The following is a 57,671-nucleotide window of genomic DNA, read 5'->3' on the forward strand; positions in this document are numbered from 1 at the left end:
TCCGCGCCGCCATAGCTGGTAGCGCTCAGGTTAACCGTCTTACCGGTACCCGCATGCTTAGTATCAAAGGTACCCGTGCTCGCCACCGTGACAACATCCCCGGCGATCCAGCCTGCGGCACCCGAGACATCAAGCGCCGCGTCGGTGTTTGCATCGTAGATCTTGTTGCTTGCCGTAATACCACTAATGCTAATGGCTTTAGCCGTCACATCCGCCGTGGTATTTGCCTGGTCGGTAATACTGTAGTTACCTTTATCGACACCACTATAAGTAGAGCTCAGTGCCACCGTTTTACCGCTACCAACATGCTTAGTGTCAAATGTACCAGTGGCATTAACCGTGACATCATCCCCGCCAATCAAGCCACCATAGTTTGCAGTGTCAACCGATACCGTTGCATTTGTTGACGCATCATACGTTCGACTCGTTGCTGTAATACCGCTTAGGGTTAATCCTAACTGATCAACACTGTAGTCAGCCGTTGTGCCAGCAAAGCTATAATTGCCTGCATCAGCACCCGCCAGACCAGCCCCAACACTCTGAATACCGGTGTGAGTACCTGCTTTCAGATTGTTACTTGTGCTCAGCAAACCAGAGGTATTGACAGAGACAGCCGCCCCCGCCACTAAATCATCAGCCAATAAATTACTGAAATTAACACTACCCGCAGTAACCGTAGAGCCATAAGTATTGCCTCCACCCGTAATAGATCCGGATAATGCTAATTGATCAACCGTCAACTCATCAACCGAGCTGGCGTTATCGGTAAAACCATAACCTAAGCCGTTGTTGAGACCACTGTTATAGACAACATCATAATTTCCTACTATTCGCTGGCCGCCTGTAGAAGTCGTATCATCTGTTAACGCCGCATTATCCCAAACTGCCGTATTCGTTATGATCCCGGCAGTATCGCCATGGATTAAGCCAGAAAAGCTGCCGGCATAGCTAGTAGGATCATTATTCCCGTAAGTGACGGATTTATTAACGGCCGCCACACTAATGACAGGCTGTTCACGATATACCGCATAGATTCCAGTGGCACCAAGATCAGTCCATCCACCAGTACTGAAATCAGTCGTTTCGTCGGCATTGTAACGAGAATGACCACTGGCAAAAGCGATTAAACCATCACCGGCACTAGCCGAAGACTCTGCCACCCCGGTACTGCCCGCGATGCTACCCGTATACAAAATAGCGTTGCCCGTGCTCGTGGTAAGCGATGGTGAGCCGGTAAGAACAACATTACCTCCAGTTGCCGTTCCTGCAGTAATCGATTGGCCGGCATTAAGCTTAATAGCAGTCGCGGATATATTTTGAGAAACCGTCAAATCACCAGTAATAGTTGAGATGTCCACAGCGTCAATCGCCGTGATTCCGTCAATCGCATTAAAGGTACCAATTGATAGCGCATTTGCATCTACATAAGTAACACTGCCCGAGTTCGCAGAAAGTAGATCTACGTCATTGGAAGCGGCATCAAGAGAATAAGCTCCTGCTGCTCCCTGCAGTGCTAAACTCGCTGCTGTGATGCTACCACTGCCAATATCGGTAACGGCACCTGTACTGTCCAGTATCAAGGTATTGCTACCAGCATTCATAAGACCTGTGAGTTCAATGCCGCCGCTAGCGTTAAGCAATGTAAGATTATCCGCAACCGTCAGAACTCCCGTCGTTATTTTACCGGAGCCATCGTTACGACCCACGAGGATACTGCTGAAGCCATCACTGAGGTTATTCCACTCTGTTGCATCAACAGACAAGCTACCGGCAACACTGTCGCCCAAACCAATAGAGGTATCGCTATTTAACGGCTTAAGCGTTAACGCATAACCTGTTGCACTAATCGCCTGATTAATTGCCAACGCATCACTGGCCAGGGTAATATCACCTCCTGCAGTAATACCATTCACAGCACCGACGGTACCAACGGTTAATGGTTGATTGTTGGCCAGACTGAAGCCTCCACTCAGGTTCGCAGCTACCGTCGTTATGCGATTATTATTGTTGAGGCTGACTGCACCCGCATTTTGCAACAATAAAGTAGTGGCGGTAATAATACCTGATTGCGTTATTGCCTTAGTGCTTTCATCCGCCAGTTCTATCCGAACATTACGACCACTGACAGCACCTAAATCAAGCGCGTTGCTATCACGCAGATGAATATCCATCCCAACAGCGGTGGCAGAAACCGTACCTGCGAAGGCATTCGCCATATTACTCAGGTCTATTTCACCGGCACCTTCTATCTCAGAAGTACTATTTTCTGCACTTTGCAGCGCTTGGAAGCGATTATCTCCTGTAAGGATTAACGCGCTGGTTTGGAGAATACCTGTCGCAACCGAATCCCCTGCATTTGAGTAAACGCCTTGGGTCGTGATTTTGACTGTGCCACCAATGGTATTGCTCGCATTAAGCAAGATGGCATCTCCATCAGCCACCTCAGTAATACTCTGCCCCCCGGCATCACTCGTCACTATGGCACCGTTGGTTAAGTTGGCAGCCAATATAGTGCCAGTACTTGTCTCTCCTACGCCAGTTGTTGTCGCCGAAGCGACCAAATCACCATCGACCATGCTTAACGTGATCACACCAAACAGACGAAGCTCATTAGCCGCTGTAGTGGCAGAACCACCACCGACTAAGTTATCCGTTGAGTTCCCCGCTACAAAAGCCCCGTCGCCGGTCATATTGAATGACCCGCCTACCTGTACCGATGCATCTGCACCCTCGCCGTTGGCATCGACTTCCTGAGTGACGTCACCACGGCTATTGATGCTAAAGTCACCAGCCACCAACGAATTACCGAGTTCAGTCCCGCCTTCCGAAATATTCTTAAGTAATACATCATCTGCGGCAAACGCGGTGCTATCAACTATCAAATTGCCACCAATTGATATCGGCGATAAAGCGGCCTGACTTAACAGTCCGGCCACTGTGATACTAACATTGGACGCTCCGTCAGCCTCACTGATACCTATAATCTCAAGCGCACCGGCATCAATAGTACCAATCTCTACGCCATTAACATCGACGAAGGTAAGGCCTGCGCCACCCGACAGTAATGCTGCCAGGGTGCCTATATCGTTACCGGCATCTGCCAAGGTAGCGCCCGCTGATTTAATCGCTAGGCTGCCAACTTTTATAGACGCAGTTTGGGTGACTTCACCTGTTGATTCAACCCGAAGCAGTGTTAATGGCGTACTACTACCCACTGCATTAAAACTCTGCGCCGCACCTGAAAGCAGCCTTAAGGCATGAGCACCATCAATAGAGCTGTCGAAGTTAATCGCGCCGGTAGTGCCCCCGGTACTGAGCGCAACATTACCCGTCAGGGTGGTTGCTGATGCCAAGGTGATATCATCGCCAGTTGTGGCAATATCGCCCGCTGTAGAAATCCCTTCGGTGGCAGTGATACTCACCGTACCATCGGCATTAATATCACCTGCAGCTGATATGGTCGCTGTACCGGAATGATTTGTTGTTACTGTTCCGCCCAGTGCCCCTGTTGCTGTATCAACAGCAGCGTTCAAAACTAAATTTGTACCCGTTAGTGACATTCCCTCGACAGCCGAGAGTGTTACCACCCCACCAATAGTCGTTGTACCTGTGCCTCCAAGCTGGGTCAGACTAGCCGCAGCAATGCTAGAGCTAGTGGTTACATTGACCGCAGAGTTAACATTGATAGCACCCAGTGTCTGCGTAGTACCCACCGCGCCTTGCAGTGCAATATCGCCTGTGCCCGCCGTCAAATCCAGAGTGTTCGCTTCACTGGTTTCACTATCTAATGTGCCGGTAAAGGTGATTGTGCCAGCTCCAGCTCCCGTGTTTACCACTAGCGCATCGTTCATAATCACATCACCGTTGAAGGTAATGTTACTACCATCACTGGTATAGGTACTATTAGTATTGATGGTACCGTTATAAGTTTGTTCACCCATAGTGGTGACATCATGGAGGGTTAAATTATTACCGGTAAGCGCAATACTACTCAGCGCTCCATTGGTTCCTGCACCCACTACATCCATCAGATGCACATCACCGTTACCGGCATTGACCGTCAGTGATTTCGCTACCGATGTTAATGAGTCGATGGTTGCATCAAAAGTCACCGTCGAGTCAGTCGTCGTCAACGTTGTATCGACGCCAATAGTGACTGCACCCGTATAATTCTGAGTGCCGCTTGAGGTAACCGTACTGGTGTTGATACCCGTAGTACCACTGATGGCTAATGCTGTTAAGCCCGTGACAGTGTCACCGGCGGCATCACCCAATACAGCATCACCGACAATATTGAGGCTGTGTGTCACACCCTCAATGGTGCCATTTGTGGTGATTTTAGTACCCGTTAACCTTGTGTCTGCACCGAGGGTTACATTATCGTTATAGGTTTGAGCTGCTGTTGTATAAACAGCGCCACCATTGAACACAGTACTTCCAGCTGCATCCGTGGTGAGAAAATACAATTCCTGACCAACTACTGAAGTACCGACTAAACCATCAAACGTTGTAATACCACTATCAATTATATCCAGACTTCGATTTATGCCGTCAGAAATAACATTATCAGTAAAGGTAATCCCCACGCCAGTTAGCTCGATAATAACATCACCCAGTGTGACTGCACCCGTGTAATCTTGTGTACTATCACCAGTGATATTACGGGTATTGATTTCGGTTGTGCCACTCACAGACAATGTAGTTAAACCCGTGACCGTATCGATTGATTCGTTACCGAAAATAGCATCGCCTGTTATGGCCAAACTATTACTAGCACCCACTAGGGTGCCATTGGTCGTCACTGTGGTGCCAGACAGCACAGTGCCTGCACCAAGTGTTACATTATCGTTATAGGTTTGCGCTGCGGTTGTATAAATAGCACCACCATTAATGGCGGTAGAGCCACCTGCATCTGTGGTCAAACTGGTCAACTGGTCAGTTGCTGTCGTACTGCCAACAACGCCGCCAAAAGTTGTCGTGCCACTGTCATTAACGATCAACGCACGGTTAGTGCCATCAGAAACGACAGTATTGCTAAAGCTAATACCTAGACCACTAACCGTAATATCATCACCCAAGGTGACTGCACCCGTGTAATCCTGTGTAGACGTACTCGTGATATTACTGCTGTTAATAGCGGTCGTGCCACTGACGGCTAACGTGGATAAACCCGTCACCGTATCGCTTTTTTCATTACCAAACACCGCATCGCCGCTAACATCTAGGCTATGGGCTGCGCCAATCACTTTACCCTTAGTTGTCACCGTCGTTGCGCTTAAAACAGTATTGCTGCCTAGCGTTACATCGCCTGTATAAGCTTGTGTGCTACTACTGGTGATATTACTGGTATTGATCGCAGTGATTCCGCTCACCGTTAGCGTACTTAAGCCCGTAACAGTATCTGCTGCGTCATCACCAAATACTGCATCGCCGGTAACATCTAGGCTATGGGCTTCGCCAATCACTTTACCCTTAGTCGTCACCGTCGTTGCGCTTAAAGCGGTATTGCTGCCAAGTGTTACATCACCTGCATAAGCTTGCGTACCACTGCTGGTGATATTTGTGCTATTGATAGCAGTGCTTCCGCTAACCGCTAAAGTCGTCAATCCAGTTACTGTATCGGTTGTTTCATTACCAAACACCGCATCACCGGTAACATTCAGGCTGTAATTATCAGCACCGGAAACAGTACCATTTGCTGTGATGCTTGTTCCTTGAAGCACGGCATTAGCCCCTAAGGTCAGGCTCTCACCGTAGGTCTGAATCCCTGATGTAGTCACCGAGCCGCCGTTAATTTCTAGCGTACCACCAACATTAGTAGCAACAGAGCCGGCGTTAACCGCCGCTGAAAACTGAGTTAATCCAGTGCTATTAACCGACAAGTCACCCAGTGTGCCATTAGTCACACCACCCACAGCAGCAGTGAAGATCACATCACCGCTACCCGCGTTTACTGTCATCCCAATGGCTTCGTCTGCTATGGAATCTAGCGTACTACTGAAAACAATCGAATTATCCGCGGCGGTGAGGATTGTGCTATTGCCCAGAATAACAGCGCCGCTATAGGTTTGTGCATCAGCACTGGTGATGGTATCTGTATTAATGGTCGTAGCACCACTAACATCTACTGTTGTTAAACCAGTGACAATATCGGTTGTTTCATTACCAAACACCACATCGCCTGTTATTGCCAAACTATTACTACCACCCACTAGGGTGCCATTGGTCGTCACTGTGGTGCCAGACAGCACAGTGCCTGCGCCAAGTATTACATTATCGTTATAGGTTTGAGCTGCGGTTGTATAAACACCACTACCGTTAATGGCGGTAGAGCCACCTGCATCTGTGGTCAAACTGGTCAACTGGTCAGCTACTGTCGTACTGCCAACAACGCCGCCAAAAGTCGTCGTGCCACTGTCATTAACGATCAGCGCACGGTTAGTGCCATCAGAAACGACTGTACTGCTAAAGCTAATACCTTGCCCACTAACCGTAGTGTTATTACCCAAGATGACTGCACCGGTGTAACCCTGTGTAGACGTACTCGTGATATTACTGCTGTTAATAGCGGTCGTTCCACTAACGGCTAACGTGGATAAACCCGTGACCGTATCGATTGATTCGTTACCGAAAATAGCATCGCCTGTTATGGCCAAACTATTACTAGCACCCACTAGGGTGCCATTGGTCGTCACTGTGGTGCCAGACAGCACAGTGCCTGCACCAAGTGTTACATTATCGTTATAGGTTTGCGCTGCGGTTGTATAAATAGCACCACCATTAATGGCGGTAGAGCCACCTGCATCTGTGGTCAAACTGGTCAACTGGTCAGTTGCTGTCGTACTGCCAACAACGCCGCCAAAAGTTGTCGTGCCACTGTCATTAACGATCAACGCACGGTTAGTGCCATCAGAAACGACAGTATTGCTAAAGCTAATACCTAGACCACTAACCGTAATATCATCACCCAAGGTGACTGCACCCGTGTAATCCTGTGTAGACGTACTCGTGATATTACTGCTGTTAATAGCGGTCGTGCCACTGACGGCTAACGTGGATAAACCCGTCACCGTATCGCTTTTTTCATTACCAAACACCGCATCGCCGCTAACATCTAGGCTATGGGCTGCGCCAATCACTTTACCCTTAGTTGTCACCGTCGTTGCGCTTAAAACAGTATTGCTGCCTAGCGTTACATCGCCTGTATAAGCTTGTGTGCTACTACTGGTGATATTACTGGTATTGATCGCAGTGATTCCGCTCACCGTTAGCGTACTTAAGCCCGTAACTGTATCTGCTCCGTCATCACCAAACACTGCATCGCCGGTAACATCTAGGCTATGAGCTTCGCCAATCACTTTACCGTTAGTTGTCACCGTCGTTGCGCTTAAAGCGGTATTGCTGCCAAGTGTTACATCGCCTGCATAAGCTTGCGTACCACTGCTGGTGATATTTGTGCTATTGATAGCAGTACTTCCGCTGACCGCTAAAGTTGTCAATCCAGTTACTGTGTCGGTTGTTTCATTACCAAACACCGCATCACCGGTAACATTCAGGCTGTAATTATCAGCACCGGAAACAGTACCGTTTGCTGTGATGCTTGTTCCTTGAAGTACGGTATTAGCCCCTAAGGTCAGGCTCTCACCGTAGGTCTGAATCCCTGATGTAGTCACCGAGCCGCCGTTGATTTCTAGCGTACCACCGACATTAGTAGCAACAGAGCCGGCGTTAACCGCCGCTGAAAACTGAGTTAATCCAGTGCTATTAACCGACAAGTCACCCAGTGCTCCATTAGTCACACCACCCACAGCAGCAGTGAAGATCACATCACCGCTACCCGCGTTTACTGTCATCCCAATGGCTTCATCTGCTATGGAATCTACCGTACTGCTAAAAACAATCGAATCGTCCGTGGCAGTTAATGTGGTGTTATTACCCAGGATAACAGCGCCGCTATAGGTTTGTGCATCAGCACTGCTGATGGTATTGACATTAATGGTCGTAGCACCACTAACATCTAAGGTCGTCAGGCCGGTGACGGTATCAACTGCGGCATCACCAAAGATGGCATCACCGACAACTTCAAGGCTGTGTGCCTTCCCAGTTAAAGAATCCTTGGTAGTAATGGTACTCCCCGTAAGTATGGTGTTATTACCCAAAGAGAGTGCATCGTTGTAGGTTTGCGTACCGGTTGTGTTGACCGTTTGACCATCCAGTTCAACGCTACCCACTGCATCCGTGGTCACTGAGGTTGCCGTGACGGCATCGCTAAACCTAGTCACACCCGCGCTATTTACATTCAGCACATCAAGCGTATTAGTCCCGCCAACGATACCTGCAAAGGTCACGTTGCCGGTACCAGATGTCAATGTCAGATCACGTGGCGTCGTATCGCTATCTAGGATATCAGCAAAGACGATATTACCTATATCTGTGCTGGTATCCATCGCCACATCACCGGTGACAACTACACCGGTAGCAAAACTGATGTTGGAATTTGTGGTACTGATGTCGCCGGCCAACTCATTGGTTCCTGCACCCATTTGACCAAATATGCCAACTGAGGTGATATCGCCTGCTGCGGCCGTGGAAAACAGACCGGCATTACTGATAGTGGTCGTTCCACCCACATCTGTCGCTGCATTGACAGACAGGTTATTGCCGGTAAAGGTCAAGTTAGCGCTCAAGATAACAGCGCCGTCCAGTGTTAAGGTCCCGGTTCCATTCGATTGCATCAGGCTTGCTGCGGCTAACGTATCGCTAATAGTCACATCGTTAGCTGAGACTATATTCAACGCACCTAATGCAGCCTCCCCCCCCACAGCACCGTTAAATAGTATCTCGCCAATACCCGCAGTGATACTCAGTGCACGCGGCGTACCATCACTATTTAAAGTACTTGAAAAGTCTATGTCACCCGCACCTGAGCCTGTAGCCAGCACGTGATTACCACCCACCAGCACAGCTGGGCCATTAACGTCAATCATGCCACCGGCTGCACCGGTAGAGCTCGTAATGATAGAGCCGGCAATATTCACCGCACTACCAGTCAAACTCACCATACCACCCGTACCTATGCCCTGGCCCTGTGCCTTCGTCGCATGGACAGTCAGAATACCATTAGCATTAAGCGTGATATTGCCAGCCGTTGCAGCTGCAGCGTTCACATCGCCACTGGAATCCAAAGTCCCTGTGTTAACATTACCGTTATTGGCCGTCGTGGCTATATCGATCGTGCCGCCATCCTTATAAACACCATCTGCGTAAGTAACAGCCCCCGCTGTCGAAATAGTCACACCTGTATAGTTGAAGCTACCCACACCAGTAGCAGAGAAATCCCCCCCTTTGGTGCTAATATTTTGAGTGACAGAAATAGCATAATCACTACTGCCAATATCAACAAAACCACCCTGAGTGGTAATCCCTTCAATACCGCTTTCACCACCACCAATAGCAAAATCACTGCCACTTCGATAGATGAAATTTTGACCCTCACCGCCAATCCTCGCGGATATAAGATCAACGCTATTACCAACATCAAGCAAGGCTGAACTGTTGAGCGCATCCAGTAACACTTTACCTGTATCTATTGCATGACTGTCATTGGCTTGTAAAACGGCACCTGTGCTTGCCAGAAGCTTAAGTGTGCCGTCTGCGCCCGCGACACCCGTACCATCAGCAGCGCCGCCCCGAGCGGTAATAGGCCCTTCAATATTAAGCAAGTCTCCCGCCGATGTCAGCGTAATCATACCGGCCGCACCACCACCGTTACCCGACCCAACTACAGCAGCGGTACCGCTAGTAACGATCTCCCCAACTGTCAAATCGCCGAGTGAGCCAAGAGCTGTGCTGCTGAGGAGCACAGAACCACCGGCCGTACTGTTCTTATCACTACTACTAGTGTTAATCGTGACACCCGTACTGGTAATTTTCGGTGCCGTAATTGAAATATCTGCACCTTGGGTGGTAATTCCCTCCGGATTAACGCTGCCAATAACCAAATCCAGATTCGTCGTAAGATTGACCGCACCCGTCGCGTCAGACGCAAAGGTACTAATTTGATTCACCGGAATGCCACTGCCGCCCAAGTTCAGCGTGTAATCACCGACACCTGACAGACCCAGTTTGGCTGAGATGATGGCGCCCGTTTGAGTGACCGCATCGCCTGCCGTCAATACGGTCGTACCACCGGTCTCTATGGCGGTAACAACAAAACCATCACTATCGGTAAATTTAATAGTGCCAGTTGGCGTGGTCGTTTCACCGGCAATCGCTGAGTCATCGGCATTGCGGACATAAAGGCTTAAGCTATCGACATTATTTCCAGCAGCCGTTAAGGTAATATCAGCACCGGCTGCATTGAATGTCTTAGCTGTTAGCGTATTAGCCACCACAGCACCATCACCAAAGGTGACCGCATCTGTCGTAATCGCGCCATTAGCGGTTAATATAGCCTGATCGCTAGTGCTGATTTGACTCACCGCAAAACCATCAACATCATTAAAAGTGATCGCACCAGAGCCGACATCATTATTGCCCACATTACGGCTCAGTAGCTTGACCTTGTTCAGGTCATTATCCACATTGGCTAAAGTAATCACACCATGGTTAGCCGTAGTAACACCTAACTCATCAGCGGACAGAATAGAACCTGCTCCTACCTGTTGAACCAGACCAACAGCATCTACTGACAGCCTGCCACCAGTGGTGATATTTGCCAGATCGGCCGTGCCACCAGAGGTAATAGCAATAGTACCGGCATCCGATAGGTAGCTATAATACTGCCCCATTACGAAACCACCGGTACCATTGGCCGCAACGGTAATGGTACCGGCACTGCCGGTCTCTAGTTTCAAAGGCGTACCGACAGACCCGGTTGAGTGGGTGATTGTGTCACCCTTTACGTTAATGTTGCCACTGGTCGAAACAATCGTTTTGGACAGATTAACTTCATTTTCAGCGTCAATAGTGACATCGCCACTACCGGTTGTCAGGGTGTTATTTACCTGTACATTACCGGTTGTTGTGGTGGTTGCAGCATAGAGCGCCACATTGCCTGTCGTCGTGGTCAAATCACCTGGGGTAGAAAGATTACCGTCCAGTGAACGGAGTTCAATATTGCCACTAGTGGTAGAAATATCTTCAGGAGTCAGTACTAAGCCTGCACCCGCCCACAATTTGATCGAGGTCGTCACGTCAAGATTGTCGGTCAGGGTATTCATGCTTAACTGATTAGCATCCTGTAGGCTCACCTGGGGCCCTGTTGAATGAACCGTCACCTGACCGGTAAAGTCGTTAGTTATGCTAAACAGATCGATATTACCCGTGCCACCATATAAGTCTGCCGTAGTCGACTTGATGCTTGATGCGGCTTGCTGTGATAACGCGTTCCCTTTTAAGGTAATTGCCTGTCCGCTTGCATCCAGTGTATGGGTATCCAGATTCTGAATACCATCGGTCGTTTCTATCCAGGTGGTGCCACCCGTAGTCACACTGCCGGTATATTTAAGGCCGGCAACACCGCTACCACCCCCCTGCTCTTTGAGGGTTAATGCGCCGCTGGTGGTAAATTGGCCAAGATTATCGATATTAGCTTTGTTAATCGTTACCACACCCGCGTCACCCACCAGGGTTTGCGCAGAAATAGTGCTCTCATTCAACTGGCTAACGGTACCAGTCAGTTCCTTGGTATCAACACCCAATGCCAGAGTACCTGCACTGGCATTGACCGTATTCAGGTTCGCATTAGTGGCATTGACCAGTTCAATAGCGGTTGCACTAGTGTTATCGGTTGTCACTATGCCTTCGAGGATAATGTTATTGGCACCCCCGCCGCCATCGATACGGATAGATCCACCGGTGCCGCTAACACCGCTATTGTCGGCATTAATCGTTGAGCCATCGGCCTGGCTCACACTGATACCGCTCAGGTAAATATCACCATTGGCCGAAATCGAGTTAGCCTCGATTGAAAGCACACCCGTGTCGGTGTCGAACGTGCTAATACGTATACCTTCAGCACTGACAACCGCGCCGGTAAGACTAAGGCCAGCGCTAGAGTCGTAAATATCCAGATCGTACTGAAGGTCGGTAGCTGGACCGATAAATTGATGAGCACCCGAATAAAGGCCAGCGAGTTCGCCAATCTTGTTCTCGCTATTGGCCAGCACTACCGAGCCACCCACAGCATTCGTCGCGGTACCCACTTGCAACGCGTTAATATCTAACGCAGTTGAGACAGACTGGGTAATGTTACCGGTAATCAAACCTATGGTGTCGGTATCATCACCCAGCACCAGTGAACCGTTGGAGGCAATAATACTAGGCAAGATCAGATCTGTCGTCCCGCGAATGGTAATAGCAGAGGTTGAATCTGTATCCGTGTGTATCGTTGAGATATCACCGGCAAGCGAAATAGCCCCCGCGGCTGAACCATCATGACCGGTCAGGGTGATAGTACCACCGCCATTGCTGCCGGTGCGTTCGCTACCCGTAGTCCCCCCTGTGGTATTAATTTCACTGCCAGCCCCCTGGCTGATACCTTGCCCGGTTAGCACGACAGCTGCACCACCAGAGGCCATACCACCGGCGTAAACATTATAGCTGGTGAGAGCTAGCTCCCCCCCCGCCGTGGAAATGTTTATTGCTCCATGGGAGTTTTCAATCGTGCCAGCGAGTGTCAAACCGCCACTGACATCATTTAGGGTAAAGCCTACCCCTGCTTCATCGTAGAGGTAGAAAGGGCCTAGGTTAGCGACTTCATTGTTAGCCGTTAATGTGACTGCGCCACGCGCAGAGGGCGCTGAATTATTGGCAGTCCCGCCATTTTGACTAGGTCCAGAAAGCGTACCCAGAGTGGTTAAGACACCCGCAGTTTGATTGATAGTGCCGCTGGAGGTCAGCTGTATACCGTCTGCGCCGGCAGCGATATTACCCGCCAGCGTCATATGACGATCATTTGTACCATTCCAATACGTTTTTAGTGCAATTTTGCCGGTGGCGGTTAATGCACCCGCCGTATTATTGGTAAAGGTACCACGTGAGTTTATCGTTAAATTACCTGTACCACCCACCCCAGCGGAGATGGCGTTTTGAATACTGGTAGAGTAGTTAGTACTGCCGGTATAACTGCCGCCAGAAGAGATGATAACCTCGCCATTAGAGGTGATGGTTTCAGGATTAACAAAGCTACCGCCTGCGTCAATAAAAATCCCCGTCGCTGACTGTACCGCCGCACCAACCGAAACGGAATCCAAATATCCCGAATCAATAAATACTGACCCCGCACTACTGGTTAAGGTACCTGTACCCGTGTTGGCATAGGTGCCGGCGGCGGAGTCATCGCCGTTAATAACAATATTCCCCAATGACTGCACGGCCCCGCCAATAGTAAGGGCATCGGCATCACCCGAATCTATGGTTATGCCCCCTGCATTACTGGTTAAAGTGCCATCAGTACCGCTGGCGAAGGTGCCTTGCGAGTTAATATCAATGCCAGCATCTGCGGTAATCCCCGCCTGAAGATTAACCGTACGATTTATATAGGAATTAACCGTCGCTGTGCCAGTTGTGGTTAAGGTACCCAGCCCACTGGTGTATACATTGCCGTAATCAGAGGAGAGGAGAATACCACCGGTACCCGCAACAATCGCGCCCTGGATATTCGCATTATAACCACTGTTGTGATTATCGGTAGCCGTCAGTGTTACCTGACTATCTGCCGCTTGACCGGTCACACTGCCCGTACTATCCACATAAAGATGATAGTAGTAATTCGAGAGGTCAATATTCCCAGTAGCAGAAACCACATCTCCCGCCACATGCAGTGTATTTGTCCTGCTTCGACTGGAGAGTGAAATATCCCCCCCCACCGTCAAATCATCAATATAGGTAAAGTAATTCTGGATATTCCCCAGCGTTAGATTACCGTCCACGACACCCGAGAGACGTGCCCCTGAATCAACATTAAGAGAAGAGGTCTGAGTAACATTGCTGGTAATATTTTCTAAAGCGGTTCCCACGCTGACGTCGCCCGCGGCTGCGCCGCTGGCAGCAATTTGCGATATGGTAGCAAAATATTTACTTCCGCTAGCTGTATTTGCATCAGCCCCGGTGATCACTTCAGTCTGTGCCCGACCAAACATATCGGTACCGGTTACAGTAAATGTTATTCCTGTGTCAGTTCCGGCACTGGTAATGGCGACCCGTTCAGACACATCAAAGGTGGCTGTTCCCGAACTAATGGCAGTGCCATCTAACGTCAAATCCGTCGCAGCAGTAACCGTTTGGGACCCGGCTAGCGCACTATCAATAGCAGTTGATCCAAGCTCTATTTTGCTATCAGCATTCAGCGTATTACCTAGCTGTACATTACTGGCATTACGAATTATCAAATCATTACCAGCGCCATCGACACGATAAGTGCCCGTTAATGTAACTGCACCGCCATTAGCTTGAAGAATCAAATCACGGTCGGTGCCTGTTCCCTGGTATGCGCGTAATTCTCCATTACTTGTAATTGAAGTACCCGACAGATGAATACCCTGGCCACGCATTGAAGCACTATGAGATAAACTGCCTAACGTTTCTATTTTAATTGAATTGGAAACCGAGCCATCCCAGATGTTACTGGTAATATTCAGACCATTATTTTCGGTATCTTTATCAAAAATTGACAACGCTCCGCTGCGATCAATAGTTCTTGTCGTACCAATTTCGTTATTAGCTTCAGTCAATGTAATTCCGCCAGGGTTGTTAATCCCCTGCTCAATTTGCAATTCATCAATCAGTAACTTAGTACCTGCAGTCTGAGTGATAGCACCATTAATATGACGATAATCATAAACTGAATTGGTTTGCTCAGCCCATATGTTACCCAACCTTAATCCACCTCGAGATCCGAGAGCACCTATAGTTACATTCCCTAAAGTCAAGGCGTTGGCACTATAAACATAAACGGCTTCTGTGGAGGTACTGGCTGCCGTTACGGCACCAGCAAGATCAATATCACCAAGTGAGTTATTATTAGAATAATCAGAACCGTATAAGGTTACTGTAGTAGCCGAATCTATAACTGAGTCACTGGACTGAGTTATTCCAGTTCCTTGAAGATCGACAGCACCAGAAGTTGATGTAATATTTCTATCACCCAGAACCAGAGCCCCATTACCGGTTTTAATGGTTACGCTTGTTGCCGTTACATCACCGGTTAATACCATACCCGTAGTTCGCCCACTAGCTCTAACATCTAAGCTACTACCCACCGAAAAGCCACCTAATTTATCGATGATATTTGCCTGATTATCGATTGAAATTGAACCGGTTGTCGCAGCTGACAGGGTGTTGATATTGATTTTATTATCACCCCAATTGCTATATGTATACTGAGCCAAAGATCCTGCAACGGCATCGTCAGATGCCAAACCAACACTGACATTACCATTGGTATCTGCACCAGTCGCTATACTAGAAATGGTTTTGAATGAACCCAGCGTTGTGACAGCTGCAGCATTACCACCGGCAATAGTTTCTACCAATGAATCACCAGCAACATCCGTACCGGTTACGGTAAAAATAACCGCTGAATCATCACCGGTACTGCTAATCGTTAATTGCTGTTCAGTAATCAGACGCACTTCAGCCGTGGTTAGAGCAAGATCGCCAGAGACCCCAAGATCCTGCCCCGCAGCAATATTATCGGTTCCTGCCACCAGACCTATCTGCAAAGTGCCTGTTTTAGTTTCTAGAGAACGAATACTGACCGCATTACCCGTACTGCTGGCATTAGTAATCAGCACAGAAGGCGTGCCATTCGTATCAGCATCTGTGCTAATCACACCGCCGTGTAATTCAATAGATTGACCGCCACCATCAACACGTATTTTTCCAGTGCCGGCATTGATGATGCTATTGGTCAGCCCCTGATCAACGCCAACACCTGTAAGCGAGATCAGGCCATTAGCACTGCTTAAATCAACATTACTAATTAATGAAAGTTTTCCTGTCTTCGCTTTCAGGAGTATATCGCCACCGGATGTGGTTATATCAACTTCACTATTTACAGTTAAAGCGCCGACACCTGCAGTAATGGTGAAATCACCGCCCGCAGTGGTTTGATCCGCATTGTAGCCTAAAGTGACTAAACCATCAGGTGCAGTCAGCGTTATATCGCCACCGGCAGAATTTAAATCACTATGACTACCTAAGGTTAACGCACCGTTACCCGATGTAAACGTGATATCACCACCGGCAGAATTTAAATCAACAGAATTATCTAAGGTTAACGCGCCGTTACCCGCCGTAAACGTGATAGCACCACCGGCAGTGGTCAGATTAGCGCTGGAATACAATCTAAGGTAACCATTGGGCGCACTCAAACTAATCGGGGCTGATACCTCGGTCAGGGATACGCTTGGGTAAAAGATGATGTTTTCATCACCAGTAGTGTCGGTGCCTGTAGTGGCCAACTGCAGACCGCCAGCACCGTCAAGATAATACGCACCATCATTACCGCCAGAGTTATTAATACTGCCTGTGCCATTCAGAGAGATCAGACTCTCTGCAGAGATCCCCTTCGTTGTAATATCCGTCACGCTGTCAAACAGAATATTGCCAAGTTTGGTGTTCGCTGTAGCTGAGGTACCACCAACAGAGTCACCGAATACTAACGTACCACCGCCGACGCCATTGAAGGTTAAGTCATTGCGTTCATTGGTATTACTGTAAAAATTATCATGAATATTAATCGTTCCCGTGCCGCGGGTAAAGGTGACAGCATCATCAAGGTAGATGCTATAGTTCCCCCCCGAAGTGTCGCCAATCCCAGAATTTAAATCAACACTCCCATTACCGGCTAAGGTGTTGATGGTTATTGTGCCTAAGCCATTGGTTAGATCATCATCACCTAAGCGAATTTCTTGCGTTGCATCAATGTTGAGACCCGCAGCACCATCAGTGGTGACATTTTTTTCTATATTGATATTGACGCCGCTTGCCGTCAAACTGGTCAAGGCATTGGTACCACCCATCACACCATCGAACATCACATCGCTAACACCTGCAACGACACTCAAGCTAGAAGAAGCACCGACATCTGAATCCAGGCTAGAGAGAAGATCGATATTACCGGAAGTAACACCCGAGGAAATCAATCGGTTAGCGGTTAAAATAGCGGGCGTTTCTATCTTAATATAGCCGCCTAACCCCTGGCTTGCCGCCCCCACAAAACCACCACCAATGGCTTTTAAGTCGCCATCAAGATAAATATCAGTACCGGCGGTTGCCGCCAGTAGTATGTTACCCGCGTTACCACCATTACGATTGCTGGTTGCTCCAGCAGTCGCATCGCCACCTGTGGTGGTAATAGCACCGACATGGATGTCGCCGGCTGCAGCCGTTAGGCTGACGGCAGCGGCGTTACTGCCGACACCTATGGTATTATTAGCACCGGTAGTTGTTATATTTTGCAGCGTTATGCCGTTTGCGGCGGTTACATTAACCAAACCGGAGGCGGTGCCCGTATCAACATCGGCAGTCGTCACAATGTCAGCATCTGCTGCCGTCGTTATCGCTCCAGTTTTAGAAATCAGATTAACCGTTCCACCTTTGGTACGGATGGCGTCATTCAGCGTAAGTGACGCGCCAGTGATGGTCACAATACCACTCGCCTGGCCACCCGCCGCATCGTTACCTACAACGACATTGCTGCCATCCACGCTATGGGTAAAGGTCAGCGCTCCACTATCAATATTACCCAAGGTGATGGCACCGCCAGCCTCGAGAAGACTAACCGTCAAATCGCCATTAACATCGGCAATAGAGATGCCTCCGGTATCATGTGCAGCAGCACTCAATGCACCTGCAACAAAAGTACCCGTAGCCGTTATCGAGCCGGCATTGTCTACGGTTGCCAACGCAACCGGACCACTGGCACTGGTATCTCCCAATACCAAAGCACGCGCGTTAGTAATGGATAATGAACCTGCATTAGCCGTTGCAATAACGGTCCCCATTAACTGGTTAGCAATAGAGGTAAGCGTTATATCGGCACCTGAGGTGAGGGTCGTAGTGCCACCAATCACGAGTCTACCGCCAGTCGTGTGAGTTTGAGTAATAGCCCCACCAGCCGTTAACACCAATGAACCATCGAAGGTCTGAATATTAACGGCATCGTTTATGGTAATGGCACCGGCAGCATCCAAGGTCAAGGTATTAGTGCTAAACCAACCTATGCTGCTGGCAAGCGTAATATCACCGGCTTCAGAGTTATCAAAACCACTATTGGTAGTGATCATTACATCCGCAGTGTCTAGTGCTGTCGCTAGAGTAGAAACACTGAGCGTTGAAGCTGCACCTGTAGGCGAATAGGGAGAAGCACCTGACACATTATTATCCGTGTCGGTAATGGTCAAATTAGTAGGATCGAGCAGCAGTGTGCCGGTTTTTCCCTGTTGGGCTGTCAGGTCCACCGTGCCTTTAAAATCTAGCGTCTGTTTGCCTGACACTTCGGCAAAGCCCCCATCACCCCCCTCACTTCCACCTGTGGCAGAAATATGGCCGGCATAGTCGGTGTGCTCGTCGGCCCAGACGATGATTTTACCGCCGTCACCCTGACCGGTGGCATCAGCCAAAATGTGGGCACCTTCGTCTACGTAGGTGCGAATCGCATTGGGTACTTCAGCATTCTTACCCTGATAATCACCACCTACCAGCACCTGACCACCGCCATCGCGACCTGACGCATCCAGCAAAGCACCGTCTTGTAAGGCTACCTGTGCACCCGTGATCTGAATCTGGCCACCCTTACCTTCTACGCCACTAACATCCAGTGTTCCGGCAATGTTCACATCACCATCACCGGCCAGAACAATACGTCCATTTTCACCGGTTTGCAGTGTCTGCGCTTCAGTAATACCTGTATGATTGATGACACTGGAGGTAAGCTCGCCGGCAGCCTTTGCTGTCAACAGCACAAGACCTGAGTCCACACGCACAGCACCGCCTTGTTCTACATAAGCATCAATAGCCCCTTCTTCAACAGCAATTTTAACTGTTCCGCCCATATCCAGAACAATGCGTTTACCGGCAGCCATAGCTACCGTACCGTTGTAGGCATCAATACTACCGGTATTGATCACGCTGGCGGCAATCATGGCAACAAAACCACCTTCTGCGGTGTGTATATTACCTCGGTTGATTACGAGACCGGTATCTGCACCTTCAAAACTGTAATTACCACTAATAAAATCTTCGTTAGAAATATCGAGCGTAGACGAAACCAATGCACCCACATTAACTTCAGAGGTTGCACTAAATAAAATACCATTGGGATTAATCAAGAAAACCTGACCATTAGCTTTGAGAGAACCTCGAATCTCAGATACTTGTGAGCCAGTTACCCGGTTTAACGCGGCAGCTTGAGCTGATGGCTGCGAAAATTCGACTTCATTACCCTGACCGATCGAAAAAGACTGCCAATCAATAACAACTTTTTGAGATGACTGAACGACCTGCAATTTATTACCTGAGACACTTATCTCAGCTGAGCCAGAGTTAACCTGACCGCCTGAAGGTAATGTACCAGCCAAAACTAGTGGGCTAAGGCTAAGCAGCAACAAACTACCTACTATTGCAGGAAATGCTGCTAAAGAAATACTTCCTAGCCCTCGGGATTTAGATTTACGTTTACTTGAACCGATTTCACCAACAGCTTCCCATACACCTTTGGATGCATTCCAAATTACTCTGAAAACTTTATTCATTTATTAATCCTGTACTTAAAAATAAGTGGCTGTTGAAAATGGAACTATCGTAGACGTAAATCATTCGACTTTAAATTTTTGATAATCTTAAAAATTAAAAATGGAATTACTTTAGAATACACTTAATTTACACAAAGTAACAATTTAAATTAATTGTTACTTTACAAATCTAAATTGTTACTAATTTGCAACATAAGTATAGCCAAAGACTTCGTTTTTATTTATGTTATTACTTTATTATTAGTATGTTATGAAAAAAACGACATAAATTCATACATAAAAAATAATAATATTTTGTTACATAACCCGATATAAACTTGATAAAGATGTGGTAAATCACTATGTAAAAGAGGTGTAATGAGCAACTAAATCTGTATTCTGCCCATGAGTAAATAAAAGCCGTCCGAGTGCTAATACGTTCACAACTACCGTAAACCACAAGACAGATCTAAGCTCTTGTTCCTGTGATTTATGCCTAAGCACCTGTTGGGCAATAGCTGCACTAGGCCAACCACCAAGTATTGAAAACAGATGCAATTTACTCGCTTGAATACGCTAAGCACCAAGTTGAACTCTTGATTTATCAATCCAATATGCCAGTTCGTCTCGCGTACTGGGCACTTTTTTATTAAGGTAAAAATAATACTGATTTGCCAACCCAATGGTTTGCTCTGTTTATGCATCAAGTGCCAAAGTTGAGTGCGCGTAAAGCGTTCTTGTTTTTGAGTCCTTATGCTTTGAGCCGCAAACGTCAGCTAGTTCTTCTGTGACCTTATGCTGGTATGTCAGCCCAGTTGTATCTTGAATGGTCAGTGCTAGTGGTCTTTGTGGAATAATCTCTTGGGTATACTTAAAGCCGGTGTTTGCAATTTCATCAGGAGAAATTTTTCATGGCGAATTAAACGATAAGCCCCCTTCTATTTTAGCGGAAGTGCCACATGCTTTTACTATTGAGCTTGAAGTATTCTCGGCCATATCACTCGTCAGCTTAACTAAGCGTTTGGTGTGTCGAGGATCGCCTAAATTCGCTAGAGCAAAAATTAATTGTGCCCATTGTCTTGCTTCGGATTATAGATATTACTTAGAAGGAGATAAAAGCGGTATTAGATCATAACTCTAGCTCGTTGAAAACTTGTGCATAAGAGACAGCTCATTAGCCGCTACACCTAACGCGGTCGTAGCTCACGCTGCACCAACAAAGCTGGCGATTTATAGATAGGTTTATTAAAATTCATTATGTAGACTATTTATTTTAGTTTACTTTTAACACTTACATATCCATATGATCTTATTAATTTTTTTAAAATCTTGCAACAAAAAAGCAGGACTGATTGCTCAGCCCTGCTTTTTATTAACCTCTAACCTTAAGTATTAAAAGTGAATAGTGGTTCCAATAAACACACCATCAAATTCAATATCAGTATACAAGTCATTTAAATCTTCTAATTTTAACTTAACTCCACGGTAACCGGCATTAAGATTTACATCAACTGCTAGGTTATCAATAAGTTCATAACTTACGCCGACTTCATAGTCATAAAGTGTGTGATTGTCGATTGATAAAAAGTTGCCTTGTGCATATAAGTTCAAACCGGTTAATGGTAAGCCAACATTAGTTCTTACATATAACATAGGCACAACATCAGTTACTGCAACACTACTTGATTGTGTAAACGATTCAGTGCCTGAATTGGCTTGTGCTGATACCGTTACGTCACCATCAAAATCACGGGCGGTCAAACCAAAATCAAATGATAATAGATCATTATCAAATAACTCATAATAAAGTGTGTAATCAAGATAACTGACATTAAAATTAGCATTAACATTAGCATCTGTGCTAAAAATTTCACCTTCAAATTCAAAGTCAGTCGTTAAGCTTGTGTTACCTATAGTCTCTAGTGAAGTAGAGGCAATACGTATATTTGGAATTAACGGCAAAGGGTGCTCAAAGGCGATAAAAAAGCTGTTTTGTTTTTCATCCGCTAAGTTAAAATCAATTTGTGAACTGCCATCGCCAAAAGTGCCAGAGGCTTGGTTGTCCCATACTTGACCACCCAAATAAATACCTAAAGCATCCGCTTGAACATTAGTGGATAAAATCGATGCAAGTGCTGCTGCTACTACTATTTTTTTCATATTTTATTACCCTTGACTCAATAAATCGTCTAAATCAATCAGTGCTGCATTTGCACGTGATATATAATTGGCCATCACTAACGAATGATTTGCTAGCACACCAAAACCATCACCATTTAAAATCATGGGACTCCAAATGGCTTCTTGGCTTGCTTCTAGTTCCCGAATAATTTGTTGTACACTCACTTTAGCATTCTTCTGCTCTAGAACATCATTAAAATCTATTTCGATGGCCTTCAAGAAGTGCAACAAGGCCCAACAAGCGCCACGGGCTTCATAAAATTCATTATCTATAACCCACCAACTTGTTTTTAACGCCATGCTTGCTGCGCTTGATGTCGATTGTTTTGCGACTCTATCGCCAGCAAGATCAACGTTAATTTGTTCACGGCCAACACTGGCACTTAAGCGTTGAGAATAACTGCCTAAACGTTTAGTGGCTTCTTGGATCCAAGCGCGTAAATTATCAGAGCGCGCGTAAAACTGAGCTGATTGATTATTTACCTGAGTCAATGCAGTTCTGTAGGCATATAACTCATTAACTGCTTTTTGGTATTCACCTTCAGCGCTAGGAATAGCCCAACTGGTATTATCAATATTGAGCTGTGGTTGAGCCACTTTTAAATTTTTGTTTTCAACTGACTGAGATTGCGAACGACTAAATTCTTGGCGCATTACCAACGACATATCTCTTATCATTTCAAGTGCGCCAAACTCCCATGCGGGGATATTATCTAAAAACACTGACGGTGGCAGCGCATCATTAGATAAATAACCACCTGGCTTATGCAATAAGGTTTCAGTAACACGAATTAATGCCGTTGTGGTGGTATAACCCACAACAGGAGTGACATTTTCTGCTGTTGCTGCTTTTGTCACTTCAGCACGAATATCGAATTGTTCTGGTTCAAAGCTCCAATAAACGCCAAGTAAATACAGCACAAAAAATAGCGCTAAAAATCCTGAAATAACAGTTTTTATTGAGATATTAACTTTCATAACTACTCCTAATGGTGCTCATGCTTTTTCTGTTTAAGACCTTGAACAATATAATTTACATCTATGCTAGATTGATCGTCAAAAGACAGGGTGATTATAATATTTTCTTTCGCCTTTAATGGTTGTTTTAAATCAAAAATCATTAAATGAAAACCAGAGGGCTGAAATACGGTACTATTTTGAGCTGAAATTTCTACATAGTCACGTTGGCGCATACGCATTAAGCCATCAGACATGGTGTGTTGATGAATTTCAATTCGGTCACTTACTGCACTTGCTGCGGCGATAAGTCGAATATTTTTTGCTGATAAATTTTTTATCGTCATATAAGCAGAAGAAATCGACGTACCTGGGATACTCTCCCTTGCATAGCCATTTTCAACTACAAGTTTGTCGTTCTCACTTGCCAAGCTTATATTGGCAAAAACACTACTCACTACTATCACTAGTGAAATTATGGGTGAAAATACATTCCTCATCAGCTGCTATACATCCTTTTTATTCATATTATAATTCGTTATCACCATTGTAACTAAGCTTGGGCAAAATGGATAACTTAATTATTTCAAATAAACCCCAGGGTATTCTACTCATCGGCATTAACCACTTTATAAAAAAATCCATATTGAGCTCTGTGGTTTATTTACACTGACAAATACCCGTGATGATATTTTTTGGATATTGACCCAAGATGAAAAAAAGTGTTTTCGTGTAGGTAGCGACTTCAATGACTTTATTAAGTGTAGCTAATTTAGTTAATAGCAATCAGTAAGCAGTAAGCTTTTTATCGACCTTCTGCTCTTAGCTGTATGGGTCATACGTTCATATAGAAGGCTGAAAGCTAATACTACTAACTACTACTATGAGTGTCAGTATTTTTGTTGTGAAGATAAGTTTAAAAATCAACTAGCTATGTTGAACATTTTATTATTTTTAACTTTTCTGCTGACATTTCATCTCCACTAATATTAATATTCGCAGAAAACAATTAGCATTGAACCGATCTTTTATCTCGTGTGATTAACCAAATAACGCCAGCCACTAAAAATATGGGCCAAAACACACCCACCAATAACATAGCGCCACCACCTAGCAATAGCATAACAATAAAAATCAATGAACCAAATACACTCATCGCTATCGCTAAGGCAACTAACACCAGTAGCACCACCACTAATGCTGAAATACTAATGGCCTTTAAAGGTTCAACCATTTGTTCTCCCATATAAATGTCAACATCAAATAAATCTATAAAGCTGACACCTAAAACATAAGTTAAAAATAGTGTGGCAAAAATGGCTAGAAATAATGATTTAAAAAATGACATGGCTTACTCCCTTTAATATCTTCAAAAATATATTCAAACAAATTTAACGCGTTAAGCTTTAGTCGGCATTAACATGGTAGCGACTAAATAAGCGACACCTGTGGCAACAGGAAACATCAATAAAGCGAGAATAGCGCCTACTCTAACGGCTATTCGAGGCAAATTGTAATACTTAGCAATACCGCCACAAACACCTGATAATTTTTTATGTACTACATCTTTAGTTAAGGTTTTATTAACTGAATACTCGCGATTAAAGCTCATCACTTACTCCTCGTGCCCAAGCTGAGCACTTTTATATATTAAATTGAAAAATATGAATAACACGCCAATAAAGTAACTCACCACAGGCGTTATAAAGATAACACCAAGGATTACCCAAGATCAAAGCGCGGCATTAATAATGACTGCCCATTAACTTTTAGCTACCTTTAGCTATTTTTTGCTTTAATTGCGCTAACGCTTGCTCCATGGTTTCATCATTTTCTAGCGTACGAAACTGGCTATCTAAAGTTTTTGACGATGTCATATCATAGGCTTCAACTGCCGCTTCAACACGGTCAATTTTTTGTTGATAACGCTCAAATTTATTAATCGCTTCGTCGATATTATGAATGACAGCTTTTTCGCGAACTTTTAAACGCACTTCTGCAGATTGTTGACGTATTGCAAAGGCTTCTTGCTTACGCTTTGCCTCAGTCAACTTATCTTGCAAACGCTGGCTATCTTGCTGAACAGCAGTTAAGTACTCATCAATTTGAGTTAACGCTTCATTAAAATCAGCTAACTTTTGTGTACAATTTTGCTTTTCAACCAGTGCAGATTTCGCTAAGTCTTCACGACCCTTTGTTAAAGCAAGTTCAGCTTTGTGCTGCCATTTTGTAACGCGACTTTCCATTTCGCGAATATTGCGTAAAACCGTTTTCTTTTCAGCGATATGTTTGGCCGCCGCTGAACGCACTTCAACCAAGGTTTCTGCCATTTCTTCAATGATCAACTTGATCATTTTTTCTGGTTCCTCTGCTTTATCTAACATGGCGTTAATATTGGCGTTAATAATGTCGGTAAATCTTGAAAACATGCCCATGGTATTTCTCCTATTAATACGCTGAAGTTTGTTGTTTATTTGTCGCTAATTTTTTTTGCTTTGAAACTGCCGCTAACTCTTGAGTTTTTACTGTGCTGTAACGAGTCGAAAAACGCTCTAACTCAGCCTTAATTGAATGTGCGAGTTCTGCAGATAGATCAAGCTGAACTTTTTGTTTTTGTGCCTGCACAGTTAAAGTTAAATTTTGCGCTAAGCCAGTATCTTGTGCATAAGTATTGATCGTAAATAGCAACGTACAAGATAATAAAACGGCGCGTAATGTCTGTTTACTTTGTAATAGTTTCATTATTAATATCCTTATGTGAGTAACATAAAGCGTGAATAATTAACGCTTTATCTTGGTATCTGACATTACTATTACAAGTGCTGTGCCAATTACTTGAAAACACTTAACTTATTGTTATTGTTGTTATTTTAAAGTTACAAAGATAAGTCCTTATCTTAAGACATAATATGTCAAACTATAATTTGGTCAATATACACACTAAAACTAGTGAAATTGACCAATAATTAATTTAAGGTTTTACTTGGCCGCTTGGTAGCTATAGTCAAATTTATAGCTAGGCCATTAGCAGGTAGATTTGTGCCTATGATGACAGCAAAATAAACGCTGGTGTCGTCATAAGTAGGTAGGTAGGTAGGTAGACAGGATAGTACTGATAGCCTTATTTTTACTAAAAATTATTCGTGGTGGTTTCAACGATGGTGTTAGGTAACGAGCCCCATTCGCTCCAAGAGCCATCATATACTCGCACATCTTTATGACCGGTAATATCTGCAGCCAGCGCCAAAATGCAAGCGGTAACACCTGAGCCGCAGCTCATGATCATCGCTTGTTTATTGACGTTAATATGGGCAAAAATTTCGGCTAATTCATCAGGAGATTTAAACAGCCCTTGATTGAACAAATGCTGGTAGGCTAAGTTTTTTGCATTTGGCATATGGCCGCTACGCACACCCGCACGAGGCTCTGCATCTAAGCCCTTAAAGCGACGTTCAGCACGAGCATCGAGAATAAGTTCAGCTTGCGAATGAGTTTGAGTGGCAACTTCACGCCAGTCACAAAAATAGTCCACTTGCTCTTTGGCAACAAAATTGCCAATAATTCGGTGCTGCTTAGCATGGATATCGGTTTGGGAATCCGCGACCGGTTTCTTCAATTTGAGCCAATAAGGTAAACCACCGTCTAATACGGCAATATTGTTATGGCCCATAGCTCTAAACATATACCAAGCCCGCGCGGCAGAAAATAAACCTAAATCATCATAAACCACAATTTGGCTTTGCTGGTTAATGCCTAACGTTTTTGCAGCTTGTTCAAAATGACTAGCTGATGGCATGGTGTGAGGTAAATCACTCGCTAGATCTGAGAAGTGTTGATTTAAGTCGAAACGGCGAGCATTGGGCAAACGATATTCAGGCCAACTATATGCTGGCGCAGCCATGTTACCCACAGGTGGAATACTCGCATCTAACACCACAAGGTCCTTACTACCGAGTATCGCGTGCAAATCGATACAGGAAATTAATTGCTGAAAATACGTCATAATTTAAACTCTTGCTGATAAGCGTAAAGCAAAATTAGCCGAGTTAAACACGAAAGTACAGTATTTAGCGAAAGAGAGCTTTCACAAGCGTAATCAAGGGATCAAATGCAGTTAGATTGATGAGTTATATTACTAAAGCACCATAAAGAATATTAGGTCATTTTTTCGTTAGCTTTACGGTTTACGCTTTAAGGTACAGGTAACAAGGATTAATTACCTTGTTCTAAATGAGCGACAATCAATGAGGTCGCCAGCACACAAACACTAGGCAACATAAATAACGTAAATAATAGCGTGAAACTTTGCATGGTATAATTCCTTTTAAGCTGTTTATAACACTATATTATTAACGTGTTATTAAATACATTATATAAACACTTACAAAGGTTATGCCAAGGTTTGAATTAAAGTTAACACATTGTTTTTAAAGTTAATTTATTTTTACACTAGCATTAACTAGGCTAAGTAGGCGCTAATATCCCCCCGATGTGGTTAAATTTACTAATATATAGTGAGATTTGTGCAAACATCAAACAAACAAAGGACTACTGATAAAATAATGGAGAAGTCCCAAAATCGAGTACTGACTTTCCGGTATTGGGACCTTTAAAGCGCTAAATATTCAGTATCTAAAGTACCTAATTCGATGATAATAAACCGACATTAAGGCTAGATTACCTTTAGATTACCTTTAGATAATTGTTAGCTCAGGGTTAAGTTGTAATACTTTAGCAAAAGCTTGTTGCAGTACTTCACCACCGACATTTTCGCCATTGGCATTTTCACTTAAATAACGACGAAATTGTTTAGCGCCTGCTAAGCCATTACATAAACCTAACATATGTCTTGCCACATGCCAGGCACGACCACCAGTGGCAACGTGACGGTCAATATAGTCAACCATTTCATTGAGCACGGCTTGTCGTGACTTAACCTCTGCGCCAGCTTGCCAAATTTCATTGTCAGCTTCGGTTAGCATATAAGGATTTTGGTAAATTTCGCGGCCAATCATCACACCATCAATATGCTGCATGTGCTCATTCGCTTGTGCAAACGTTGTTATACCGCCATTAATTGAAATATCTAACTGTTGGAAATCTTGTTTAAGTTGATAAACCCGCTGGTAATCAAGTGGTGGAATATCTCGGTTTTGTTTTGGGCTTAAACCACTTAACCAAGCTTTGCGAGCATGAATAATAAAGTGCTGACACCCCGCCGCACTAACTGTTGTTAAAAACTGCTGCAAAAATTCATAACTGTCGAGGTCGTCAATACCAATACGAGATTTCACCGTTGTCGGGATCTTAGTCGCGTTTTGCATACTAGCAACACAATCGGCAACCAACGCTGGCTCAGCCATTAAACAAGCACCAAACTTGCCATTTTGCACACGGTCTGACGGACAACCCACATTGATATTGATTTCATCGTAACCTTGCTGCTCAGCAATTTTTGCACATTCAGTCATCGCCTTTACATCACTACCACCAAGCTGTAACACCAATGGGTGCTCCTGCTCGTTATACGCCAAGTAATTACCTTTTCCGTGTAATATTGCCCCCGTAGTCACCATTTCGGTATACAAGACCGTTTGCTTAGACATTACGCGATAAAAATAACGACAATGGCGATCAGTCCAATCGAGCATAGGGGCAATAGAAAGTTTGTGTGAAATCATAAAGTGGTAAAAAACCTTTAAGTGGAAAGCGAAGGTAGCTGTAGATAACAACCACTGAAATATTGACTAATTATAAAGGCTTTAGTGATACGAAACAAAAGAAATAATATTTAGCCGTTACACTGAAAATGCCAATAGCTTGCAATTTTTTGTTTAAATATAACTAACAAGACAAGCTTAAATAATGCAATTTAGCTAATCATTAACGAGCAACTTATCCCTTAAGCTGCTAAATACTGCTTAAGTTTAGCCCTTAATTCTTCGTTAGACTTACCCAATATAGCGATATCAGCTAACGCTAGTTCTAACTCGGCTTGCACAGCCAAGATGTTACTTATGGTCTTTTTTTTATCTGCCTGTGCTGAAATCTCACGAGCTTTTACTTTAGCCAATTGCGCTTTGGTTTCGGCCAACAGCGCTAATAAGCGAACAACATCTTTATTTTCTTTAACTATTTGGTCACTGCCTACTTTAACTATCATCGGTTCATCTGCATCAATAAACTCATCAGTTTTATTGAGTAAATAAAGCATCGACAAACGCAGGATAAAAAATAACAGCGTAAAAAATAACACCAGCACGTATTGATGAGAATGTTCAACTAATGCAGCATTTAATCGTTCTGTAAAACCACCATGACTAACAAAAAAAGTAATAAAAATTTGATTGTGCCAAGCAAGTGATATTAAAAGATAGATGAGGATAAAATTTGGCGCTTTATTTTCTGAACGATTAAAAATTAGCACTGATTTTAGAAATTTTGAAAACATAAAAATCCTTTTTTATAGATAACAGGGTTTAGTATCGGTGAATATGGCTGAATAAAGCTGAATAACGCACTGGTTCTACATACTTTACGACTACAAAAAAACCATAAAATTTAACCGGCCTATTTTTATTATATATTACAAGATTTTAAGAGGTTTTAAAATAATTCATCTTGTATTCCCGATACCAAATAAACAAATTTATTCTGCTGAAAAAAAACAGCACATTTTAATCGGTCAGTGCAATCGTTTCATCTTCATTAGCATAAGTTAATTATAACTTTCGATGCATTACCTCTTCAACAGCTCGAGGTTAACATAGTTTTAAAACTCAGTAATATCACTAAAATCTAGGTATTTAATGAGGTAAGATTCTATCTATAACTTGGAATCTAATAAAAAATTTCTTGAGAGAAATGCTGTAACTATTGGATATCACGATATAAACAGCTGCCAGAAAGTATTGAGCAAAGTGCTGGTATTAATCCTTAGTGCCTAATCGGTTCCGTCACAATAAACATTCAACAGCAACAACTTAACCTATTTATTGTGCAATTTGTCGCATATTGCACTTAGCTAACCTGACCTATTGGTTAAAAAAATGTTATAACGCATGATTATTAAGAAATTACTCGGTTTACAATTATCAGGGAAATCATGAAATATTCAATTAAATCAGCCTTACTTTGTGTTTGTATTGCTGCTAGTGGCCAAGCCTTAGCAAAAAACAGCATTAGTGACGATAAATTTCGTCAACTGGAAGAGAGCTTACCAACGCCAAATACTTATCGTACGGCGTCTGGCGCACCGGGTCATCAATATTGGCAACAAGATGTTGATTACAAAATTAATATTAGGTTAAATGACGAAAAGCAAACCCTATCAGGTGATGAAGTTATTGATTACACGAATAATTCTCCTGATACGCTACGTTACTTATGGTTGCAATTAGACCAAAATAAGTTAGCCGAAAATTCGGGTGCAAAAACAACACAAACCGCGCCTAAGAAAAAAGTGACTTATAGCAGTTTCCGCAATGCCATTAAAACAGACGAGTTTCAGGGCGGTTATGATATTACTCAGGTTACTGGCGCAAACGGCAAAGCCTTAAGTTATGTCATTAATGGCACTATGATGCGCGTCGATCTGCCAAAAGCACTTAAATCGGGTGATAGTGTCGAGTTAAACATTAATTGGAATTACCAATTACATGAGCAAAAAGTACTAGGTGGCCGCTCAGGTTACGAATACTTTAAAGAAGATGACAATTACCTTTACGAAGTGGCTAGCTGGTTCCCGCGCGCGGCAGCCTATTATGACGTAATGGGTTGGCAAAATAAGCAGTTTATCGGTAGTGGAGAATTTGCCTTAGAGTTTGGTGATTATAACGTCAGCATTACCGTTCCTGCTGATCACGTTGTTGCCGCAACTGGTGTCTTACAAAACCCGAAAGAGGTCTTAACAAAAAATCAGCGTCAGCGTTTAGAAAAAGCAAAGAAAGCTGATAAGCCCGTTTTAGTTATCACTCCTGAAGAAGCATTAGTAAACGAAAAGTCTCGTGCGACTAAGACCAAAACGTGGCAATTTGAAGCGAAAAATGTTCGTGACTTTGCTTTTGCCTCAAGTCGTAAATTTATTTGGGATGCACAAGGCTATCAAGGCGGTAAGACTGACACTATGGCGATGTCTTACTACCCGAATGAAGGTAATCCATTATGGGAAAAGTACTCTACTGAGGCCATTATCCATACGATGGAACAATATAGTAAGTATACCTTTGCTTACCCCTATCCTGTTTCTATCTCGGTAAACGGTCCTGTTGGTGGCATGGAATATCCCATGATCACTTTTAATGGCCCACGCCCGACGTTAGATAAAGAAACCGGTGAAAAAACTTATTCTCGCAAGACTAAATACGGCCTAATTGGCGTTATTATTCATGAAGTGGGTCATAACTATTTCCCCATGATTGTTAACTCTGACGAACGTCAGTGGACCTGGATGGATGAAGGGTTAAACACTTTCCTACAATTTGTCGCTGAGCAAGCATGGGAAGAAGGCTATCCTTCTCGCCGTGGTAATGCCGCTAACATGATCAGTTACATGAAAAGTGATAATCAAGTGCCCATCATGACTAATTCAGAGTCAATTTTGCAATTTGGTAACAACGCTTACGGCAAACCAGCAACCGCATTAAACATTTTACGTGAAACTATTATGGGTCGTGAATTGTTTGATTTTGCTTTTAAAGAATATGCCCAACGTTGGAAGTTTAAACGTCCGACCCCTGCTGATTTTTTCCGTACTATGGAAGATGCCTCAGGTGTTGACTTAGACTGGTTTTGGCGTGGTTGGTTCTACACCACAGATCATGTTGATATTGCTTTAGGTAACATTCACTTGTACCGTCCAAATAGCCAAAATCCAGATACGGAAGAAGCTTGGCAGCGAGCACTATACAACGAAAAACCTGATTTTATTAGTAAAATTCATAACAATGGCCAGTGGCTTCGCACGGATGATAAACCTCAATTGTTAGATTTTTACAACGAACATGACAAGTTTACTGCAACAAACAAAGCACGTAATAAATATAACAAAAGCCATAAAGAATTAGAACAATGGCAAAAAGACCTATTACTTGACGAAAGAAACTTCTACATTGTTGATTTTGAAAATAAAGGTGGCTTAGTTATGCCGATTATTTTAGATCTTACTTATGCTGATAACAGCGTTGAACGGGTGACAATACCCGCTGAAATCTGGCGTCGTGACAGCAAAAAAGTGTCTAAATTATTTATTCGTGACCAAGAAATAACTGGCATTGCGATTGACCCTAACTGGGAGACAGCGGATGTAGATGTTAGTAACAACTACTGGCCTGCACGTCTAATTAAGTCTCGCTTTGATTTATACAAACGTACGAAAAAAGACATGATGCGTGATTACAACGTTGAATTAAAAAGTGCTGATGAAAAAAATGCAGAAGAACAAGCGGAGGTTGAACAGCAATAATGTTGCTCAACCTAGCTAAACGCATTTTTGTTTTGCTATTGTGTGGGTTAGCCGTTAACGCGGTTGCCCACCGTTATTTTTTTAGCATGACGGATTTAACCTTAAATGAGCGTACTCAGTCGATTGAAGTTATTCACCAAATAACCGCTCACGACATTGATAACGCGATTGCAGAAACAAAGCAAATCCACTTTTCAATTGCTCATCCAGATTACGAAAATATTATTCGCCAATATGTTGAAGCGCATTTTCAGCTTTATTATCAAGGCCAGGCAATACCATTGAACTGGATTGGATTTGAAGTCAATAAAGGCAACATTTTTATTTATCAAGAAGCGGCGTTCGATCATTCGTTAATTGAACTAAAAATAATCAACAGCTTGCTAACCAAGCGTTATGCAAAACAGGTCAATACCGTTAATTTTTACAGTAACATGATAAAAGGTAGCCTAACTTTCAACAAATCAGTTACTATGAATCACATTAAAATTAATGATTAATATAGTTAAATTTAGATTCTGCTGATAAATGTGCAAAATCAAGTAACTAAATTAAAGAAATGCCTTTGGAGAAACATTTATGAATGTAGACTTTATTAACCCCTTTCTTTCTTCAATGCTAAACGTTATGTCAACCATGGCGAAAATGGAATTAACGCCTGAAAAACCTCGTTTGAAAACAAATGAGATAGCAAAAGGCGATGTTTCAGGTTTAATTGGTATGGTGGGAAAACAAACTAAAGGTTCTTTATCTATTACCTTTGAAGCCAAGTTAGCACTGGCCACGATGAAAAAAATGGTTGGTGAAGGCCCAGATGTAATCAATGACGAAATTACTGATTTAGTGGGTGAAATTACCAATATGGTTTCTGGTGGCGCAAAACGTATGCTAAGTGAAAAAGGCATTGAGTTTGATATGGCAACCCCTATAGTGGTTTCTGGCATTGATCACACTATTCAGCACAAAGCTGACGGACCCGTTATTATCATGCCACTAACGTCTGAATACGGTACTGCGTATATTGAATTTAGCTTCAATAAATAGTAGATTTGCATAACAATATTTAGCCTCGTTTACTACGGGGCTTTTTTATGTTCAGACAAAACTAAATACCTGAACTATTTACCTGAATTAAGTACCTGAACCAAGTACCTGCATACAAACACGGGTTATTCGTGCTAGTCGCAACCCAAGTAGCAACAGCCATGTCGGCACAGGTTTATGGTTTAATCCAACATTAATCTATATTAAACATAGTGCCTATTACAAACCATATAGTGTTTGGCGATTTTTTATAGGTCGAACTTCAGTTTGTCAACGTGATGGAGTAAATACAAATAACCCAGTTAATTTCATCTGAGACAACCACAATTCACCACCACAAAGCTGCATGTTAAGGCCTGACTCTAACGACCTATATTCATCTCATAACATACACCTCAATGTAAAAAACCTATACACTATAATACGTTAATTAAAATTACCTTTGGAGAAGCCTTATGTGGCAACAAGTAGAGTTAACACTACCCCCTTATCAACGTGGTTTTCACTTAATCACAACTAATATTGAGCAAGCACTCGCTGAACTCTCCCCCGTACGTTTTGGCTTGTTACATCTTTTCATCCAACATTCTTCAGCGTCGTTAACGATTAACGAAAATGCTGACTCGACAGTGCGTGATGATATGGAACGACACTTTAATCACTTCGTCCCAGAAAATGCCTCTTATTATCGTCACACTTATGAAGGCCCCGATGATATGCCGGCCCACATTAAGGCAAGTACGTTAGGCAGTAGTGTCAGTATTCCTTTAAAAAATGGCCAAATGAACTTAGGAATTTGGCAAGGAATTTATCTAGGCGAGCACCGTGTTCATAGCAGTGCAAGAACCCTGATACTGACCGTTAGTGGCGAGTAATGTATCGCCATATTATACCAATCTCACTAATTATCTGATCATTTTTACTGGTTAAAATAACCCACTACTGCGTTATTTATTTAATAATTAGCACAACTAGTTATTAAAATAAATGCCTTATATTTGGCCATTTTTCCTGCGTATAAAGTAGACCACCTAATTAATGAAATTGGTATTACTCAGCTCAACACTAAATTTTTGTTGTTAAAATTTAAAATATGGCAATTTATCTGCTATCAAAGCACAGTTTTATAAGTGCTTCACCATGCCTATTTGATAGATTGAACTTAAAAATACCCTTTGGTACAATATAGATATTCAAACAAAGTGAACGGATATTGTTGTGGTTAGTGGTCGCAAACGCAAATTTAATGAGCAAACTGCATTGCAAGCAGCAATGGAAGTGTTTTGGGCGAAAGGTTTTGTGGGCGCTTCTTTAGCTGATTTAACAAATAGTATGAATATTAACAAACCTAGTATGTATAGCGCGTTTGGCAATAAAGAAAGCTTATTTATTAAAGCGACTCAACACTATATAGAAAATAATATGAAAGCCCACCTTGGCGCATTATACGCAGCAAACATACCATTAAAAACGCGTTTAAAAAACTATATGATGTCAATTGTCGGTATGCAATGCAGCACTGAGCAACCCAAAGGTTGTTATCTGGTACTGTGTCAATCAGAAGTCGCTGGAGGTGATATTCCAGCAGAAGCGGCAAAGTTACTTATTGACATAGAAGCAACGCCCAAAGCTTTATTAGCTGAGTTATTTTCCACTGATGAGGAAGCCATATCGTTAGGCTTAAATGAAAATTCAACCGGTAACGCCTTAAGTTTATACACAGCACTAAAAGGCACCGCGTCGATGGCGCGCTCAAAAGTACCACCAACAGAACTTGAATTTGTTATTGATACTATGTTGACTGGCGTATTTAGTACCGGTAAAAAACCTGCTGCGCCAACCCCAAAATTACCCTAGTACTCTCTACTACCTGCCTCAACTTTACTGCTGATATTCGATGGCCCTATAGCCATTGATATACATTATTGTGAGTTCAGCTTAGCGCTATAACTACCTACGCTTTATTTCCTTGCTCAACTTTAATTACTCTTCATCAACTTCAGTAACTCTTAATCTACTTTAATCACTAATCACTAATCACTAATCACTAAGGTATTATTAAATGTCACAAATATACATAACCCTATGATTATATAACTTAATAATTATTAAATTCAATAAAAACCTAGCAAACTAAATTATTTATATAGCTGGCTGTTGACTTAACCATACCGATCGGTACAATATCGGTCAATTACTTACCGACCGGTATGATAAACGTATTATTAGCTGGTTGGTCAATTTTTTAAGCATTAAATAACAATAATTTTGTTACACAGAAATCTGTTGTTACGAGCTGTTTTTATAAAGGAAATTTGATATGACGACATTAACTATACATACTGTTGAATCAGCACCACAAGAAAGTAAAGCACTATTAGAAAAATCAGTTAGTGCATACGGTATGTTACCTAACTTGCACGGCGTGTTAGCTACATCACCCGGTTTATTAAGCGTATACCAAACATTACATGAGCTTTTTATTAACTCTTCATTTGACGCAGAAGAACTCACCGTAGTTTGGCAAGGCATCAATGTTGAGCACGGCTGTACATACTGTGTACCCGCTCATACCGGCATCGCACACTCAATGAAAGTAGACCCTAATTTAACGCAAGCATTGCGAGATCAACAAGCAATGCCTACGGCTAAACTGCAAGCTTTACTTGATATGACCTTAATTATTGTTCGTAATCGAGGCAATGTTACTCATGAAGAATTAGCGGCATTCTATGCTGCTGGTTACGGTGAGCAACAGTTGTTGGAGATCATTTTAGGTTTATCACAAAAAGTGATCAGCAATTATACCAATCATATTGCCGAAACACCTGTTGATGACGCATTCAAGCCATTCGCTTGGAAAAAAACAGCCAAGTAACGGGCGTTTTTATCTAGCGACTAAACCATCTACATGGCTTTAGTCGCTATTTTCTGTGCTAAGAGCAAAAGGTAAAGTGCACGATTGATAACCGCACCATTATAAATGACAATCTAGAACGGCTCTACTGTCCTAGCCTAGCCACTTTTTATAACTTTTTAAGAGTGAATGTTTATGGTTACTTTGCGAGCTGAATATGCACGCGACGGGTAATATTACACAAAAGTTCGTAAGGGATAGTCGTAGCAAATTCAGCCACTTCTTCAACCGCTAAGCCTTTGCCCCATAACGTGGCAATATCGCCAACGCTATCTTGGCTTTGAGCGCCTAAATCTACCGTGATCATATCCATAGTTACCCGACCAATAAGCGGCACACGTCGACCATTAATTAAAACCGGTGTACCGTTAGGGGCATGGCGAGGATAACCATCACCATAGCCAATAGCAACTACACCTATAATAGTGCTACTTTCACTCACCCAAGCACCACCATAGCCAACCGCAGATCCTGCAGCGATTTCACGTACAGATATCAAACTTGATTGCAAAGTCATAACGGGGGCAATACCGTCTATGTAGCTATCTGCTGCTAGTGGTGAAACACCATAAAGTAATAGGCCAGGTCTAATCCATTGATAATGGCTGTCTGGCCAAAGTAAAACGCCAGCAGAGTTAGCTAGGCTTTTTTCGAGGGGTAAATCAGCGCTAAGTTGATCAAATAAGGCGATTTGTTTCGCTGTAGCTGAGTTTTTTTTATCATCCGCACAACCTAAGTGACTCATCAGCACTATGGGTTGCTGGACATTTTTTGATTGACTTAACGCTTGATAAAAATGTGCTAGTTGCTCGGGATTAATACCCAACCTATGCATGCCAGTATCGATTTTCAGCCAAACTTTTAGCGGAGCAGCCAGCTTAGCATCCAAAATAGCCGCTAGCTGTTGCTCGTTATGCACTATGGTTTGTAAGTTACTCGCCGCCAGTATATCAATATCTTCTTTAGCAAAAAAACCTTCAAGCAATACAATAGGTTTTACAATGCCAGCGGCTCTAAGTGCCAGCGCTTCATCAATACGCGCGACACCAAAAGCATCGGCATTGGGCAGTGCTTTAGCAATCAGCTCTAAACCATGACCATAGCTATTCGCTTTAAGTACCGCTAAAATTTTAGCCTTAGGTGATAATGACTGAATAAGCTGGTAATTATCACTTAGGGCATCTAAATCAATAATCGCCGTGGCTGTGTGCAATGTCATGAGCGCTTAATCTTCGCCTAATACGTGCGGGCCAGCATAATTATCAAAACGGGAAAATTGCCCTTGGAAGGTTAAAGGTACTCTACCAATAGGACCATTACGCTGCTTACCAATAATAATTTCAGCCATACCTTTGTATTCAGAATCATCGTGATAAACCTCATCACGATAAATAAACATGATTAAATCAGCGTCTTGCTCAATTGAACCTGATTCACGTAAATCTGAGTTTATTGGTCGTTTATCAGAACGCTGCTCCAAGCCACGGTTAAGTTGAGATAACGCCACAACGGGCACTTCTAATTCTTTTGCCAAGGCTTTTAATGAACGAGATATTTCAGCAATTTCCAAGGTTCTGTTATCGGAAAATTGTGGCGCACGCATCAATTGCAGGTAATCGATCATGATCATACTAATACCGCCATGATCTCGGGCAATACGTCGTGCTCGCGAACGCACGTCTGTCGGTGTTAGGCCCGCCGCATCATCAATAAACATTTTGCCTTTTTCAATTAACAAGCCCATGGTTGATGATAACCGCGCCCAATCTTCATCTTCTAATTGGCCGGTACGAATTTTAGTTTGGTCAATACGACCAAGCGAAGCTAGCATACGCATCATAAGTTGCTCTGACGGCATCTCTAAGCTGAAGATTAACGCGGGTTTATCTTCAGTCATGGCAGCATGTTCGGCCAAATTCATGGCAAAAGTCGTTTTACCCATAGACGGACGGCCAGCAACAATAATAAGGTCAGATTTTTGAAAACCTGCGGTCATTTTATCTAAATCAGTAAAGCCACTTGAAACACCAGTAACACCATTAGTCGGTGATGCACAAAGTTTCTCAATACGATCAACCGTTTTTTCTAATACTGAATTAATATTTTCTGGGCCTTCCGACTTATTAGCACGTTGCTCGGCAATCGCAAAAACCTTAGTTTCGGCAAAATCGAGTAAATCGGCACTACTTCGCCCTTGTGGATCATAACCCGCTTCTGCAATTTCATTGGCCACACTGATCATTTCACGCGTTACTGCACGTTCACGCACAATAGTCGCATAGGCGGTAATATTGGCAGCACTTGGGGTGTTTTTCATCATTTCAGCGAGATAAACAAAACCACCAACATCATCCAGTTTTTGATCGTTTTCAAGCGCTTCAGATAAGGTGATCAAATCGACCGGCTCACCTAATTCAATTAGCCGACCAATAGTCTCAAAGGTAATACGATGTGATCTACTATAGAAATCTTGTGCAACAACTCGTTCACTTACGCGGTCCCAAGTTTCGTTATCTAACAATAAACCACCTAGCACTGATTGCTCTGCCTCTAAAGAATGCGGCGGAACTTTTAACTCATCAATTTGTTTGTCTCGAGGAAACTGATTGTTTTTACTAAACTTGGTTGGCTTGCGATCGGCCATATCACACCTTAAATGCTTGGCGATAATCTCTGCTTATTGGCGAGCATGTTGGCGCAATAAACTTTATAAAATTATTCGAAAATAAAGAGAGCAAATATAGCAGAAATTCCCCGTAAGCAAAATGATATTAACAAGAAATATTTTACTATTTTAGACACCAAAAAGGATTGAATTTACTTGTTATAACGTCAACAAATAAAGCACGACTAAGCGTATTTAAGGCACTATTTAAAAGCGTCGAGATCAAGGCGTATTTATATTTTCTAGGGTATTTAGCAAGGCTAGTATATGGCCATTGAATGAATCACTTGAATTGACCATGATGAGTCACTTAAAGCGCTCTTGCCAGTTAAGAAAAGTAAAAAGGTTTATGTTAAGCATGGTTAAGAGAAAAAAATGTTAAGTTAACATGGCACGCGAGCTTAAATTTTGACAAAAAAAAAGCACCTAAAGGTGCTTTTTTCTACTGGTCTATTAGCAGAATTACTTCTTGCTAAGAGCACCAAAACGCTTGTTGAATTTATCAACACGACCACCGGTCTCAGCAGATTTTTGCTTGCCAGTATAGAATGGGTGACATTCTGAACACACGTCAAGATGTATGTCTTTACTTACAGTTGAACGAGTTGTAATAATGTTACCACAAGAACAAGTTGCCTTGAACTCTGTATAATTTGGATGGATACCGTCTTTCATGGGAAACCTCTGTTAAGGCCGCATCGCCACTCGGTCAGTCATTATTGCTGCCAAGCACCATACGAGTTTAAAATAATGGAGGCGAATGTTATAGTATCGCTCTTCCTATGGCAATGAAAATTGCTAAAAAATTGAGCAATAAATCGCTTAATTTCATAAAAATCCCCCTAGTCTAATTTTCGAGCTTGGCATTGCGTCATTAAGCAGTAGAATATGCATAACATTTTATTTCTATATGACAGTATTTTTGGCAATAACTTCAACAGATATATACCTGCAAGTTGCAATACCCGTTCCTATGCGCCAGTTGTTTACTTACAAACTACCGGCGGAACTCAACACTAACGCCGTACAGTTAGGTGAACGAGTTATTGTGCCTTTTGGCTCTCGCCAAGTGGTTGGTATTGTTTTGTCGATAGATGAAAGCACTGAATATGCGGCTAAAAAATTAAAGTCAGTGCTCAGTCGAGTTAATGACAACTTCAGTTTTTCACCCAAATTGCTGCATTTTATTCAACGCTGTAGCGATTACTACCATCATCCTATTGGTGATGTGTTCCAGCAAGCATTACCGGTTTTATTGCGACAAATAAAACAACCTGATGTTGAACTACCGCAAGTTTGGTTAACAAAAGCAGACTTAAGCGAAGAGGAACAAACAACTACCGCCAAACGCTCCCCCAAACAGGCTGAGTTACTCACTATGCTCAAGCAGCATCGAGGCATGACGTGGTCAGAGTTATTAACCCTTGGTTTTAATAAAGCGCAGCTTAATGCGCTGGAGAAAAAAGAATTCATTTACAGCAAAACCCGCGCGGTCGCGTTATTTCAATGGCAAGAGCAAGCATTACAGCAAGATAACCGGCTAGCATTATCAGCGGAACAAGCGATAATTGTTGCTACCGTGAAGGAGATGCAAGCGCAGTTTTCTTGTCACTTAATCGATGGTATAACCGGTAGTGGTAAAACCGAGGTTTATTTACAGGCCATGGAGCAAATATTGGCCAACAACAAACAGGTGTTAGTTTTAGTCCCTGAAATTGGCCTAACACCACAAACCTTAAGTCGCTTCGAACAACGCTTTAATGTGCCGATAAGCCTGCATCACTCAGGGTTAAACGACAAAGAACGCTTACAAACTTGGCTAGAAGCACAACGAGGAACCGCGGCGATTGTTATTGGTACCCGCTCGGCTATTTTCACTCCACTTAATGATTTAGGCATGATCATTGTTGATGAAGAACACGATGCTTCATTTAAACAGCAAGACAGCTTTCGCTATCATGCGCGCGATATTGCCATACTCAGAGCTAGGCAACTCAATATTCCCATTATACTCGGCACTGCCACACCCAGTTTTGAATCACTGCAAAATGCCTTGACCGGAAAATATCATTATCATCAATTACGCAAACGTCCCGGTAATGCCTCGACCGCAAAAATCAGCTTAATAGATGTAGCGCAACAGCAAATGGAACATGGGCTTTCCGGTAGCTTAAAACAAGCCATAAAAAATACCTTAGCCCGTGGTGAGCAAGCATTAATTTTTCTTAATCGTCGTGGTTATGCCCCCGCCATTAACTGCCAAGAATGCCATTGGATTGCTGATTGCCAACGTTGTAATAAACCTTATACCTTACATCAGGGCCAAGGGTTGCTGATTTGCCATCACTGTGGCGGTCAAAAACGCGTTCCACCACAATGCCCAAGTTGTGGCAGTGTTCGCATTAAACCCTTAGGACAAGGCACAGAGCAATTAGAAGAAAAAATTGGTGCCTTGTTTTCTGATTACTCTACCGTGCGCATTGACCGAGACAGCACGCGTAAAAAAGGTGCGTTAGCCAAGTTATTGACCGAGGTAAGTAATAAAGAGCATCAACTCTTGATTGGCACACAAATGTTAGCAAAAGGCCATCACTTTCCTGATGTCACCTTAGTTGCTGTGCTTGATGTTGATGGTGCTTTATTTAGCTACGACTTTCGCGCAGCTGAACATATGGCACAACTTTTAGTACAAGTGTCAGGCCGAGCCGGTCGAGCAAGTAAGCCTGGTAAAGTCATGGTACAAAGTAAATTCCCTGATCATCCATTACTGCAAGACTTAGTACAAAATGGTTATCAACACTTTGCTAAACAAGCGCTTATTGAACGCCAACAAGCCTTATTGCCACCCTTTAGCTTTCAGGCATTGTTTAGAGCTGAAGCAAACTACCCTTCTTACCCGGAAAAATTTTTACGCACTATGACCCAAATACCCTTTGAAGGTTGCCAGTTTGCTGGGCCTGTGCCAGCAGCAATGGAAAAAAAGGCGGGTAAATTTAGATTCCACTTAATTTTGCAAGCCAAAACTCGAAAGCAGCTGCATCAAGCCGTATTTAAGCTAATTCACCATAGCGCCACAAATGAATGGCAATCAAAAGTTAGATGGTCAATTGATATCGACCCGGTAGACTTAAGCTGGTAATTGCTGCTGCGCAAAGCAAGGCGAAACCAAGCTCAAAGCTTCTTTAACTTACTGACAGCTGACAGCTAAAAACGTGTCTTTAAACTTCTCTTAATCCCCACTCAGGCTTGTCTCATTGTTATCTCGCTGTAAAAACAAAAACCTATTTAACAGGGAGAAAAGCAGGAGGACTGCAGGAGAAAAAACACAGCAAAAACAAGTTTAAAGCTTGTTTAACTTACTGACAGCTGACAGCTAAAAACTTATCTTTAAACTTCCCTTAATCCCTACTCAGGCTTGTCTCATTGTTCTCTCCCTGTAAAAACAAAAACCTATTTAACAGGGAAAAAAGCAGGAGGACTGCAGGAGAAAAAACACAGCAAAAACAAGTTTAAATCTTGTTTAACTTACTGACAGCTGACAGCTAAAAACTTATCTTTAAACTTCCCTTAATCCCTATTCATGCTCCGACTAGGGTGAGTTTTATGCAATTAATGCACTCAATGGGTGATATTTCTTTAGTAGTTGGTTAGAATTGACGAAATTTTCTAGTATAAAGTTTTTCATGGCACATCAAGATTACGTTTCCCGCTCTCGAGTAAAAAATAAAAAACAAAGCCCATATAAAAAAAATGTTGAACCACCTCAAGGTATCTCATTGAAAGTAAAATTAATTACCGCTTTTTTAGTGATCGCTTTGCCCAGTTTTGGCTACCTGCTGTGGAGCATTAAAGACAAGCAACCTGCAGTCGTTGCTGCCCCTAAAGTCATCAAGGTAAAAAAGACCACAGAAGTCGCTGAATTACCTGAACTACCAAAGGAAAAATGGACCTACGTTGATGACCTAAAAAGTAAAGAAATTGAAGTAGGTCAGTACGAAGTTAAGAACAAAGGCCCCTATAAAATGCAATGTGGCTCATTTAGAACTCGTAAACAAGCAGAGTCATTGAAAGCAAAAATAGCCTTCACCGGCCTAGAAGCACAAGTGGGTAAATCTGTCGGTAGCTCGTCAACCTGGTATAAAGTTTATTTAGGCCCTTACGATAAAAAACGTAACGCAGAAAAAGATAAACATAAATTAAAAAACAACGCTATCCACGCTTGTAAAATTTGGGGTTGGGATTAACTTAACATTGATACTTTAGCAATGTATGTATTTATATATGTATTGCTTCAGGCCTTTTCCAGCAGATTTATTAACATATCTAGATTAGTATTAAACCGTCAGTTTCAAGGCATAGCTTGGCGTGATCAACTAGCCCCTTTTTAAAGCGAAAAATACTAACTGTGTATTGAAAAGACTGGCTCAATGCTTACCTCGTTTATCGGTATTAATACCGATAAACGACAACAGTAAAATACTGAGAGCCGATCATAAAAATAGTTACTGCATCTAATAGCTAAAAGCTAAAATTTAACCTATAGCTAACTTAAATCTGAACGATATTGTTTTGAACAGACAACAGCTAACGTATAGCTTAAAACCCATTAAAGTTGCCTGTTTACTATTATTCATCACCGCTCCCTTGAAAAAGCTTAAGCCACCCCTTATCTAATCTACATTAGACAAGCCGACTATCTCAGTTGGCAAAATGGAAGAGGTTAATTGTGACTACTATTGTTTCTGTCCGACGTAATGGCAAAGTGGCCATTGGTGGTGATGGTCAAGTTTCCCTTGGCAACACTGTAATGAAAGGTAATGCACGCAAAGTGCGCCGTTTATATAATGGCAAAGTACTTGCAGGTTTTGCTGGCGGCACAGCTGATGCATTTACCCTATTTGAACGTTTTGAAAGCAAGCTAGAAATGCATCAAGGTCATTTAACTAAAGCGGCCGTTGAACTAGCAAAAGATTGGCGCAGTGATCGTGCGCTGCGCAAACTAGAAGCTTTATTAGCGGTTGCTGATGAAACAGCCTCACTCATCATTACCGGTAATGGTGATGTTATCCAAGCAGAAAACGATCTCATTGCTATTGGTAGCGGTGGAAATTTTGCCCAATCAGCGGCCACAGCATTACTTGAAAACACCGAGCTTTCTGCCAAAGAAATCGTTGAAAAATCATTAAAAATTGCTGGTGACATTTGTGTATTTACTAATCAACAACATGTGATTGATGAACTATAACCGCCAATTTGTAAGGAATTAATATGTCGAATATGACACCACGTGAGATAGTTCACGAACTTGATAACCACATTGTTGGTCAAAGCGATGCCAAACGAGCGGTTGCAATAGCGCTGAGAAACCGCTGGCGTAGAATGCAACTGAACGAAGAGTTGCGCGATGAAGTTACCCCTAAAAACATTCTGATGATTGGCCCCACAGGTGTCGGTAAAACAGAAATAGCTCGACGCTTAGCAAAACTAGCCAATGCTCCCTTTATTAAAGTGGAAGCAACTAAATTTACCGAAGTCGGTTATGTCGGTAAAGAAGTCGAAACTATTATTCGTGATCTTGCTGATATGGCCATTAAGATGACCAAAGAGCGGGAAATGGCACGTGTAAAACACTTAGCCGAAGAAGCTGCTGAAGAACGTATTTTAGATATATTACTGCCGCCAGCTCGCGACAGTTCAGGCAACGACGAACAATCAGAAAACAGTCCAACTCGTCAAGCCTTTCGTAAAAAATTACGCGAAGGCCAACTCGATGATAAAGAAATTGAACTCGACTTAGCCGCACCGCAAGTTGGCGTTGAAATTATGGCACCTCCTGGCATGGAAGACATGACTTCACAATTACAAAACATGTTCCAAAACATGTCGAGTGATAAAACCAACAAACGTAAACTGAAAATTAAAGATGCTTTCAAAGCCTTGCAAGAAGAAGAAGCGGCGAAAATAGTTAATCAAGACGACATCAAAGAAAAAGCAATATACGCGGTTGAGCAAAACGGTATTGTCTTTATTGATGAAATAGACAAAATTTGCAAGCGCGGTGAAAGCTCAGGCCCTGACGTATCAAGAGAAGGTGTACAACGAGACTTGTTACCATTAATTGAAGGTTCTACCGTTAGCACTAAACACGGCATGGTTAAAACTGACCATATCTTATTTATTGCTTCTGGCGCTTTTCAAATGTCAAAGCCCTCTGATTTAATTCCAGAATTACAAGGTCGACTACCGATCCGTGTTGAGTTAAAACCGCTCACCGCTGAAGACTTTGTGCGCATACTCACTGAGCCTAATGCCTCTTTAACAGAGCAATATATTGCCTTGTTAGCGACTGAAGGCGTGCATATTTCATTTAGTGAAGATGGCATTAAAGCGGTTGCTAATGCCGCGTGGCAAGTTAACGAAAGTACTGAAAATATTGGTGCCCGGCGTTTACATACCATGATGGAACGCTTAATCGAAGAGCTTTCGTTTACCGCCAATGATCGCGCTGGAGAAAGCATTCTAATCGATGCTGAATTTGTTGCTAATATTTTATCTGATCTGATTAAAGATGAAGATCTAAGTCGCTTTATTTTATAATAGATAAAATACGGTTAGGAGTAATACATGAGTATAATTAAGCGCTTTGTGATCAATAATGCTACAGCGAGTTTATCGGTTTCTTTTGGTAGGACTGAACTTGAAGATATTGAACAACAAAACAGCGAAGTGATTGATTTAAAATTCGAATATTTACGTGTGTTTGCTCCAACCACAGACAAAGGTCAGGCTGCAGGTTCAGCGCCAAAGGTTTATCATAAAAAGCAGGTACGTCTGCTAAAAATTGAATCGGTGGGCAAACATGGCTACCGATTAATTTTTGATGATGAACATAGCAGTATTTATAATAGTGATTACTTAAAAACACTCGGCGCGGAATATCAACAGCGTTGGCAAAATTACCTACAAAGTACAGGCTCAACGGTAAATAGCCGAGAAGCATCGATAGAAATTAAAGAAGTTAAGTAATAACTCTTAAGCACTGTAATACCAGCCAGCACAGTAAAGCGTCACTGATTTTAAATTTAAAAATGTTAACTGAAATCTTTTACGCTTTAGATACCGAGTAAACGCCCCTTGCCTTATCACCTTACTAAGGCAATAACCTTACTGATAACCCCCCTTAAGCAACATCATTAGCTATTAACTAAAACCGATTTACTCAGATTTGACAATAATCCACCTATTTTTGGCGCTATGAGAGTTTCTGGAGAAAAATCAAGCACGAGATGCTGCCCCCAAAAAACATAAATATAACGCTTATTAAAAGCTAATAACAATGATTAAGTCATACTTTTTATTTATGCTTTCGCTAGCTTTATTTAGCATCTATAGCGGCTTAGCGGTTGTGCCTGTGTATTCAACCGTTATACTAGTTAATAAGAAACGCGACCTAGGAAAAACTTACTATGGAATACAACACCTCAGAGCTGTGTGATATATACACTGATTTAATCGATGTACTTGAACCCTTATTTAGTAATTATGGTGGCAGAAGTTCTTTTGGCGGTAAAGTTGTTACGGTAAAGTGCTTTGAGAATAATGGCTTAATTGCCGAGCTAGCCGACACTGACGGTACCGGCAAGGTCTTGGTTATTGACGGCGGTGGCTCAACACGTCGCGCACTGATTAATATTAGTATTGCTGAACAAGCAGCAAAAAATAATTGGGAAGGCATTATTTGTTTTGGTAGCGTACGAGACGTTGACGCCTTAGAAGATATTGATATTGGCATACAAGGTTTATTGTCGATCCCCGTTGGTGCCAGCACCAGCAAGATTGGCGAAAGCGACTTGGCAATAAACTTTGCCGGCGTAACCTTTTTACCTGATGATCATATTTATGCCGATAATACCGGTGTTATTTTATCGCCTGACCCCTTAGATATTGACTAGTTAAGCCTATTTAAGCCTGGTTTGATCTAATTTGAATGTGTCAATAATATTGATAATGCGGCTTGCCATACTTAAACCGTATGGCAATATTTGCTATAGCGCTGGCTTTGAGCAAACGCCTTATCTGTCGTCATCAAGGTTTTGTCGATTACGATTATATAATATACCTGTTACATCGACTAAATAAGGCTGAGTAATCACTAGCTGTTATAATTACCCATGCCACTTCAAGTTACATCAGCCTAGACTAAATCACTATTTCCCCGGCCTTCATGAGATGAGTAAGTGGATTCACACCAAACTGATAACATAATTCAGCCGGCTGATTAATATCCCAACAAGCAATATCCGCATCATAACCAACGGCTAACTGCCCTTTACTGCTCGACAAGCCTAGCGCTTTAGCACCGTGACAGGTCACACCCGCAAGAACTTCAACCGGCGTTAACCTAAAAAATGTACAAGCCATATTGAGCATTAGCTGCAGTGAGTTAATCGGCGACGAACCTGGATTGACATCGGTAGCAATAGCCATACTCACACCGTGTTTACGTAATAGCTCAATCGGGGGTAACTGGGTTTCACGTAAGAAGTAAAATGCACCTGGCAATAATACCGCGGTCATATCGGCCATTTTCATGGCTGCAATACCGGCTTCGTCTAAAAATTCAATATGATCAGCCGATAGCGCTTGGTATTTTGCTGCTAACTTAGTGCCACCAAGGTTAGACAACTGTTCGGCATGTACTTTTATCGGTAAATTATGCGCCTTGGCTGCCGCAAACACTTTTTCGGTTTGCGCTAAATTAAAACCAATACCTTCACAAAACACATCAACTGCATCTGCTAGTTTACTTTTTGCCATGTGCGGTATCATCTCTTTACAGACCAAATCAATATACTCATCCGCACGACCTTGATATTCAACAGGTAGCGCATGCGCACCTAAAAATGTTCTTTGTACTGTCACCGGTAATGTTTGCCCTAATTTAGTAGCGACATTGAGCATTTTAATTTCAGTATCCGTGTCTAAACCATAACCCGATTTAATTTCGATGCTAGTAACACCTTCTTGATGTAAAACCGTTAAACGTTTTAATGCACGGTTAAATAACTCATCTTCGCTAGCAGCACGGGTTGCTTTAACTGTTGAAATAATACCACCGCCAGCCTTGGCAATTTCTTCATAACCCTTACCTTCAAGGCGCATTTCAAATTCATTCGCGCGGTTGCCGCCATAAACAATATGGCTATGACAATCGATAAAGCCTGGCGTTAACCAAGCCCCCTTGCCGTCAATTACCTTTACCCTAGCCGTATCAAAGTCAGGCAGTTCAGCGGTTGTGCCCAGCCAAGCAATTTTTCCATTCGCAATCGCTATAGCGCCATTTTCAATCGTGGCGTAAGTTTTTGCTCCATCGGTCATAGTGGCTAAATTGACATGAGTCCAAAGGGTTTGCCAGTGTTGTGTTTTCGTCGACATAAAAATTCCAAATTGCTTATTTACCGCTAACCTTAATGCTACTTTTAGGTTACTTTTCAAAGTGCCATGACTTATGGCATATCAATATGACCCAACAAAACTTAGCGTTTATTTATAATTTCACTTTAACTGATAGCAAATTAACAAGCAAGCTTGTATATACAACTCTTGACCTTGCCGAGAAAAAATGAGATTGTATATACAAGTTAGAGTTTACTCTGCACATTATCCCGTATTAGGTATGACAATGACACAAGTAAAAACCGCAAAGTACCGTGTTATCAAACAGCACATCTGTGAAAAAATAGAATCTGGCCAGTGGCTTGAACACAGTAAAGTCCCATCAGAAAATGAGCTTGCCGAGCAGTTTTCGGTCAGTAGAATGACCGCTCGCCGTGCTTTACAAGAGCTTACTGAGCAAGGTTTATTGGTGCGTTCTCAAGGCTCTGGTACTTTTGTCGCAAACTTTAAGTCACAGTCTTCATTACTAGAAATTCGCAATATAGCCGATGAAATACAAGAGCGTGGTCATCAATATCATGCTCAACAACTTATCTTAAAGGCCGTTAAAGTCAACGAAGAAGTGGCGGTTTTATTAGCCCTTAAAGCCGGTGATATCGCCTATTACTCAAGCGTGCTGCATTTTGAAAATAATGCCCCCATACAATTAGAGCAACGCTTTGTTAATCCAAAATTAGTGGCTAATTATCTTGAACAAGACTTTACGCAAATTACGCCACATGCATATTTATCATCCGAAGCACCATTGACCGAAGCAACACATGAGGTGGAAGCCGTATTAGCCAGTGAAGATATTGGCCGTTTATTAGCAATTAGCCATATTACCCCATGTTTACAGGTTAAACGTCGCACCTGGTCAAGCCAAGGTGTGGTGAGTTTAGCCACTTTAACCTCACCAGGAAATAAATACCGCTTAGGCAGTCATTTAATTTTTTAATTTACGTATCTTTAATTTACGCATATTGAAGCGAGAAAAGTTCTCATTTTAGCCAACAAGTTACATTTGTAGAGGTCCACCATGACAATAAATAATAGAATCGACACTAGCCGTAAAATTCGTGCCGCACGTGGCAGTAAAATAACCGCAAAAAGCTGGTTAACTGAAGCGGCAAAACGCATGCTAATGAATAATTTAGATGAAGAAGTTGCCGAACACCCACAGTCATTAGTGGTTTATGGTGGTATCGGCCGTGCTGCACGTAACTGGGCATGTTACGACAAAATTGTAGAAACATTGGATCGCCTAGAAGATGACGAAACCTTGATGGTGCAATCTGGTAAGCCAGTTGGCGTTTTTAAAACTCACGCCGATGCTCCACGCGTATTAATTGCTAACTCAAACTTAGTGCCGCACTGGGCAAACTGGGAGCATTTTAATGAGTTAGATAAACAAGGTTTAATGATGTACGGCCAAATGACCGCAGGTTCATGGATTTACATTGGCTCGCAAGGCATAGTGCAAGGCACTTATGAGACTTTTGTCGCCATGGCAAAACAGCACTTTGCTGGAAACGCTAAAGGTAAATGGGTACTTACCGGTGGTTTAGGTGGCATGGGTGGCGCTCAACCACTGGCAGCAACTATGGCGGGCTTTTCTGCATTAGTTGTTGAATGTGATGAGTCTCGTATCGATTTTCGCCTAAAGACCCGCTACGTCGATAAAAAAGCCACCTCGTTAGATGAAGCATTAGCGATGATCAATGATGCCACAGCAAAAGGCGAAGCGATCTCTGTCGGCTTATTAGGTAATACCGCTGATATTTTCCCTGAATTAGTACAACGTGGTGTTACCCCCGACATAGTAACGGACCAAACCTCAGCACATGATCCGCTCAACGGGTATTTACCCCAAGGCTGGAGCATGGCGCAAGCGGCAAAAATGCGGCTTGAAGACGAAGCTGGCGTTGTAAAAGCCGCTAAACATTCAATGGCTTTGCAAGTACAAGCCATGCTTGATTTACAAGCGGCTGGCGCTGCTACCACAGATTACGGTAACAACATTCGTCAAATGGCCCTGGAAGAAGGCGTTAAAAATGCCTTTAATTTTCCTGGCTTTGTCCCGGCTTATGTTAGGCCGCTATTTTGTGAAGGCATTGGACCCTTTCGCTGGGTAGCATTATCGGGTGATCCAGAAGATATCTATAAAACTGACGCCAAAGTAAAAGAGCTTATTCCAGACAATCCACACTTACATAACTGGTTAGATATGGCGCGTGAACGTATTGCTTTTCAAGGCTTACCTGCCCGTATTTGTTGGGCCGGTTTAAAAGACCGTGCTCGCTTAGCATTAGCCTTTAACGAAATGGTAAAAACTGGCGAATTATCAGCACCCGTTGTTATTGGCCGCGATCACTTAGACTCTGGCTCAGTTGCTTCACCAAATCGTGAAACTGAAAGCATGCTTGATGGCTCTGACGCCGTATCTGATTGGCCGCTACTTAATGCCTTGTTGTCAACTTCAGGCGGCGCTACTTGGGTTAGCCTACATCACGGTGGTGGCGTAGGCATGGGCTTTAGTCAGCATTCTGGTGTGGTTATTGTCGCTGATGGTACTGATGCCGCGGCAAAACGCATTAGCCGTGTATTATGGAACGACCCTGCTACCGGTGTTATGCGTCATGCCGATGCCGGTTACGACATTGCAATTGATTGTGCAAAAGAACAAGGCCTAGACCTGCCTATGATTGATGGTGCTAACGGCAAGGTTTAGTAACAACCTGTTTAGCTTAACGCATAATTGCACCTTTTTTAACGATGATCTTGGTGCAATTTTCATTGAATTCATAAAAATTTAAAAATAGGACAGATAACATGTCAGTAATGAACACATTAAATATTATTCCAGGCCAGATTACGCTAAAACAATTACGCGCCGTAACCAAGTATGAAGGCATACAATTTAGCTTAGATGAAAGTGCCTTTGAAGCTATTAACAAAAGTGCTGAAGCGGTGCAAAAAGTTATCGCGGAAGATCGCGTGGTTTACGGTATTAATACCGGCTTTGGTTTACTTGCCAGTACCCGTATCCAAAATGACCAATTAGAATTATTACAGCGCTCAATTGTATTGTCTCACTCTGCCGGCTTTGGCGAGTACATGGATGATGCCACTGTTCGTTTAATGATGGTATTGAAAATCAACTCCTTATCACGCGGTTTTTCTGGTATTCGCTTAGAAGTTATTCAAGCATTAATTACCCTATTAAACGCAGAAGTCTATCCATGTGTACCTAAAAAAGGCTCTGTTGGTGCTTCTGGTGATTTAGCGCCACTTTCTCATATGGTATTACCCTTATTGGGTGAAGGCGAAATGTCGCATAACGATGAAGTTATTTCAGCGGTTGAAGGCTTAAAAATAGCCGGTCTTGAGATCATGACCTTAGCAGCAAAAGAAGGTTTAGCACTACTCAATGGCACACAAGCGTCAACGGCATTTTCATTAGAAGGCTTATTTCACGCGGAAGACTTATTTGCTGCTGGTGTTGTTATTGGCTCTATGTCCGTTGAAGCGGCCATGGGTTCTCGCGCCCCTTTTGATGATCGCGTACATCAAGCTCGTGGTCAACGCGGACAAATCGATGCCGCTCGCGCATACCGTCACATCTTAGACCACAACTCAGCTATAGGTTCTTCGCACCTTGATTGTGAAAAAGTGCAAGACCCTTACTCACTGCGTTGTCAGCCACAAGTGATGGGCGCATGTTTAACACAAATTCGCCAAGCGGCTGAAGTACTTCATGTTGAAGCTAACGGTGTGACCGATAACCCGTTAGTTTTCGCCAACGAAGGTGACTTTATCTCTGCGGGTAACTTCCATGCCGAACCTGTTGCTATGGCAGCAGATAACTTAGCCTTAGCGATTGCCGAAATGGGTTCGATATCAGAGCGTAGAATGGCGTTATTAATCGATGCAAACCTCAGTAAATTACCGGCATTTTTAGTCGATAATGGTGGGATAAACTCTGGTTTTATGATTGCACAAGTCACCTCTGCCGCTTTAGCCTCAGAAAATAAATCATTAGCCCATCCAGCCTCTGTTGATAGCTTACCCACTTCAGCAAACCAAGAAGATCACGTCTCTATGGCTTGCTTTGCTGGCCGTCGTCTTGCTGATATGGCTGAAAATACTAACGGTGTGTTAGCTGTTGAATACTTGGCGGCGGCACAAGGTCTAGATTTTAGAGCGCCATTAAAAGGTTCTAAAAATGTTGAATTGGCTAAATCAATTTTACGCCAAGTTGTCAGTTTTTATGATAAAGACAGATACTTTGCGCCAGATATTGCTGACGCATCGTCGATTATTGCTGAAGGTGAGTTCAACAATTTCATGCCTGAAGCCTTATTACCTAGCTTCTAGTTCCAGTTAAATTTAAGTTAACTGAATCAAGCCAAACATCCATGTTTGGCTTTTTTATGTTCAGGATGAAGGGTATGTTGCGATCTTAGTCAATTGATTATGAGAAGAAAAGAACCTAAATATGTCAATATCATTATGTAAATAATATTAGCGCATTAGTGATTTTTTATGTCTTGAAAGTATATCTTCGATAACAGCGTATCCTGTTTCCAAGCGTCCAGCACCTGGACCAATTAAGGTAATATTACCTAGTAATTCTGTTGAATAGGTAATAGCATTTGTTGCGTCTTTAATGGATGCTAATGGATGTTCACTCGATATCATCTCAGGCTTAACTGATGCGTAGCACCCATCGTTATGCTTTTCCACTCTTGCAATGAGTTTCCAATGCTTATTTAAATAAGTGGCGTTAGAAATATCATTATTTGTGCTATGGCTAATACCTACACTATCTATATCATCTAATGTAAGAGATAAGTCCATTAAAAGGTTTCCCAGAATAACTACTTTTGCAGCAGCGTCATAACCGTGGTTATGGACTTATAATAACGAACGACCTAATATGGGAATCGGTGGGTTCACCCCAATTCAGAAATTGAAATTAACACAGAGAAAAAGTTCTACTATTGATCTCCATTAATAATGGGGGGGTACCTACTTATTTATCGTTAACGAGACAGCAGTGTAATTATGAATAAAAAATTACTTTTAAGTTTAACAACTACAGCACTATTATTACTATCAAATATAAGTTTTAGCCAAACTCCCAATAGCACAGTTAATTTAGGAATACTTGAATCTTTTGAAGCTTATACCGCAAGCGGAGGGGTGACAAATTCAGGTGGAACTGTTACCGGTGATGTTGGCACCCATTTAGGAATTATTAGCGGATTTCCTTCGCCACCTTATACCGGTAACACCTACAATGCCGATGCTGTAACTGATCAGGCTCGCTTCGATTTATTGAGGTTGTACATTCATCTTAACGCTCTTTTTACTGATTTTCCCGCTCATGCTCCCGCTTTTGGAAGTGGAGAAACGCTTGTCCCAGGAGTTTATGCCATAGGTGGCGCTGGGTCTGTGGGAGGAGCCCTTACTCTTGATGGCGGAGGAGATCCTAATGCTGTCTTTGTAATAAAAATGAACGGAGCATTCACAGTAGGCGCTGGTGCAACGGTTAGTTTAACTAATGGAACGAAATCTTCTAATGTTTTTTGGCTTATTAGCGGAGCTATTTCTGTTGCGGCTGGTGCTGACGTAAAAGGAACTCTATTTTCAAAGGCCGGTGCTGTTGGACTAGGCGCAGATGTTGCTCTTGAAGGAAGAATGCTTTCCATGGCTGGTGCAATAACTATGGGAATTGGTTCTAGTGCCACTCCTCCTCCTGATCCTAGCACCATTCAAATATTCTGTGAAGCAGACTGTACCCCTGCTCCCGCTGTTGATATTTTAGGCGTTCTTTCAGACTTTACACTTTTTTCTAGTGCCGGCAATGTAGCAAATACCGGTATAACTGGCATTATTGGAAAAATTGGTACCAATGCGGGAGCTGTAACTGGTTACGGAGGAATTATTATCGGAACTGAGGAGATTGCAAATGCTCTAACAGCACAAGCGGCATCAGATTTAGATGACGCTTATAGCGCGCTTATGCTTATGACACCTTCGGTGACGCATGCTGCAGCTTTTAATAACGAAACACTTGCTCCTGGGGTTTACCATATACCAGGAGCTGGGTCCTTGGCCGGCGTTGTTATTCTTGATGCGGCCGGTGATCCCAATGCAGTATTTGTTTTTAGGTTTGCTGGGGCCTTTAATGTAGCGGCAGCATCGAAAGTTATTTTAGTTAATGGAGCAAAGCGATGTAATGTTTTTTGGCTTGGAGGAGCCGGAGTTACCACTGGTGCCGTTAACATAGGTGCTTCTTCTGAAGTACAAGGAACATTTATGTCTCATGGTGGAGCCAGTAACTCAGGAGGTGGTGTATTTATGGCGGGTAGACAACTTTCTACATTCGGAGCAGTTAATACTAATACCGCTGTAATTTATAACAATCCACAATGCGTTACTTCTACGTCTTTAAATACAAATGGCTTGTTTGATCACATACAAATCGAGCATGATGGCCAAGGGTTAACCTGTGCTCCCGAAAGCGTGACAGTCAAGGCTTGCGCTAATACGACGTGTTCTACTTTATACACTGATGCTATTGCCGTGGAGTTATCAATTAATGGCACAGTTGATCAAACGGTAACTGTTGTTGGAGGCACTACTGATGCTAGCTTTTCTTATACCAATACAAGCACGCCGGCAACGTTAAGTTTAGATCAAACCTATGAATGTAAAAATGGTGACTCCACAAGTTGTGATGTGATATTTGCTGATGCAGGCTTCAGATTTTTATATGGCGCTGCTGAAACAACGTCTATCGGCAATCAAATAAGTGGCAATAACTTTGCGGATATCATAAAACTGCAAGCAGTAGAGAATGTGAATGGGGTTTGTACCGGCTTATTCTCGGATAATGTCGATGTAGAGTTGTCGCAACAAAATATTGCACCTAGCGGAACAACGGGATTAAATTTTAAAGTCAATGGCACTTCAGGTACAAGTATTGATAAATATCCCACTTATACTCCAATCATAACACTGAATTTTGGTGATGAGAGCAAAGCAACCATCCCAACGCCAGTTTATTTAGATGCAGGACAAATTCGTTTGTATGCTAAATACACTGGAGTTGATGATAACGTCGGTGTTAACTTAGTTGGCAATAGTAATGCTTTTTGGGTCAGTCCTGAAAAATTAGTCGTTACTGCAACAGCTGGTGGCAGTGGGATCAACGGTAATTCGAATAGCTCAGCTATAAAACATAAAGCGGGACAAGCATTTGATTTTACCGTAACAGCCTATAATGCTCTTGGCACTTCACCGGCCAACATTACGGCTAATTATCTTCCTAATGATATTCAACTGTTATTAACGAGAACAGGTCCAACGACAGATGGCGTTAATGGTACGTTTAACTATGGTAATGGCACAATATCAAGTAACCTTACGCCAAATTATCAAAGCGTTACGTTAAGTGCGTTTGGTTCAGGAGTGTCTTCTACTAACAGTGCCTCTTATGCTGAAGTGGGCTTGTTATCTCTCGACCTTCAAGATCTCGACTATGGCTTTTCAGGCAATACCATTACCTCCAACAGTCTTGATATAGGCCGTTTTACCCCTGATTATTTTGAACAAATGGTGGTAGAACAAGGAGCCCTTGTTGCCGTTTGCAATCAAAATACGACTTTTGCCTATACAGGACAAGTGATGGTGAGTGATGCTGCCAAAGGGGCAATATCTTATCTTGTTAATCCTGTTGTTAAACTAACGGCAAAAAATGTTCAAGATGTCACAGTACAAAATTATACCGAACCGGGTTATAACAAATTTATTGCTGCGGCTAATTTTATTATACGACCTACAACAGACTCTACTATTTTAGGCAAAGACACTAATTTTCTGCCTTTAACCGCCAACCTATTCGCTGGTACCCTTAGCTTTGGTTCACCACTTGAAGCAGGGATATTACATTATGAGCTAGCTGGTAGTGATAACTTTTTTTATCCACGTAATGAAAATTCAGAGGTTATTGCACAAGACAATGATATTAATTTTTTAATTGATCAAGTTAACTTTGTTGATAGTGATGGTATTGGCATTAAGTCCCCAAACAATATTATGAATACGACAGGTATTAACCTGCGTTTTGGCCGTGCGCTCATCGAAAATAGCTTTGGCCCGGAAACCGCCAATTTTCCTCAAAAATTGTCTACGGAGTATTTAAATGCCAGTGGACGTTATGTGATCAATGAACAAGACAGCTGTACACCCTATGATGCGAGCAATATCATACTTAATTCAGGTACATTAGATAAAAATTTAACCAGTGTGAATACCGTCACAGGACAACTTGAGGAAGGTGAAACCCGAGCCATAACTTTAACAGCTCCAGGGGCAGGTAATCAGGGCACAATAAATATTGAGTATGATATTTATTCATGGCTTAAGTATGACTGGAATTGGAATGGCGTTGATACCAAAACATTTAGTGAAAACCCTACTGCTACGGCCGCATTTGGTTTATTCCGTGGTAATGACAGAATTATTTATCAAGGAGAAGTCTTTGATTAGCTCCTAATCGTGTAACACTTAAATAATATGCGCATCCACTTAAGTGCTAAGCTGCTTAGCGCAGCCTGATGTAATTTTGGTTCTGTCGCAAATAGAGGTTTTTTATTGGCTATTGTCCATTGCTTTTAAACGCTTTATTGCTGCTTATTTTTCTTAATTTTGTGATAGCTAAAAAGAACAGAGTTGTGATTAAGGCAATTAAAAAATGTGTTTGAATAGTCCGTAATTCACTATTTTCTTGCCAGAGAAAAACTGGCCCACGGTAATTAACATAAAATAAATTCAACAATGAAACATGCGCCCACAAAATAAAAAATAATAAAGTCATTTTATATTGATAGATTGCTTTTAGCATTTTAGTAATGACATTATTCGCCATAGTTTTTACACCTTAATTTTTTCAAAATCACAGATTAAGCGCTTTCTAAGTCGATGGGAGCAGACTTTTTTAACCAAGATAATAAGTCGTCATGCTTATAGCGGTAAGCCAATTCATCACGCAATGCTGTACCGATAATTTTTTTACTTGGGCTTTGCTCTTGCTCGATGGCAAATTGTGGTATCGGTAAATTTAAGGCTTGCGCGGCTAGCTGATAATAACCCTGGCGATCACTATCGGTATTACTGACCACATTATAAATGCTTTGTGTACTATCAGTACTGATAAGATGAATAAGACTCTCAAGAATATTCACTACATCGGTTTGGTGA

At 42.6% G+C, this 57,671-nt stretch carries 36 protein-coding genes (1 of these 36 running past the window's edge); 16 read left to right on the forward strand and 20 right to left on the reverse strand.

Annotated elements, in window-relative coordinates:
• From H4J59_RS01400 to H4J59_RS01460, 13 genes are all read right to left on the reverse strand, one after another.
• Positions 1-19,760, reverse strand: a 19,760-nt coding sequence (locus H4J59_RS01400) for a filamentous hemagglutinin N-terminal domain-containing protein (RefSeq protein WP_182236175.1), incomplete at its 3' end; no start/stop codon positions are given.
• A 339-nt stretch (positions 19,761-20,099) separates the two neighbouring features.
• Entirely contained in the window at positions 20,100-20,312 is a 213-nt protein-coding gene (locus H4J59_RS19755) for a DUF1294 domain-containing protein (protein ID WP_404851995.1), read from the reverse strand.
• Between the two features lie 336 nt (positions 20,313-20,648).
• Complete coding sequence (locus H4J59_RS19760) at positions 20,649-20,801, reverse strand: transposase DNA-binding-containing protein (RefSeq protein WP_182236251.1); 153 nt, start codon at positions 20,799-20,801, stop codon at positions 20,649-20,651.
• Between the two features lie 330 nt (positions 20,802-21,131).
• On the reverse strand, positions 21,132-21,899 hold the full coding sequence (locus H4J59_RS01415) for a TIGR04219 family outer membrane beta-barrel protein (RefSeq protein ID WP_182236179.1): 768 nt from the start codon (positions 21,897-21,899) through the stop codon (positions 21,132-21,134).
• 6 nt (positions 21,900-21,905) lie between these two features.
• The gene (locus tag H4J59_RS01420) at positions 21,906-22,898 is read right to left on the reverse strand and encodes a DUF2333 family protein (RefSeq protein ID WP_182236180.1); all 993 of its coding nucleotides are present in this window, start codon (positions 22,896-22,898) and stop codon (positions 21,906-21,908) included.
• Positions 22,899-22,906: 8 nt separating this feature from the next.
• Positions 22,907-23,335, reverse strand: coding sequence for a copper chaperone PCu(A)C (locus tag H4J59_RS01425; protein ID WP_182236182.1), 429 nt, complete (start codon positions 23,333-23,335; stop codon positions 22,907-22,909).
• 551 nt (positions 23,336-23,886) lie between these two features.
• Entirely contained in the window at positions 23,887-24,225 is a 339-nt protein-coding gene (locus H4J59_RS01430; RefSeq protein ID WP_182236184.1) for a hypothetical protein, read from the reverse strand.
• 51 nt (positions 24,226-24,276) lie between these two features.
• Positions 24,277-24,489: a PspC domain-containing protein gene (locus H4J59_RS01435; RefSeq protein ID WP_182137444.1), complete on the reverse strand. Its 213-nt coding sequence runs from the start codon at positions 24,487-24,489 to the stop codon at positions 24,277-24,279.
• A gap of 157 nt (positions 24,490-24,646) precedes the next feature.
• Complete coding sequence (gene pspA / locus H4J59_RS01440) at positions 24,647-25,312, reverse strand: phage shock protein PspA (protein WP_182236186.1); 666 nt, start codon at positions 25,310-25,312, stop codon at positions 24,647-24,649.
• Between the two features lie 13 nt (positions 25,313-25,325).
• Complete coding sequence (locus H4J59_RS01445; RefSeq protein WP_182236188.1) at positions 25,326-25,619, reverse strand: hypothetical protein; 294 nt, start codon at positions 25,617-25,619, stop codon at positions 25,326-25,328.
• A gap of 388 nt (positions 25,620-26,007) precedes the next feature.
• On the reverse strand, positions 26,008-26,880 hold the full coding sequence (locus H4J59_RS01450) for a sulfurtransferase (RefSeq protein WP_182236190.1): 873 nt from the start codon (positions 26,878-26,880) through the stop codon (positions 26,008-26,010).
• Positions 26,881-27,571: 691 nt separating this feature from the next.
• Positions 27,572-28,558 carry a tRNA dihydrouridine(20/20a) synthase DusA gene (dusA, locus tag H4J59_RS01455; RefSeq protein WP_182236192.1) on the reverse strand — a complete coding sequence of 329 codons (987 nt, stop codon included), beginning with the start codon at positions 28,556-28,558 and terminating at the stop codon, positions 27,572-27,574.
• Positions 28,559-28,779: 221 nt separating this feature from the next.
• Entirely contained in the window at positions 28,780-29,328 is a 549-nt protein-coding gene (locus tag H4J59_RS01460; protein ID WP_182236194.1) for a hypothetical protein, read from the reverse strand.
• Positions 29,329-29,982: 654 nt separating this feature from the next.
• On the opposite strand from H4J59_RS01460, the gene H4J59_RS01465 reads away from it, so the two are divergent.
• The 6 genes from H4J59_RS01465 to H4J59_RS01490 all read left to right on the forward strand — a co-directional run bounded on the left by H4J59_RS01465 (position 29,983) and on the right by H4J59_RS01490 (position 36,262).
• The gene (locus H4J59_RS01465; RefSeq protein ID WP_182236196.1) at positions 29,983-32,340 is read left to right on the forward strand and encodes a M1 family metallopeptidase; all 2,358 of its coding nucleotides are present in this window, start codon (positions 29,983-29,985) and stop codon (positions 32,338-32,340) included.
• Positions 32,340-32,840, forward strand: a complete 501-nt coding sequence (locus H4J59_RS01470; RefSeq protein WP_182236198.1) for a DUF6702 family protein — start codon at positions 32,340-32,342, stop codon at positions 32,838-32,840. The genes H4J59_RS01465 and H4J59_RS01470 overlap by 1 nt, the downstream gene beginning before the upstream one ends.
• A gap of 79 nt (positions 32,841-32,919) precedes the next feature.
• Positions 32,920-33,384, forward strand: coding sequence for a chemotaxis protein CheX (locus H4J59_RS01475; RefSeq protein ID WP_182236200.1), 465 nt, complete (start codon positions 32,920-32,922; stop codon positions 33,382-33,384).
• Between the two features lie 455 nt (positions 33,385-33,839).
• Positions 33,840-34,259 carry a secondary thiamine-phosphate synthase enzyme YjbQ gene (locus tag H4J59_RS01480; RefSeq protein WP_182236202.1) on the forward strand — a complete coding sequence of 140 codons (420 nt, stop codon included), beginning with the start codon at positions 33,840-33,842 and terminating at the stop codon, positions 34,257-34,259.
• 343 nt (positions 34,260-34,602) lie between these two features.
• Entirely contained in the window at positions 34,603-35,241 is a 639-nt protein-coding gene (locus H4J59_RS01485) for a TetR/AcrR family transcriptional regulator (protein WP_182236204.1), read from the forward strand.
• Positions 35,242-35,704: 463 nt separating this feature from the next.
• Positions 35,705-36,262, forward strand: a complete 558-nt coding sequence (locus tag H4J59_RS01490) for a carboxymuconolactone decarboxylase family protein (RefSeq protein WP_182236205.1) — start codon at positions 35,705-35,707, stop codon at positions 36,260-36,262.
• 178 nt (positions 36,263-36,440) lie between these two features.
• Here the strand turns inward: H4J59_RS01490 and alr are convergent, their stop codons facing one another.
• The 3 genes from alr to rpmE form a co-directional block, all read right to left on the reverse strand.
• Positions 36,441-37,514: an alanine racemase gene (alr, locus tag H4J59_RS01495; RefSeq protein ID WP_182191195.1), complete on the reverse strand. Its 1,074-nt coding sequence runs from the start codon at positions 37,512-37,514 to the stop codon at positions 36,441-36,443.
• A gap of 12 nt (positions 37,515-37,526) precedes the next feature.
• A complete protein-coding gene (gene dnaB, locus H4J59_RS01500; protein WP_182137457.1) occupies positions 37,527-38,945 on the reverse strand; it encodes a replicative DNA helicase in 1,419 nt (472 codons plus the stop codon).
• 483 nt (positions 38,946-39,428) lie between these two features.
• Positions 39,429-39,641, reverse strand: a complete 213-nt coding sequence (gene rpmE, locus H4J59_RS01505; protein ID WP_182236207.1) for a 50S ribosomal protein L31 — start codon at positions 39,639-39,641, stop codon at positions 39,429-39,431.
• A gap of 247 nt (positions 39,642-39,888) precedes the next feature.
• Between rpmE and priA the strand changes: the two genes are divergently transcribed.
• The 6 genes from priA to rraA all read left to right on the forward strand — a co-directional run bounded on the left by priA (position 39,889) and on the right by rraA (position 46,918).
• On the forward strand, positions 39,889-42,105 hold the full coding sequence (gene priA, locus H4J59_RS01510) for a primosomal protein N' (protein WP_259369343.1): 2,217 nt from the start codon (positions 39,889-39,891) through the stop codon (positions 42,103-42,105).
• Positions 42,106-42,742: 637 nt separating this feature from the next.
• Positions 42,743-43,210 carry an SPOR domain-containing protein gene (locus tag H4J59_RS01515; protein ID WP_259369344.1) on the forward strand — a complete coding sequence of 156 codons (468 nt, stop codon included), beginning with the start codon at positions 42,743-42,745 and terminating at the stop codon, positions 43,208-43,210.
• 482 nt (positions 43,211-43,692) lie between these two features.
• The gene (gene hslV, locus H4J59_RS01520; protein ID WP_182137461.1) at positions 43,693-44,211 is read left to right on the forward strand and encodes an ATP-dependent protease subunit HslV; all 519 of its coding nucleotides are present in this window, start codon (positions 43,693-43,695) and stop codon (positions 44,209-44,211) included.
• Between the two features lie 23 nt (positions 44,212-44,234).
• Positions 44,235-45,563: an ATP-dependent protease ATPase subunit HslU gene (gene hslU / locus H4J59_RS01525; RefSeq protein ID WP_182236213.1), complete on the forward strand. Its 1,329-nt coding sequence runs from the start codon at positions 44,235-44,237 to the stop codon at positions 45,561-45,563.
• 27 nt (positions 45,564-45,590) lie between these two features.
• Entirely contained in the window at positions 45,591-45,992 is a 402-nt protein-coding gene (locus H4J59_RS01530) for a gamma-butyrobetaine hydroxylase-like domain-containing protein (RefSeq protein ID WP_182236215.1), read from the forward strand.
• Positions 45,993-46,432: 440 nt separating this feature from the next.
• Positions 46,433-46,918 (forward strand): ribonuclease E activity regulator RraA, encoded by a 486-nt coding sequence (gene rraA, locus H4J59_RS01535; RefSeq protein WP_182191173.1) that lies wholly within the window; start codon positions 46,433-46,435, stop codon positions 46,916-46,918.
• A 247-nt stretch (positions 46,919-47,165) separates the two neighbouring features.
• Here rraA and hutI read toward each other — a convergent pair whose 3' ends face one another.
• A complete protein-coding gene (gene hutI / locus H4J59_RS01540) occupies positions 47,166-48,401 on the reverse strand; it encodes an imidazolonepropionase (protein ID WP_182236217.1) in 1,236 nt (411 codons plus the stop codon).
• Between the two features lie 247 nt (positions 48,402-48,648).
• Here hutI and hutC point away from each other — a divergent pair, with 247 nt between their 5' ends.
• The 3 genes from hutC to hutH all read left to right on the forward strand — a co-directional run bounded on the left by hutC (position 48,649) and on the right by hutH (position 52,778).
• Positions 48,649-49,359, forward strand: coding sequence for a histidine utilization repressor (gene hutC / locus H4J59_RS01545; protein ID WP_182236219.1), 711 nt, complete (start codon positions 48,649-48,651; stop codon positions 49,357-49,359).
• A gap of 81 nt (positions 49,360-49,440) precedes the next feature.
• Complete coding sequence (gene hutU, locus H4J59_RS01550; protein ID WP_182236221.1) at positions 49,441-51,132, forward strand: urocanate hydratase; 1,692 nt, start codon at positions 49,441-49,443, stop codon at positions 51,130-51,132.
• A gap of 101 nt (positions 51,133-51,233) precedes the next feature.
• Positions 51,234-52,778, forward strand: coding sequence for a histidine ammonia-lyase (gene hutH, locus H4J59_RS01555; RefSeq protein WP_220469687.1), 1,545 nt, complete (start codon positions 51,234-51,236; stop codon positions 52,776-52,778).
• A 147-nt stretch (positions 52,779-52,925) separates the two neighbouring features.
• Here hutH and H4J59_RS01560 read toward each other — a convergent pair whose 3' ends face one another.
• Positions 52,926-53,261, reverse strand: coding sequence for a hypothetical protein (locus tag H4J59_RS01560; protein ID WP_182236223.1), 336 nt, complete (start codon positions 53,259-53,261; stop codon positions 52,926-52,928).
• Positions 53,262-53,468: 207 nt separating this feature from the next.
• Here H4J59_RS01560 and H4J59_RS01565 point away from each other — a divergent pair, with 207 nt between their 5' ends.
• Positions 53,469-56,960 (forward strand): DUF6701 domain-containing protein, encoded by a 3,492-nt coding sequence (locus tag H4J59_RS01565; protein ID WP_182236225.1) that lies wholly within the window; start codon positions 53,469-53,471, stop codon positions 56,958-56,960.
• 109 nt (positions 56,961-57,069) lie between these two features.
• Here the strand turns inward: H4J59_RS01565 and H4J59_RS01570 are convergent, their stop codons facing one another.
• Together H4J59_RS01570 and H4J59_RS01575 are read right to left on the reverse strand one after the other, a co-directional pair.
• Positions 57,070-57,339, reverse strand: coding sequence for a hypothetical protein (locus tag H4J59_RS01570; protein ID WP_182236227.1), 270 nt, complete (start codon positions 57,337-57,339; stop codon positions 57,070-57,072).
• A gap of 34 nt (positions 57,340-57,373) precedes the next feature.
• Positions 57,374-57,671, reverse strand: the final stretch of a protein-coding gene (locus tag H4J59_RS01575) for an SDR family NAD(P)-dependent oxidoreductase (RefSeq protein WP_182236229.1). Its footprint extends 584 nt past the window's final position; the window shows 298 of its 882 coding nt (coding positions 585-882); the start codon falls outside the window, past its right edge; its stop codon occupies positions 57,374-57,376.

The sequence above is a fragment of the Colwellia sp. MB02u-10 genome (genome assembly GCF_014077185.1).
Lineage (GTDB): Bacteria > Pseudomonadota > Gammaproteobacteria > Enterobacterales > Alteromonadaceae > Cognaticolwellia.

Bases quoted from the DNA above. Each gene is read 5' to 3' on its own strand.
- H4J59_RS01560 (WP_182236223.1), bottom strand. From the start codon at position 53,261: ATGGACTTATCTCTTACATTAGATGATATAGATAGTGTAGGTATTAGC.
- rraA (WP_182191173.1), top strand. From the start codon at position 46,433: ATGGAATACAACACCTCAGAGCTGTGTGATATATACACTGATTTAATC.
- hslU (WP_182236213.1), top strand. From the start codon at position 44,235: ATGTCGAATATGACACCACGTGAGATAGTTCACGAACTTGATAACCAC.
- H4J59_RS01430 (WP_182236184.1), bottom strand. From the start codon at position 24,225: ATGTCATTTTTTAAATCATTATTTCTAGCCATTTTTGCCACACTATTT.
- H4J59_RS01490 (WP_182236205.1), top strand. From the start codon at position 35,705: ATGACGACATTAACTATACATACTGTTGAATCAGCACCACAAGAAAGT.
- pspA (WP_182236186.1), bottom strand. From the start codon at position 25,312: ATGGGCATGTTTTCAAGATTTACCGACATTATTAACGCCAATATTAAC.
- H4J59_RS01530 (WP_182236215.1), top strand. From the start codon at position 45,591: ATGAGTATAATTAAGCGCTTTGTGATCAATAATGCTACAGCGAGTTTA.
- H4J59_RS01570 (WP_182236227.1), bottom strand. From the start codon at position 57,339: ATGGCGAATAATGTCATTACTAAAATGCTAAAAGCAATCTATCAATAT.
- rpmE (WP_182236207.1), bottom strand. From the start codon at position 39,641: ATGAAAGACGGTATCCATCCAAATTATACAGAGTTCAAGGCAACTTGT.
- H4J59_RS01435 (WP_182137444.1), bottom strand. From the start codon at position 24,489: ATGAGCTTTAATCGCGAGTATTCAGTTAATAAAACCTTAACTAAAGAT.
- H4J59_RS01475 (WP_182236200.1), top strand. From the start codon at position 32,920: ATGAATGTAGACTTTATTAACCCCTTTCTTTCTTCAATGCTAAACGTT.
- H4J59_RS01470 (WP_182236198.1), top strand. From the start codon at position 32,340: ATGTTGCTCAACCTAGCTAAACGCATTTTTGTTTTGCTATTGTGTGGG.
- H4J59_RS01460 (WP_182236194.1), bottom strand. From the start codon at position 29,328: ATGTTTTCAAAATTTCTAAAATCAGTGCTAATTTTTAATCGTTCAGAA.
- dnaB (WP_182137457.1), bottom strand. From the start codon at position 38,945: ATGGCCGATCGCAAGCCAACCAAGTTTAGTAAAAACAATCAGTTTCCT.
- H4J59_RS01450 (WP_182236190.1), bottom strand. From the start codon at position 26,880: ATGACGTATTTTCAGCAATTAATTTCCTGTATCGATTTGCACGCGATA.
- H4J59_RS01480 (WP_182236202.1), top strand. From the start codon at position 33,840: ATGTGGCAACAAGTAGAGTTAACACTACCCCCTTATCAACGTGGTTTT.
- hutH (WP_220469687.1), top strand. From the start codon at position 51,234: ATGTCAGTAATGAACACATTAAATATTATTCCAGGCCAGATTACGCTA.
- dusA (WP_182236192.1), bottom strand. From the start codon at position 28,558: ATGATTTCACACAAACTTTCTATTGCCCCTATGCTCGATTGGACTGAT.
- hutI (WP_182236217.1), bottom strand. From the start codon at position 48,401: ATGTCGACGAAAACACAACACTGGCAAACCCTTTGGACTCATGTCAAT.
- H4J59_RS01465 (WP_182236196.1), top strand. From the start codon at position 29,983: ATGAAATATTCAATTAAATCAGCCTTACTTTGTGTTTGTATTGCTGCT.
- H4J59_RS01445 (WP_182236188.1), bottom strand. From the start codon at position 25,619: ATGAAACTATTACAAAGTAAACAGACATTACGCGCCGTTTTATTATCT.
- hutC (WP_182236219.1), top strand. From the start codon at position 48,649: ATGACACAAGTAAAAACCGCAAAGTACCGTGTTATCAAACAGCACATC.
- H4J59_RS01420 (WP_182236180.1), bottom strand. From the start codon at position 22,898: ATGAAAGTTAATATCTCAATAAAAACTGTTATTTCAGGATTTTTAGCG.
- hutU (WP_182236221.1), top strand. From the start codon at position 49,441: ATGACAATAAATAATAGAATCGACACTAGCCGTAAAATTCGTGCCGCA.
- H4J59_RS01415 (WP_182236179.1), bottom strand. From the start codon at position 21,899: ATGAAAAAAATAGTAGTAGCAGCAGCACTTGCATCGATTTTATCCACT.
- H4J59_RS01565 (WP_182236225.1), top strand. From the start codon at position 53,469: ATGAATAAAAAATTACTTTTAAGTTTAACAACTACAGCACTATTATTA.